At 70.2% G+C, this 55,117-nt stretch carries 53 protein-coding genes (2 of these 53 cut by a window edge); 26 read left to right on the plus strand and 27 right to left on the minus strand.

Translation table 11 applies throughout. From position 1 onward, the window contains the following. The 4 genes in view from ACFSVL_RS10770 to ACFSVL_RS10785 are tightly spaced (at most 58 nt apart) and all read right to left on the minus strand, a layout consistent with a single transcriptional unit that may run on beyond the window. Window positions 1–230 carry the 5' end (the start) of a non-ribosomal peptide synthetase gene (locus ACFSVL_RS10770; RefSeq protein ID WP_378303004.1) on the minus strand. It extends 2,152 nt beyond the left edge of the window, so 230 of the gene's 2,382 nt are visible here — the first part of the coding sequence; the start codon lies at window positions 228–230; its stop codon lies beyond the left edge, outside the window. Beyond that, window positions 227–1,159 (minus strand): hypothetical protein, encoded by a 933-nt coding sequence (locus tag ACFSVL_RS10775; RefSeq protein WP_378303006.1) that lies wholly within the window; start codon window positions 1,157–1,159, stop codon window positions 227–229. Before ACFSVL_RS10775 ends, ACFSVL_RS10770 begins: the two co-directional genes overlap by 4 nt. A gap of 58 nt (window positions 1,160–1,217) precedes the next feature. After that, window positions 1,218–1,499 (minus strand): hypothetical protein, encoded by a 282-nt coding sequence (locus tag ACFSVL_RS10780; RefSeq protein WP_378303008.1) that lies wholly within the window; start codon window positions 1,497–1,499, stop codon window positions 1,218–1,220. Beyond that, window positions 1,489–2,403: a chlorinating enzyme gene (locus tag ACFSVL_RS10785; RefSeq protein ID WP_378303009.1), complete on the minus strand. Its 915-nt coding sequence runs from the start codon at window positions 2,401–2,403 to the stop codon at window positions 1,489–1,491. Before ACFSVL_RS10785 ends, ACFSVL_RS10780 begins: the two co-directional genes overlap by 11 nt. Window positions 2,404–2,809: 406 nt before the next feature. Between ACFSVL_RS10785 and ACFSVL_RS10790 the strand changes: the two genes are divergently transcribed. After that, entirely contained in the window at window positions 2,810–3,583 is a 774-nt protein-coding gene (locus ACFSVL_RS10790) for an SDR family NAD(P)-dependent oxidoreductase (protein ID WP_378303011.1), read from the plus strand. Between the two features lie 11 nt (window positions 3,584–3,594). Here the strand turns inward: ACFSVL_RS10790 and ACFSVL_RS10795 are convergent, their stop codons facing one another. Continuing rightward, window positions 3,595–4,347: an alpha/beta fold hydrolase gene (locus tag ACFSVL_RS10795; RefSeq protein WP_378303013.1), complete on the minus strand. Its 753-nt coding sequence runs from the start codon at window positions 4,345–4,347 to the stop codon at window positions 3,595–3,597. A 19-nt stretch (window positions 4,348–4,366) separates the two neighbouring features. After that, window positions 4,367–5,470, minus strand: a complete 1,104-nt coding sequence (locus tag ACFSVL_RS10800) for a branched-chain amino acid aminotransferase (protein ID WP_378303015.1) — start codon at window positions 5,468–5,470, stop codon at window positions 4,367–4,369. Window positions 5,471–5,713: 243 nt separating this feature from the next. Here ACFSVL_RS10800 and ACFSVL_RS10805 point away from each other — a divergent pair, with 243 nt between their 5' ends. The 3 genes from ACFSVL_RS10805 to ACFSVL_RS10815 are packed head-to-tail and all read left to right on the plus strand — an operon-like array spanning window position 5,714 to window position 9,844. Continuing rightward, on the plus strand, window positions 5,714–7,837 hold the full coding sequence (locus ACFSVL_RS10805) for an iron-containing redox enzyme family protein (protein WP_378303017.1): 2,124 nt from the start codon (window positions 5,714–5,716) through the stop codon (window positions 7,835–7,837). Next, window positions 7,830–9,665: a carbamoyltransferase family protein gene (locus ACFSVL_RS10810; protein WP_378303019.1), complete on the plus strand. Its 1,836-nt coding sequence runs from the start codon at window positions 7,830–7,832 to the stop codon at window positions 9,663–9,665. Before ACFSVL_RS10805 ends, ACFSVL_RS10810 begins: the two co-directional genes overlap by 8 nt. Before the next feature lie 32 nt (window positions 9,666–9,697). Beyond that, window positions 9,698–9,844 (plus strand): hypothetical protein, encoded by a 147-nt coding sequence (locus tag ACFSVL_RS10815; RefSeq protein ID WP_378303020.1) that lies wholly within the window; start codon window positions 9,698–9,700, stop codon window positions 9,842–9,844. Between the two features lie 70 nt (window positions 9,845–9,914). Here ACFSVL_RS10815 and ACFSVL_RS10820 read toward each other — a convergent pair whose 3' ends face one another. Beyond that, window positions 9,915–10,721, minus strand: a complete 807-nt coding sequence (locus tag ACFSVL_RS10820; protein ID WP_378303022.1) for a thioesterase II family protein — start codon at window positions 10,719–10,721, stop codon at window positions 9,915–9,917. Window positions 10,722–10,803: 82 nt separating this feature from the next. Between ACFSVL_RS10820 and ACFSVL_RS10825 the strand changes: the two genes are divergently transcribed. Both ACFSVL_RS10825 and ACFSVL_RS10830 read left to right on the plus strand, forming a co-directional pair. Next, window positions 10,804–11,565 (plus strand): leucyl/phenylalanyl-tRNA--protein transferase, encoded by a 762-nt coding sequence (locus ACFSVL_RS10825; RefSeq protein WP_378303024.1) that lies wholly within the window; start codon window positions 10,804–10,806, stop codon window positions 11,563–11,565. A gap of 99 nt (window positions 11,566–11,664) precedes the next feature. Continuing rightward, a complete protein-coding gene (locus tag ACFSVL_RS10830; RefSeq protein ID WP_378303026.1) occupies window positions 11,665–12,645 on the plus strand; it encodes a ParB/RepB/Spo0J family partition protein in 981 nt (326 codons plus the stop codon). 46 nt (window positions 12,646–12,691) lie between these two features. On the opposite strand, the gene ACFSVL_RS10835 is transcribed toward ACFSVL_RS10830, so the two are convergent. Genes ACFSVL_RS10835 through ACFSVL_RS10845 form a run of 3 tightly spaced genes read right to left on the minus strand, consistent with a single transcriptional unit; the run spans window position 12,692 to window position 17,510 of the window. Then, on the minus strand, window positions 12,692–16,009 hold the full coding sequence (locus ACFSVL_RS10835; protein ID WP_378303028.1) for a non-ribosomal peptide synthetase: 3,318 nt from the start codon (window positions 16,007–16,009) through the stop codon (window positions 12,692–12,694). Window positions 16,010–16,032: 23 nt separating this feature from the next. Then, window positions 16,033–16,224, minus strand: coding sequence for an MbtH family protein (locus tag ACFSVL_RS10840; protein ID WP_378303030.1), 192 nt, complete (start codon window positions 16,222–16,224; stop codon window positions 16,033–16,035). Next, window positions 16,221–17,510 (minus strand): cation:proton antiporter domain-containing protein, encoded by a 1,290-nt coding sequence (locus tag ACFSVL_RS10845; RefSeq protein WP_378303032.1) that lies wholly within the window; start codon window positions 17,508–17,510, stop codon window positions 16,221–16,223. The genes ACFSVL_RS10840 and ACFSVL_RS10845 overlap by 4 nt, the downstream gene beginning before the upstream one ends. 365 nt (window positions 17,511–17,875) lie before the next feature. Here ACFSVL_RS10845 and ACFSVL_RS10850 point away from each other — a divergent pair, with 365 nt between their 5' ends. Beyond that, a complete protein-coding gene (locus ACFSVL_RS10850; RefSeq protein WP_378303034.1) occupies window positions 17,876–18,292 on the plus strand; it encodes a hypothetical protein in 417 nt (138 codons plus the stop codon). A gap of 59 nt (window positions 18,293–18,351) precedes the next feature. Here ACFSVL_RS10850 and ACFSVL_RS10855 read toward each other — a convergent pair whose 3' ends face one another. After that, on the minus strand, window positions 18,352–20,508 hold the full coding sequence (locus ACFSVL_RS10855; protein ID WP_378303036.1) for an MGH1-like glycoside hydrolase domain-containing protein: 2,157 nt from the start codon (window positions 20,506–20,508) through the stop codon (window positions 18,352–18,354). A gap of 1,081 nt (window positions 20,509–21,589) precedes the next feature. Between ACFSVL_RS10855 and ACFSVL_RS10860 the strand changes: the two genes are divergently transcribed. Beyond that, complete coding sequence (locus ACFSVL_RS10860) at window positions 21,590–22,390, plus strand: 4Fe-4S domain-containing protein (RefSeq protein ID WP_378303038.1); 801 nt, start codon at window positions 21,590–21,592, stop codon at window positions 22,388–22,390. Beyond that, window positions 22,387–23,718 (plus strand): NAD(P)/FAD-dependent oxidoreductase, encoded by a 1,332-nt coding sequence (locus ACFSVL_RS10865; protein ID WP_378303040.1) that lies wholly within the window; start codon window positions 22,387–22,389, stop codon window positions 23,716–23,718. Before ACFSVL_RS10860 ends, ACFSVL_RS10865 begins: the two co-directional genes overlap by 4 nt. 6 nt (window positions 23,719–23,724) lie before the next feature. Here ACFSVL_RS10865 and ACFSVL_RS10870 read toward each other — a convergent pair whose 3' ends face one another. Further along, complete coding sequence (locus ACFSVL_RS10870) at window positions 23,725–25,215, minus strand: carboxylesterase/lipase family protein (protein ID WP_378303042.1); 1,491 nt, start codon at window positions 25,213–25,215, stop codon at window positions 23,725–23,727. A 77-nt stretch (window positions 25,216–25,292) separates the two neighbouring features. Here ACFSVL_RS10870 and ACFSVL_RS10875 point away from each other — a divergent pair, with 77 nt between their 5' ends. After that, window positions 25,293–25,892 carry a TetR/AcrR family transcriptional regulator gene (locus ACFSVL_RS10875; RefSeq protein WP_378303043.1) on the plus strand — a complete coding sequence of 200 codons (600 nt, stop codon included), beginning with the start codon at window positions 25,293–25,295 and terminating at the stop codon, window positions 25,890–25,892. Window positions 25,893–25,931: 39 nt separating this feature from the next. Here the strand turns inward: ACFSVL_RS10875 and ACFSVL_RS10880 are convergent, their stop codons facing one another. Beyond that, window positions 25,932–26,846: an AraC family transcriptional regulator gene (locus ACFSVL_RS10880; protein WP_378303045.1), complete on the minus strand. Its 915-nt coding sequence runs from the start codon at window positions 26,844–26,846 to the stop codon at window positions 25,932–25,934. A 73-nt stretch (window positions 26,847–26,919) separates the two neighbouring features. On the opposite strand from ACFSVL_RS10880, the gene ACFSVL_RS10885 reads away from it, so the two are divergent. Then, the gene (locus ACFSVL_RS10885; RefSeq protein WP_378303047.1) at window positions 26,920–27,984 is read left to right on the plus strand and encodes an aldo/keto reductase; all 1,065 of its coding nucleotides are present in this window, start codon (window positions 26,920–26,922) and stop codon (window positions 27,982–27,984) included. Window positions 27,985–28,053: 69 nt separating this feature from the next. On the opposite strand, the gene ACFSVL_RS10890 is transcribed toward ACFSVL_RS10885, so the two are convergent. Together ACFSVL_RS10890 and ACFSVL_RS10895 are read right to left on the minus strand one after the other, a co-directional pair. Beyond that, window positions 28,054–28,989: an NADP-dependent oxidoreductase gene (locus ACFSVL_RS10890; RefSeq protein WP_378303049.1), complete on the minus strand. Its 936-nt coding sequence runs from the start codon at window positions 28,987–28,989 to the stop codon at window positions 28,054–28,056. Window positions 28,990–29,097: 108 nt separating this feature from the next. After that, window positions 29,098–29,550 (minus strand): VOC family protein, encoded by a 453-nt coding sequence (locus ACFSVL_RS10895; protein ID WP_378303051.1) that lies wholly within the window; start codon window positions 29,548–29,550, stop codon window positions 29,098–29,100. Between the two features lie 114 nt (window positions 29,551–29,664). Here ACFSVL_RS10895 and ACFSVL_RS10900 point away from each other — a divergent pair, with 114 nt between their 5' ends. Beyond that, window positions 29,665–30,654, plus strand: coding sequence for a helix-turn-helix transcriptional regulator (locus tag ACFSVL_RS10900; RefSeq protein WP_378303053.1), 990 nt, complete (start codon window positions 29,665–29,667; stop codon window positions 30,652–30,654). Window positions 30,655–30,717: 63 nt separating this feature from the next. Here ACFSVL_RS10900 and ACFSVL_RS10905 read toward each other — a convergent pair whose 3' ends face one another. The 4 genes from ACFSVL_RS10905 to ACFSVL_RS10920 are packed head-to-tail and all read right to left on the minus strand — an operon-like array spanning window position 30,718 to window position 34,811. Beyond that, complete coding sequence (locus ACFSVL_RS10905; protein ID WP_378303055.1) at window positions 30,718–32,100, minus strand: MFS transporter; 1,383 nt, start codon at window positions 32,098–32,100, stop codon at window positions 30,718–30,720. A 42-nt stretch (window positions 32,101–32,142) separates the two neighbouring features. Further along, entirely contained in the window at window positions 32,143–32,805 is a 663-nt protein-coding gene (locus ACFSVL_RS10910) for a hypothetical protein (protein ID WP_378303057.1), read from the minus strand. A gap of 29 nt (window positions 32,806–32,834) precedes the next feature. Further along, complete coding sequence (locus ACFSVL_RS10915; RefSeq protein ID WP_378303059.1) at window positions 32,835–33,905, minus strand: aldo/keto reductase; 1,071 nt, start codon at window positions 33,903–33,905, stop codon at window positions 32,835–32,837. A 30-nt stretch (window positions 33,906–33,935) separates the two neighbouring features. Next, on the minus strand, window positions 33,936–34,811 hold the full coding sequence (locus tag ACFSVL_RS10920; RefSeq protein ID WP_378303060.1) for an MBL fold metallo-hydrolase: 876 nt from the start codon (window positions 34,809–34,811) through the stop codon (window positions 33,936–33,938). Window positions 34,812–35,046: 235 nt separating this feature from the next. On the opposite strand from ACFSVL_RS10920, the gene ACFSVL_RS10925 reads away from it, so the two are divergent. Next, a complete protein-coding gene (locus ACFSVL_RS10925; RefSeq protein ID WP_378303062.1) occupies window positions 35,047–35,895 on the plus strand; it encodes an IclR family transcriptional regulator domain-containing protein in 849 nt (282 codons plus the stop codon). Between the two features lie 21 nt (window positions 35,896–35,916). On the opposite strand, the gene ACFSVL_RS10930 is transcribed toward ACFSVL_RS10925, so the two are convergent. Both ACFSVL_RS10930 and ACFSVL_RS10935 read right to left on the minus strand, forming a co-directional pair. After that, window positions 35,917–36,495 (minus strand): dTMP kinase, encoded by a 579-nt coding sequence (locus tag ACFSVL_RS10930; RefSeq protein ID WP_378303064.1) that lies wholly within the window; start codon window positions 36,493–36,495, stop codon window positions 35,917–35,919. Window positions 36,496–36,508: 13 nt separating this feature from the next. Next, window positions 36,509–36,805 (minus strand): hypothetical protein, encoded by a 297-nt coding sequence (locus ACFSVL_RS10935; RefSeq protein WP_378303066.1) that lies wholly within the window; start codon window positions 36,803–36,805, stop codon window positions 36,509–36,511. A gap of 204 nt (window positions 36,806–37,009) precedes the next feature. Between ACFSVL_RS10935 and ACFSVL_RS10940 the strand changes: the two genes are divergently transcribed. Beyond that, entirely contained in the window at window positions 37,010–37,765 is a 756-nt protein-coding gene (locus ACFSVL_RS10940) for a class I SAM-dependent methyltransferase (protein ID WP_378303068.1), read from the plus strand. Between the two features lie 51 nt (window positions 37,766–37,816). Here ACFSVL_RS10940 and ACFSVL_RS10945 read toward each other — a convergent pair whose 3' ends face one another. The 3 genes from ACFSVL_RS10945 to ACFSVL_RS10955 form a co-directional block, all read right to left on the minus strand. Continuing rightward, window positions 37,817–38,284: a hypothetical protein gene (locus ACFSVL_RS10945; RefSeq protein ID WP_378303070.1), complete on the minus strand. Its 468-nt coding sequence runs from the start codon at window positions 38,282–38,284 to the stop codon at window positions 37,817–37,819. Between the two features lie 9 nt (window positions 38,285–38,293). Then, entirely contained in the window at window positions 38,294–38,443 is a 150-nt protein-coding gene (locus ACFSVL_RS10950) for a hypothetical protein (RefSeq protein WP_378303071.1), read from the minus strand. Between the two features lie 153 nt (window positions 38,444–38,596). Continuing rightward, window positions 38,597–39,331, minus strand: coding sequence for an ArsR/SmtB family transcription factor (locus ACFSVL_RS10955; RefSeq protein ID WP_378303073.1), 735 nt, complete (start codon window positions 39,329–39,331; stop codon window positions 38,597–38,599). Between the two features lie 60 nt (window positions 39,332–39,391). Here ACFSVL_RS10955 and ACFSVL_RS10960 point away from each other — a divergent pair, with 60 nt between their 5' ends. Beyond that, window positions 39,392–40,783: an MFS transporter gene (locus ACFSVL_RS10960; protein WP_378303075.1), complete on the plus strand. Its 1,392-nt coding sequence runs from the start codon at window positions 39,392–39,394 to the stop codon at window positions 40,781–40,783. A gap of 83 nt (window positions 40,784–40,866) precedes the next feature. Here ACFSVL_RS10960 and ACFSVL_RS10965 read toward each other — a convergent pair whose 3' ends face one another. Beyond that, on the minus strand, window positions 40,867–41,523 hold the full coding sequence (locus ACFSVL_RS10965) for a LuxR C-terminal-related transcriptional regulator (protein WP_378303077.1): 657 nt from the start codon (window positions 41,521–41,523) through the stop codon (window positions 40,867–40,869). Between the two features lie 305 nt (window positions 41,524–41,828). Between ACFSVL_RS10965 and ACFSVL_RS10970 the strand changes: the two genes are divergently transcribed. The 10 genes from ACFSVL_RS10970 (at window position 41,829) to ACFSVL_RS11015 (ending at window position 52,886) form a co-directional block, all read left to right on the plus strand. Beyond that, a complete protein-coding gene (locus ACFSVL_RS10970; RefSeq protein WP_378303079.1) occupies window positions 41,829–42,584 on the plus strand; it encodes a class I SAM-dependent methyltransferase in 756 nt (251 codons plus the stop codon). A 28-nt stretch (window positions 42,585–42,612) separates the two neighbouring features. Continuing rightward, on the plus strand, window positions 42,613–43,326 hold the full coding sequence (locus ACFSVL_RS10975) for an alpha/beta fold hydrolase (RefSeq protein ID WP_378303080.1): 714 nt from the start codon (window positions 42,613–42,615) through the stop codon (window positions 43,324–43,326). Further along, complete coding sequence (locus ACFSVL_RS10980; protein ID WP_378303082.1) at window positions 43,326–44,516, plus strand: acyl carrier protein; 1,191 nt, start codon at window positions 43,326–43,328, stop codon at window positions 44,514–44,516. Before ACFSVL_RS10975 ends, ACFSVL_RS10980 begins: the two co-directional genes overlap by 1 nt. Continuing rightward, on the plus strand, window positions 44,513–46,033 hold the full coding sequence (locus tag ACFSVL_RS10985; protein ID WP_378303084.1) for a class I adenylate-forming enzyme family protein: 1,521 nt from the start codon (window positions 44,513–44,515) through the stop codon (window positions 46,031–46,033). The genes ACFSVL_RS10980 and ACFSVL_RS10985 overlap by 4 nt, the downstream gene beginning before the upstream one ends. Beyond that, window positions 46,023–47,303, plus strand: a complete 1,281-nt coding sequence (locus ACFSVL_RS10990; RefSeq protein ID WP_378303086.1) for a type III PLP-dependent enzyme — start codon at window positions 46,023–46,025, stop codon at window positions 47,301–47,303. Before ACFSVL_RS10985 ends, ACFSVL_RS10990 begins: the two co-directional genes overlap by 11 nt. A 3-nt stretch (window positions 47,304–47,306) precedes the next feature. Next, window positions 47,307–47,567 carry a phosphopantetheine-binding protein gene (locus ACFSVL_RS10995; protein ID WP_378303088.1) on the plus strand — a complete coding sequence of 87 codons (261 nt, stop codon included), beginning with the start codon at window positions 47,307–47,309 and terminating at the stop codon, window positions 47,565–47,567. Continuing rightward, window positions 47,564–48,778, plus strand: coding sequence for an acyl-CoA dehydrogenase family protein (locus ACFSVL_RS11000; RefSeq protein ID WP_378303090.1), 1,215 nt, complete (start codon window positions 47,564–47,566; stop codon window positions 48,776–48,778). The genes ACFSVL_RS10995 and ACFSVL_RS11000 overlap by 4 nt, the downstream gene beginning before the upstream one ends. A gap of 10 nt (window positions 48,779–48,788) precedes the next feature. Further along, on the plus strand, window positions 48,789–49,895 hold the full coding sequence (locus tag ACFSVL_RS11005; protein WP_378303092.1) for an acyl-CoA dehydrogenase family protein: 1,107 nt from the start codon (window positions 48,789–48,791) through the stop codon (window positions 49,893–49,895). Continuing rightward, window positions 49,892–51,421 (plus strand): AMP-binding protein, encoded by a 1,530-nt coding sequence (locus ACFSVL_RS11010; protein ID WP_378303094.1) that lies wholly within the window; start codon window positions 49,892–49,894, stop codon window positions 51,419–51,421. Before ACFSVL_RS11005 ends, ACFSVL_RS11010 begins: the two co-directional genes overlap by 4 nt. Before the next feature lie 1,036 nt (window positions 51,422–52,457). Next, window positions 52,458–52,886 (plus strand): YybH family protein, encoded by a 429-nt coding sequence (locus ACFSVL_RS11015; RefSeq protein WP_378303095.1) that lies wholly within the window; start codon window positions 52,458–52,460, stop codon window positions 52,884–52,886. A 24-nt stretch (window positions 52,887–52,910) separates the two neighbouring features. On the opposite strand, the gene ACFSVL_RS11020 is transcribed toward ACFSVL_RS11015, so the two are convergent. Then, entirely contained in the window at window positions 52,911–53,747 is an 837-nt protein-coding gene (locus tag ACFSVL_RS11020; RefSeq protein ID WP_378303097.1) for an endonuclease/exonuclease/phosphatase family protein, read from the minus strand. Between the two features lie 18 nt (window positions 53,748–53,765). Beyond that, on the minus strand, window positions 53,766–54,311 hold the full coding sequence (locus tag ACFSVL_RS11025) for a YceI family protein (RefSeq protein WP_378303099.1): 546 nt from the start codon (window positions 54,309–54,311) through the stop codon (window positions 53,766–53,768). 149 nt (window positions 54,312–54,460) lie between these two features. Between ACFSVL_RS11025 and sigJ the strand changes: the two genes are divergently transcribed. Further along, window positions 54,461–55,117, plus strand: the 5' portion of a protein-coding gene (gene sigJ, locus ACFSVL_RS11030; RefSeq protein WP_378303101.1) for an RNA polymerase sigma factor SigJ. The gene runs 270 nt beyond the window's last position; only the first 657 of its 927 coding nucleotides appear in the window; the start codon lies at window positions 54,461–54,463; its stop codon lies off the right edge, out of view.

Below are 55,117 nucleotides of genomic sequence, written 5' to 3' on the forward strand. Positions count from 1 at the left end.
TCCGGAGCCCCGCCCTGCGGGACGATCGCTTCGACCGGGCCCCGGGTGACCCGGACCCGGCAGCCGGCACCCGGGCGCGGAAGCCGTTGCGCCAGAACGCCTGCGCAGACCGACAACGCGACGAAGTCGTCCGCCCCGGCTTCCTCGGCGAGACCGTGCAAAGCGCCCATCACGCCGTACGGCACGGGGATCGGCCCGATGCAGTCCGTTGTGGACAGATCCCCGGTCACTGCGCTGTTCCTTCGAGAAGCCCGCAGGCATAGAACCCGGGCGCGAGGGACTGCGCTAAATACGTTTCGCCGGAACGGATGCCGAACCGCTCGTGGTAGTCGAGCAGATTGATCATCCAGTCGGCGTTTCCGCAGTGTCCGTACGCGGCGAGCGTGTCGGTGAAGTGCATCGCGTCCGGCAGCAGCCCGACGGACGTCGCGTTGAAAAGCGTCAGCGGCTTGTGCAGGTTGGCCGCGAACACCTTGGCCAGCTGTTCCGGCCGTCGGCCGCCAGCGCGCATCGCCGCCGCCAGCGTCCGTTCGGCGACGTCCTTCCGCGAAACGAAGGTGTCGCGGCCGCGCAGCCCCTCCGGGTCCGTCTTGATCGCGGACGAGAGCAGCCGCACCAGCCCCGATCCGGTCCGGGTCAGCAGGCAGCTGGTGGCCGCGTCGCCGAAGATGGCGTAGGAGCGCACCCGGTCGCGGTCCTCGGGCATGAAGTCGAAGGCGACCACTGCCACGTTTGTCACGTCCGGGTCGGCGAACAGCCGCTCGCCGTGCTGCAGCGCGGTCAGCGAGCTGCAGCACCGCTGGAAGGACACGACGTGCGGGACGCAGTCGTCCATGCCGAGGGCGAGCAGCACGCGGCTCGCGAAGTCCGGCGGCACGAGGGCGAGAGCCGGGTCGCTGGTCGCGAACACGAGGTGGTCGACCTCGGCCGCCGAAACGCCCGCGGCGCGCAGGGTCCGGCGCACGGCGTCGACGACGTAGTCCTCCACGGGGCCCGACATCTTCCGGTAGGTCGTGCATCCCATCTCGGCGAAGTCGGTTCCGAACGACACGGTCTCCCACAGCGCTTCGAAATCGGGGATGTTCTCCGGCTTGCACTCCACGTCGCCGAAGGCGCACGCGAACGAGCCGATGCCTATGTCTTCGTGATCCGGGATCATGCTTCCTTCCACCGGCCGAGGGGACAACGGAAATGCCGGGCCCAGCGCGGCGACGCCGTCAGCGCCGGACCGGATCGGCCGCGCTCGCGTCGATCTCGCGCAGCACGGAGGCGATGCCGTCGACGTCGTTGAGCCGCGGGACCCACTCCGGGCGGACGGTGACGCCGCCGTTCGTGTACTTCTTGATGTAGTTCATCAGCACGACGATGGTGGTGAGCGAGCTGAGGCCCAGCTCCTGCCGGGTCTGCGCGCCGACGATCTGCTCGTAGGTCAGGTCCGCGCCGGCGGGCTGCGTCGTGAGGAACTCGGCGAACTTGTGCCGGTAGCCGTCAGCGTCCATTGCTCTCGACCTTCGGGAAGGGGAAGCCGTTGAGGTTGGTCTCGTGCATCCGGTTGTAGCCGTACTTGTCCTCGCCGGAGACCATCACGCCGCCGTGGTAGTCGAGGTCGATCGCGTCGCCGAACCCGCTGAGCCGGTTGATGTGCTCGTAGACCCGCACGGACGGCGAGACGTAGCGCGAAGCCAGCCCGACCCGCTTGTCGCCGCTGACGTTCGGGTTGGAGCCGTGCACGCACTTGGCCAGGAAGATGACGAACTGGCCCGCTTTCAGCTCCATGTCGACGATCTCTTGCTTGTTCGGGTCCCAGTTCTTGTCGAGCTTGAGCTCCGCGTAGTCGTAGCCGAAGAAGTCGTGGGACTTGTTCTCCACGTTGTAGGACATCGGCTTCGTCTCGTCGTAGTACCACTGCTTGTGGCTGCCGGGCAGGAAGTGCAGGCAGCCGTGCTCCTTGTCCGCGTCGGAGAAGGCCGTCCAGACGGTCAGCTCCTGCGTGGCGGCCGTGGTCTCCTCGGTGTAGCGCAGCGAGGGGTAGGAGACGTCCTCCGACTCGAACACGGTGAACGCTTCGACCTGGTGCCAGCCCGTTCCCGAGTCGCCGGGCTCCTTCTCGAAGATGTGCGTCTTCCAGCACATGATGTCGTCGTCCATGAGGCTGCGGAGCTTGTGGACGATCGCGGGCTGGGCGATGTGCCGCGACAGCGTGTCGCAGTCGAGGTGCCGGTCGTAGTTGATGATGGTCGAGTCGTGCGGCTTGTTCTCCGAGGTGACCATGTCGATCATGGCCTGGCTCCAGACCAGCGGAGCCTCGTCCTCGGCGTAGAGGTCGAACGGCCCGAGGAAACCGTTCTCCTTGAACGACTCCACCTCTTCGGCCGTCAGCCCCCGGGTCACGGTATCGCTCATGCTTTCCGCCACCTTGATTCCCTTCTTCGAATGAGACGCCTGCCGGCCGGACATGCCTGGAATGAGGAATGCGAGGCCTCCCACGGTCAACGTAACGACCGTCGGGCGACGCGTCTTGTCACCGGAACCGGTGTCTCCGCACGGCTGCCGGAATTGCTTCTGCCGCGGCGAAGACCGCCGCGGCGAGGGAAAACCCGGGAATCGCGTGATCGTCCACAATGGACCATACGGAAAACGGACTGTTGCCCTGTCGAAGCCGGTGTGTGAATATCGATCGAAGCTTCCGCGGACATCGTCGGACACCAGCACGGGGACGCAGCTGTCGAGACGAGAGGATGGCACTCATGTGTCGTGTCAACCTGATTTTCCCCCGGATACGCCACGAATAGCGCTGCTGCCCGGCGCCGTGAACGGCGCGAAGCCTCCGTCGCTGCCTGCCGCGGCGACGGGCTGTTACGTCAGCTTGCCGGAGCGGTCCGCGGACGAGCCGTCCGAAGACCGGGTCGCGCTCGTCAGCGGCGCCAGCGGCGGTCTCGGGCTGAAAATCGTCCGGATGCTGGCCGCGAACGGCATGCGGGTCGTGCTGGCCAGCCGGTCGATCGCGGGCGGGCGGGCGGCGGTCGACCTCCTCGGCGACCTGGCGGACCGGGTCGCGGTCCGCGAACTCGACGTGAACGACGCGGACTCGATCGCCCGGCTGGCCGCCTGGCTGTTCCGCGCCCTCGGCCGGTGCGACGTGCTGGTGAACAACGAGGCGGTGCTCCTCGACGAGAACGGCGGCGCGAGCACGGCCGACCCGCAGCTGGTCCGGCGCACGGTCGAGACCAACCTCATCGGCGCCTGGCAGCTCACCCAGGCCGTCGTGCCGCTGATGCGCATCCACCGCTACGGCCGGATCGTCAACATCTCCAGCGAGCTGGGCAGTCTCGCCTCGATGCGCGCGGACCTGCCCGCCTACCGCGTTTCGAAGTGCGCGGTCAACGCGCTGACCCGCGTGCTCGCCGACGAGCTCGCCTGCTCCGGGATCCTGGTCAACGCCTGCGGTCCCGGGCCGGCCGGCGACGGCAGCGATGCGATCGGGCAGTCCGCGTCGCCTGCGGTCCCGGTGTGGCTGGCGAGTCTGCCGGACGACGGGCCGACCGGGTCGTTCTACGGCGAGCGCGACGTGCTCGACTGGTGAACGAACGGGCGCTACGGCAGGAATTGCCGGATGAGCAGGCTGACGAGTTCGGGCCGCTCGCAGACAAGGTCGTGCGTCGTCTTCGGGACGACGCACAGCTGCGCGCCCGGAATGGACGCGGCGATGAGCAGGCTGTGGTCGGGGCGGACCGTGTCGTGGTCGCCCGACATCACCAGGACGGGCGCGGCGATCCCGGCCAGGCCAGCCGGGTCGATGCGCGGCTGTCCCGCCCACATCCGGAGCAGCTTTCTCAGCACGACGTCCAGATGCCCCGGCCCGTCCGGCGAAAGCCGTTCGTAGTGCAGCCGTTCGGCATTCGCGGCCGGGCCGGGACTGTCCTCTTCGGACTGGGCGAGCATGGTGGCGGACTCCGCCTCCGGGCTGGTCGTGAACGCCGACTGGTCGAGGTTCGCGCTGATCGAGACCAGCGACCGCACCCTTGCCGGATGGTCGCGCGCCAGCAGCAGCCCGATGATCGCGCCGTCGCTGTAGCCGACGACGTGCGCCGATTCGAGGCCGACGGCGTCGAGGTACGCGAGGGTCTGGGCGACCCCGTGCTCGTACCGGTAATCCCCGTCCACGTCGGCCGAACGGCCGTGTCCAGGACGTTCGAAGGCGAACACGCGGTAGCGGAGCGCGAGCGCGTCGGCCTGAGGCCGCATCGTCTCGAGCGAGCAGAGTCCGCCGTGCAGCAACAGGACCGGATCTCCGTCGCCGGAGATTTCCGCGTACAGGGTGGCATCGCCGACTTGGAGGTAGGGCATCCCGTTTACCGGTGGCCGGTCACGGGACGACCCGGACCCAGTCGTGGGCGTCTTCCGCGCGTCCGTACTGCAAGTCGAGCAGCCGGGTCCGCAAGCCCGCGGTGACCGGGCCGACGCCGCCGTTCCCGACGGTGAACTCCGCGCCGAGGTACCGGACGCGGTCGATCCCGGCGATCGTCGCGGCGGTCCCGCAGGCGAACACCTCGCGCAGCTCGCCGGAGGCCGCGTCGTCCCGCCACTGTTCGACCGGGTACGGGGCTTCGGTCACCTGATGACCGGCGTCCTCGGCCAGCGTGATGACCGAGTCTCTGGTCACGCCGGCGAGCACCGTGTCGAGCAGCGGCGGGGTCGTGATCCGGCCGTCGCGGAAGACGAAGAAGATGTTCATGCCGCCGAGTTCCTCGACGTTGCGGTGCTGCGCGGCGTCCAGGAACACGACCTGGTCGTACCCCTCCGAGACGGCGCGGCGCAGTGCGGGCAACGCCGCGGCGTAGTTGCCGCCGCATTTGGCGGAGCCCGTGCCGCCCGGCGCCGCCCGCGCGTAGTCGTGGGAGACGTCCACCGAGATGGCTCCCGGCCCGCCGGCGAAGACTCCGCCAACGGGGGAGGCGATGACGCAGAAGAGGTACTCCTCGGCCGGCCGCATGCCGAGAAAGGGCTCGGTGGCGACCAGGAAAGGACGCAGGTAGAGACTGCCGCCGTCGGCCGAGGGCACCCATCTCCGGTCCGCGGCGACCAGTTCCTCCAGAGCCTGGACGAAGAGTTCGCCGGGAAGCTCGGGCATGGCCAGGCGCCGCGCCGACCGCTGGAACCGTGCGGCGTTCGCGTCCGGCCGGAACAGCAGAACTCGGCCGTCCGGCGCGCGATAGGCTTTGAGGCCCTCGAAAATCGTCTGTCCATAGTGGAGGCAGGCCGCCGCGGGCGACATCGCCGTCGGCCCGAACCGCTCCACTCGCGCGCCGTGCCATCCCTCGTCCGGCCGGTGCCGGACGGTGACCATGTGGTCGGTGAAGACGCTGCCGAAGGCCCCTGGACTCGAAGGCGGCCCGGCGGAATCCTCCGGTGCGGCCGGACCGGCCGTCCGGTCGAAAACCACAGCGGGGGCATACCTGGTGTTCGCCACGATCACGAACGTACGCACGCGGCCGGGGCGGGCGCAGTCGCCTGAACCGGGGACGGCCCCGCGGAGCCGTTTTACGGGACGCGGCACCGCTTCGGCCCGGCATTAGTGTGCTCGGCAGCAAAGGTGGACCCGCTTGCCGCGGGCACCGCACTTGCGCCGGCTGCGACAGGGAAGCGAGGGCACATGGCCCGTCCGCGCAGAGCGGTCGCCAAGCTCTTCGACGGAGGAGGAGGAAGACGCGCGATGCGTCCATTCACCCGAAGTTCAGACCAGGCGGCCGACGACGATCCCGCGGCGTTGTCGGTGCGGACGGTGTTCGCGCGGGCGTGCGAGCCGGAGAGCAGTTCGCTGCCCGACGCGCTGCGGTCCGAGATCGCGGCCGAGCTGAGCCTAGAAGACGGCGGCCCGCAGGACGCTGCGGCCGTGTCGGAGTGGGCTGCCGCGCAACGGGAACGCTTTGCTGCCCTCTTCGCGACTGCGGAAAGCGAGGGCTGCGCGGACGTGCTCGTCCGCCGGGCGGCGCTCGCGTGTGCACCCCTGGCTTCGGTGTCCGGTGCCTGGCTGCAATGGATGAGCGAGCCGGGCAACGCCGAGGAAGCGGTCACCATGCGGGTGCTCGCGCTGTACGCGGGCGACGTCGGCGCCGGGCATCCGCGGGCGTCGCGGGGGAGTGCCTACCTCTCGCTCCTGCAACACCTCCGGGTCGCGGTGCACGCGCATCCGGCGAGCCAGCTGGCGCAGGACCGCCGGATCGCCGACCGGTCTTTCCACCTGCCGGCCTTCGCGTTGACGATGAGCCGGCATCCGAACGCGTACCGGGGCGAGATCATCGGTCTGGACCTTTGCCTGCGCGAGGCTGGCATGCTCCCGCCGCTCGACGGCGTTCAGGCCCGGCATCCGCACGGGATCGGTTGGGACGCACTGGATCCGAGCCTCGCGCGCACGCCGGACGGGCCGTCGGCGGTCGACGATGCCCGGGCGCTGCGGGCCGCGTTCGTCGAAGAGGCCGGTGCGGCCGCCGTCGAACGCGGCTTCGCGTGGGCGTTCGCCGCGCTGCGACAGTGGTGCGACGAGGTGTACGACGAGCTGGACGCCGCGCGCGACCCCGGTTTCGAGATGGCGGAGCTGGTGCAGTCCCGGGCCCGTGAGGCGTCCGCCTACCACGACCGGTTCAACGTGCAGGGCCGGCTGCTGAAGGACTGGCTCGTCGAGGCGCGCACCGACCCGATCCCGTTCCTGGCCGCGCTGGCGAACAGCCGCCTCGTCCGGCCGGGCCGGTCCGAGGCCAGCCGCCTGACCGGATCCCTGGTGTCGGAGAAGGGCCGGATGTTCCGCGTGTTCCCGGACCAGGACCTGGACACGATCAAGCGCTGGATCGACGCGCTGCCCACGGATTCCGCGCAGCGGGCGGAGTGGCGGCCGCCCGCCCACCAGCCCCGGCGGATCACGCTCCGCCTGGCTCCGGACAGCGCCGACGGCGACGCTCCCGGGGACATCCGGCAGGCGTACACGGCCCTGCTGCAGCGCGCGACCACGCCCGCGGTCCGGCAGTACGCCCAGCGATACGTGGAAAAGCGGCTCGCCCGGTGCCGCAGCGACATGGAGCCGTCGCCCCGGACCCTGCCGGGGGAGCAACCGCCGGACGGGCTGCGGCCGTGGCTGCTCGACCAGCACGACCTGCACAACGACGAGTTCCACGACGGCATGGACGATCCCCTTCCCGACCGCGCCGACCTGATCGACTCGACCCTGCAGCTGGCGCCGCTCACCCTCATCGACGGTTCCTGGCTGGCCGGGTCCACCGACTACCAGCTCGCCTCGTCCGAGCGCGGGCACTTCCTGTTCGAGACCTACTGGGACGAACTCGGGAACGGCGACCTGAGCCTGAACCATCCGCTGATCTACCGCGCCATGCTGCGGGAGATGGGCATCGACCTCCCGCCGACCCGCTCGCCGGAGTTCGCGGCCTGGTCCGGGTTCCGGGACAAGTCGTTCGAAACGCCGGTGTACTGGCTGTCGATCGGCCGGTTCCCGCGCACGTTCGAGGCGGAGATCCTCGGCCTGAACCTGGCGATGGAGCTGTCCGGCGTCGGCGGCAGCTACCGCCGCGGCCGCCAGTCGCTGGAGAAGTACGGCTTCAGCACGGCGTTCCTCGACATCCACAACACCATCGACAACGTCGCGACCGGGCACTCGGCCTGGGCGGCCGACGCCATCGACGACTACCTGGCCCAGCAGACGCCGCAGGCGCGCCCGGACGTGTGGGACCGGATCCGGGCCGGCTACCGGTCGCTGAACCCGCCGCCCGGGCTGCTGTCCCGAAAAGGGGCCCGCCGGGCGCAATCCGAGAGGCGGTCCCATGCCTGATCTGGTCCTCGGCATCTCCGCCTACTACCACGACAGCGCGGCGGCGCTCGTCCTCGACGGGCGTCCCGTCGCGGCGGCCCAAGAAGAGCGCTTCACCCGCCGCCGCCACGATTCGGGTTTCCCGGCCCGCGCGGTGGCCTACACGCTCGACGAGGTCGGCGCCACGCTGGCGGACGTGTCGGCGATCGCCTACTACGAGGACTCGGAGCTGAAGTTCCGCCGTGTCCTGGCGACCTATCTCGGCGCGGCCCCGTACGGGCTGGCCTCGTTCCGGGACACGCTGCCCGCTTGGTGGTCGTCGAAGCGGCGCACCGACGACGTCGTACGCCGCGAGCTGGAGGGGCTGAACCTCGGTCCCGTGCCGGAGATCAGCCACCGGCGCCACCACGAATCGCATGCGGCGTCGGCGTTTTTCGCCAGCCCGTACGAGTCGGCCGCCGTGCTCTGCGTCGACGGCGTCGGCGAGTGGGCGACTACCACGATCTGGCACGGGCAGGGCACCCGGCTGAAGCCCGTCGTCGAGATCCAGTTCCCCCACTCGCTGGGACTGCTCTACTCGGCCTTCACCTACTTCTGCGGGTTCAAGGTCGACTCCGGCGAATACAAGCTGATGGGCCTCGCGCCGTACGGCGAACCCCGGTACGCCGACCTGATCCGCGAGCGGCTGATCGACCTCAAGCCGGACGGCTCGTTCCGCCTGAACATGCGCTATTTCGAGTACTTGCGCGGCCAGGTGATGACCGGTCGCGGCTTCGAGAAGCTGTTCGGCGGTCCGCGCCGCGAGCCGGAAGGGGAGCTGACCCGGCGCGAGTTCGATCTGGCCGCGTCCGTGCAGCTGGTGACCGAGGAGGCCGTGCTCAAGCTCGCGCGGACCGCGCGGGAGCTGACCGGCGAGTCGCGGCTGTGCATGGCTGGCGGTGTCGCCCTGAACTGTGTCGCCAACGGAAAAATCGTCGCTGACTCGGTTTTCGACGACATTTGGGTCCAGCCCGCGGCAGGCGACGCCGGCGGTGCGCTGGGTGCCGCACTCGCGGTCGCGATCGACCGAGGCTCCGGGCGCGCCCACGTCGGCACCGGGCACGACGCGATGTCCGGCGCGCTCCTGGGACCCGCCTACGACGACGACCGGATCGCCGAATACCTGACGGCGGGCGGAATCCCGCACCGTCGGCTGGAACCGGCGGCGCTGGCCGCCGAGGTCGCGAAGGCGATCGCCGAGGGCAAGGTCGTGGGCTGGTTCCAGGGCCGGATGGAGTTCGGCCCGCGCGCGCTCGGCGCCCGGTCGATCCTCGGCAACGCACGCGATCCGCGGACTCAGTCGGTGATGAACCTGAAGATCAAGTTCCGGGAGTCGTTCCGCCCGTTCGCGCCGTCCGTGCTCGCCGACGAGGCGAAGGACTTCTTCGACCTTCCGCAGGACAGCCCGTACATGCTCGTGGTCGCCCCGGTCGCCGAGGCGGCCCGTCGGACCGTCGCGGCGGACACCGGGCTGACCGGCCTCGATCTGCTGAAGGTGCCGCGGTCGGAGATCCCGGCGGTCACGCACGTGGACTACTCCGCGCGCGTGCAGACCGTCCGGGAGCGGGACAACCCCGCCTATCACCAGCTTCTCCTTGCCCTGAAAGAGGAAACCGGCAGCAGCGTCGTGGTGAACACCTCGTTCAACGTCCGCGGCGAACCGATCGTGAACACGCCGCACGAGGCCTACACGTGCTTCATGCGGACCGACATCGACCTGCTCGCGATCGGCGGATTCCTGCTGTCCAAGGCCGATCAGCCCGAGTGGAAAGAGGAACTGGACTGGCGCACCGAAGTGCCCCTCGACTGACGGCGCCGTCTCCCCGCACCGAAGGGTCCCTGATGCGCAAAGCGATGCTCACGCTCGTCTACGTCCTGTTCGTGGTCCCGGCCGGCCTGGTGATCCGGGTGCTGCGCGATCCGATGCGCCGGTCCTGGAAGCGGGGGAGCGACAGCTACTGGCAGCGCTCGGACAGCTCAGGTCTGTGAGGGGAACCCTGAGGGACTCTGAGTCCCTCAGGGTTCCCCTCGCAGACCATCCCGCACCCATAACGCCGCATTAAGTCCCTGGCATTGGCTGGCGGTCTCGCTGGTGTCCAACCGGCGAATTTCCCCACTCAGACATCCGGGCCGCTACGTCGGCGACCAGTTCGGCCTGGTGGGACCGAAGGTAGAAGTGATCGCCGTCGAACTGCCGCCAGTCGGCCGGTCCGGAGGTCAGCTCGCCCCAGGCGGCCGCCTCGGCCGCGCCCTCGTTGCCCGCGTAGGCGACGATCGGGCACCGCAGCCGCACCGGGTCGCGGCGGTAGTACGACAGCACCGCCCGGACGTCGGCCAGCAGTGCGGGCAGGATGAGTTCGCGCAGTTCCGGGTGCTCGAACACCGCCGGATCGCTCCAGCCGGACGCCCGGATGTCCGCCTCGACGGCGTCGTCGTCGAGCATTTCCCGGGGCGGCTTGCACTGGTGCGGGGCCAGCGAGTCGGAGGCGAACAGGCCCGCCGGAGCCGGCCCGGCACCGGCCTCCAGGCGGACTGCCACCTCGTACGCGACGAGGCCGCCCATGCTGTGCCCGAACAGATACAGCGGCCGGTCGGCGTAAGGCGCGAGCGCGGGGGCGAGCGCGTCCGCGATCTCGGGCACCGACTGTGCGCAGGGCTCGTCCAGCCGGTCCTGCCTGCCGGGGTACTGCACGGCGATCAGCTCTACCTGTGCGGGCAGCCGCGCGGCCCAGGGAAGGTATTCGCCCGCCGTGCCGCCGGCGTGCGGCAGGCAGACGAGGCGGGCCTCCGGATAGTGGCGCGGGCGCGGCCGGCGCAGCCAGCGCGCCGCCGCGCCGGAGGTGCCGGGTGTCGTGGATACGGTCATCGAAGGCTCCCGTCGATCGCCGGTGTGGGGCCAGAATCAAGCTGTGCTTCGCTGCGAAGGATGCGTGTGGGACGGACTCCCGGTGAATACTGCCCCGGGAGAGGAGCCGGTCGCGATCGGTGGCCGGCTCGACTCGGCCACGCTTCTCGGCGCGTACCGGCACGGCGCGTTCCCGATGCCGGCCGGCTCGGCCGCCGAGATCGAGGCGAACCATTTCCTCTACGAGGACGCGGTGGCCGCCGGGACGACCGTGGTGCTCGACTCGCCGCTGCCCGATCCCTACGCGCTGACTTGGTGGTCCCCGGACCCGCGGCCGGTCATCCCGTACGGGCGGCTGGCCAAGTCGCGCACCCTCATGCAGAAGCTGCGCAACCGGCTGCCCTGGACCACCACGGCGAACGAGAGCTTCGGCCAGGTGCTCGCCGAATGCCGCCGCGACCGCACGCCGGTGTGGCTCACCGAGGAGCTGTGCGAGTGCATGGCGGAGCTGCACAAGCTGGGCTGGGCGCACAGCGTCGAGGTGTGGGAGGGAGACGAGCTGGTGGGCGGGGCCATCGGGGTCGGCATCGGCAGGGTGTTCGCCATGGAGACCTGCTTCCATCGGCGAACCGACGCGTCGAAGGTGGCGCTGCTCGACCTGGAACACCGGCTGGCCGGCACCGGCGTGACGCTGCTGGACGTCGAGTGGGACAGCAAGGCGAGCCAGCGGCTCGGGGCCGGACCGGTGCCGCGCAACGAGTTCCTCGCGACTCTGGCCCACAGCAGCGATCCGGTCCTGGTGGCCGGTGGCGTGGAGGAGGCGCGCCGCCTCGGATTCCTGCCGCGCCCCGAGGTTGCCCCTTAAACAGGTGAGTCCCGCACGCCCGGCCGCCCGGCGAGGATGGTCCGAAGACCATGCCTTCGCTCGGGATCCGGGGCTGTGACCAAGAACGGGGCTGACCCAGTGGCAGTCGACACCTCTCGCTCCACAGTGGACTCGCGTCCCTGGGACAGCACTGTCGTCCGGCTGGCGGTCTCGTCGGTCCGCGAGGCCGACTCGCCGCGGTCCGCGGGCGTGGACATGGCGCACGCGAGATCGCTGGCGCAGACCGAAGCGGACCTGCCGCCGATCGTGGTGCACCGCGCGACCGGCCGCGTTATCGACGGCATGCACCGCCTCACCGCCGCCCGGCTGCGCGGCGAACCGGAGATCTCCGCCCAGCTGTTCGACGGCGACGAGGACGAGGCGTTCCTGCTCGCCGTCCGGCTCAACGTGTCGCACGGCATGCCCCTCACGATCGCCGACCGGCGGGCCGCGGCGGCCCGGATCATCCGTACTCATCCGCGGCTGTCCGACCGGGCCGTCGCCGTCTCCGCCGGGCTGTCCGCGAAGACCGTCGGATCGCTGCGCCGCAAGCTCGACGGTCCGCCGGAGCCGGCGCGGGTCGGCCGGGACGGCCGGGTCCGGCCGGTCAACGGCGCGGCCGGACGGCAGGCCGCGGCGGAGGTGATCGCCCGGCATCCGGACGCGACACTGCGCCACATCGCACGGGAGGCCGGCATCTCGGTGGAGACCGCGCGCAGTGTCCGCAGGCGTCTGCAGGCCGGCGAAGACCCGGTCCTGGACCGGCGGACCCGGCCGGCGCGCGACGACCAGACGACGAGGCAGCTGCTGACCGTGAAGCTGGCGCAGGACGATCCCTCCGAAGAACTGCGGTCGCTGCTCGAAGCTCTCCAACAGGATCCGGCTTTGCGCTGCACCGAGTCCGGCCGGGCGCTGCTGCGCTGGCTCGGCCCGCGGGTGCTGCTGTCCGACGAGATTCCGGTACCGCTGCACCGTATCCCGCCGCACTCGCGGATCAACCTCGCCGCGCTCGCGAGGTTCTGCGCGGCCGCCTGGATCCAGCTCGCCCTCGGGCTCGAGGACGTCGACCAGACCGGCTGACCGTGCCCGCTTTACCGCGGGCCTGCCCGGATCGAGCGGGCATCGGTCAGCACGGCTCGGCGTCGCCCATCCGGCCCGCGAGGTCGGCCACGGTCGGGGCCTCGAAGAGGGTGCGCAGGGTGATCGTCCGCCCGGTGACCTCGGCCAGCCGCGTGACGACGGCGACCGCCAGCAGCGAGTGGCCGCCCAGCTCGAAGAAGTTGTCCCGTCGTCCGACCCGGGGCACGGCCAGCACCTCGGCCCAGATCGCGGCGATGTCCTTCTCCAGCGCGGTTCTTGGTGCCTCGTACTCGGCCGCGCCTGCCCACTCGGCCTCGTCGTCCGGCTGCGGCAGCAGCCGCCGGCTCAGCTTCCCGCTCGGCGTCCGCGGCAGGTCCGGCACCGTCTGGTAGGCGACCGGCACCATGTAGTCCGGCAAGCGGGCGGCCAGGAAGGCGCGAAGCTCGGCGGCGGCGGGCGGGACGTCCGGATCCGGCACGACGTAGGCGATCAGCCGCCGGTCGCCCTCCCCGTACCGGTGGACGCCGACGGCGCATTCGCGCACCCCGGGGCAGCCGGTGAGGACCGCCTCGATCTCGGCGACCTCGACCCGGAACCCGCGGATCTTCACCTGGTCGTCGGCCCGGCCGAGGAACTCCAGCCGTCCGGCGGAGTTCCAGCGGACCTGGTCGCCGGTGCGGTACATCCGGGCGCCAGTGCCGAACGGGTCGGGCAGGAACCGCTCCGCGGTCAGGTCCGGGCGGCCCAGGTAGCCGCGCGCCAGCGCGATCCCGCCGACGAACAGCTCGCCGGCCACCCCGGGCGGCACCGGCCGCAGCTCGGCGTCGAGGACGTAGGCCCGCACGTTGTCGAAGGGCAAGCCGATGGGCGGAAGAGCCGGCCACCCGGCAGGGTCGTGGTCGAGCTGGTGGGAGGTGGCCAGGTGCACTTCGATCGGCCCGTACTGGTTGTACAGCGTGCAGTCCGGCAGCGCCTCGAAGAACGCCCGGATCGCGGGGGTGGCCTGAAGCTGCTCGCCCGCCGTGAGCACCGCGCGCAGCGACCGCGGGACCCGGCCGAGGCGCACGGCCAGCTCGGCCAGCCCGCGCAGGGCGACGAACGGCATGAAGATCCGCTCGATCCGCTGCTCCTCGACGACGTCGAGCAACCGCTCGAAGTCGTGCCGCACGTCCTCGCTGACCAGGACGAGCGTGTCGCCGGCCGACAGCGTGGTCATCATCTCCTGATAGAAGATGTCGAAGCTGAGCGCGGCCCACTGCAGCGTGCGCCCGCGGCCGCCGGGGCCTTGCCGTCGCTGCCACTGGACCTGGTTGTGCAGGGCCCGGTGCGGCATGGCCACGCCCTTGGGCCGCCCGGTGGAACCGGAGGTGTACAGCACCCAGGCGACGTTGGCCGGGTCGGCCAGATTCGGCGGGCCGGCGGCTGCGGAGGGGGCGCCGAACGCGTCGAGGGCCAGCACCGGGGCGGCCTCGTCCTCGCTGGCGGTCGGCCGGATGAGCAGCCGCAGCGCCGCGTCCTCGGCGATCAGCTGCTGGCGCGCTGCCGGGTAGGTCGGGTCGATCGGGACACAGGCCCCGCCTGCCTTGAGCACGGCCAGGTTGGCGACCAGCAGATCGAGCGAACGGGGGAGACCGATGCCGACCCGTTCGTCCGGGCCGACGCCGTGCTCGCGCAGGTGCCAGGCCAGCGCGTTCGCCCGCTCGTCCAGCTGGCGGTAGGTCAGCGCCTGGCCGTAGAACACCGCCGCGACGGCGTCCGGAGTAGCGGCGGCCTGCCGCTCGATCAGCTGGTGCAGGCAGGCACCGTCGTCGAACGGGCGAGCCGTGTCGTTCCAGACCTCGAGCATCTCGTGCCGCTGCGCGGCCGACATCAGGGGCAGGTCGTCCACCGGCGCGTCGGGCGCGGCGACGACCCCGGCCAGCAGCGTGACGAGATACCCGGCCAGCCGCTCGATGGTGGCCCGGTCGAACAGCGTGGTCTGGTAGTCGAGGTCGACGCTCAGGTCGCCCGCCTCGGTCTCCGAGGCGCCGAGCGTGAGGTCGAACATCGCCTTGTGCCCGGCCGCCTCGATCGGCGTGACGGCCAGCCCGTCGAGAAGGTCGAACTCGTTGATCACGAGGTGCGTGAACAGCACCTGGAACAGCGGGTGCACCGACAGGTCCCGCTGCGGCCGAAGTTCGGCCACCAGCCGGTCGAACGGCACGTGCCGGTGCTCCAGCGCCTCGAGCAGCCGCGGCCGGATCTGGCGCAGCAGCCCGGAAAACGTCGGCCGCCCGGCGAGATCGGCCCGCAGCACCACCGGATTGACGAAGTGGCCGATGCCGGCCGCGACGTCCGGATGCGCCCGCCCGTCGACGATCATCCCGATGCTGACGTCGGTCTGCCCGCTCCACCGGTACAGCAGCGTGTGGAACGCCGTGAGCAGCACCGTGAACATCGTGACGTTCTCCTGCCGGGCCAGCCGGCGCAGCCCGTCGGCGACTTCGGCGGGCACCGGCACCTGGACGAGATCGCCTGCCAGTTCGGCGACGGCGGGCCGCGGCCGGTCAGTAGGCAGCCCAAGGGAATGCGGCGCGTCGGCCAGCCGGTCCTTCCAGTACCGCAGGTGCCGCTTGGCCTCGGCGCCGTCCCGGGCCTGCTGCCACAGCGCGTAGTCCGCGTACTGCATGGTCAGCTCGGGCAGCGGGGACGGGGCTCCGCTCCGGTAGGCCGCGTAGAGCGTGCGCAGTTCGTGGAAGAGGATCGAGAACGAGGACCCGTCGATCACCAGGTGGTACGCGCGGAACACGAGCACGTGCTCCGCCGGGCCGAGGCGGACCAGTTCGGTGCCGAAGTTGCGGGCCACGGAAATGTCGAACCGGTACTCGCGGTACCGCTGCTTCCGCTCCTCCAGCCACCGGTCCTGTTCGGCCGCGGACAGGCCGGTCAGGTCGTGGGTGACGAAGCGGGGATCGCCCGCCGGCTCCACCACCTGGACGCCGACTCCGTCGCGCGCCGGGAAGGCGGTCCGCAGGATCTCGTGGCGCCGCATGATCTCCGCGATCGCGGAGCGCAGCGCCGGCACGTCCAGCTCGCCGGTGAGCCGGTACAGCGCGGTGTGGTTGTAGGCGGGCCCGAGCAGGTCCATCTGGTCGAGGAACCACATGCCCTGCTGGTGCTCGGACAACGGGATCGTGTCCGGCCGCTCCGCAGGCTGCTGGTCGGCGCGGATCGCGGCGATCACTTCGGCCCGTCGTTCGCGCAGCACCGCCAGCCGGTCGCCGTCGATGCCGCCGGCCGGCCGGTAGCGGAGCTTGCCGTCCTGCAGCCACAGCTGCACGCCGGCCAGGCGCAGTTCTTCCAGGAAATCCTGAATCGCAAGCACGGGCTGCCCGTTCCCCGGCGCGCTCAGCGGGCGCTGAGCGGACGCAGGTCGGTCCAGCGGCTCTCGACGTAGTCCAGGCACGCCTCCCGGCTGTTCTCGGGGTGCACGACCTGCCAGCCGTCCGGGACCTTCCGGCGGCTCGGCCACAGCGAGTACTGCTCCTCGTCGTTGACGAGCACCAGGAAACGGCCATCCGGCTCGGCGAACGGGTTCACGGCATCGACTCCTTGTTCGGTAGTGGCGCGGACTCGGCGACCGCTCGGGGCTCGCGGTCGCGGCGTGCCCGCCATCGTGGGTAGACGAAGGGCAGCAGCAGTCCCGGCGTGAGCGTGGTGACCACCGCCATCACGACCATCAGCGAGTACAGCCGCTGGTCGAGCAGGCCGATCTGGAGCCCGACCGCCAGGACGATCAACTCGGTGAGCCCGCGCGTGTTGATGAGCAGGGCGAGAGTGGCACTGTGCCGGACCGGCAGCCGCGACAACCGGGCGGCGCCGAACGCGCCGAACAGCTTGCCGCTGTTCGCGACCAGGAGGATCAGCAGCAGCAGGCCAAACTCCCGACCGTCCATTCCGGACAGATCGACCGAGAAGCCGGCCACCACGAAAAACGGCGGCAGCAACACGATCCGGTCGATCCGCTCGACCCAAGGCAGCACCCGCGCCCGGAGCGCGACGGCCCCCTCCCGGGGCATGACCGCGCCGAGCAGGAACGCCCCGAAGATGTTGTGCAACCCCATCCACGCGGTCGCGTAAGACGACAACGCCAGCCCGGCAGCGATCGCGACCAGCAACCCAGCACCGAGGATCGCCCGGGCACCCTTTCCCCGGGCCGCGGGCGGGCGGGCCGCCAACCGGGCCAGCAGCGGCCGCACCACCCCGGTCAGAAGACCCACGAACGGAAGCACGAGCAGAACGCGCCACGGCGTGTCCCCGTGGGAGAACGCCACCAGGACCGCGAGCATCGACCAGGCGAGCACGTCGCCGACCGCCGCCGTCGCGAGCGCCAGCCCGCCGATCGGGGTGTCGATGAGGTCGCGGTCGGTCAGGATCCGGGCCAGCACCGGAAACGCGGTGACCGACATCGCGATCCCCACGTAAAGGCAGAACAGAACCGCGCTGGAGCCCGACCGGTCGCCCACCAGCCCGATCGCGAGCAGGGTGCCGGCCACGAACGGCACGACCGTAGAGCCCAGCGACAGCACCACGGCGATCCGCCCCTGCCCGCGCAGCCCGCCGTCGGCCAGATGCAGGCCCACGAGGAACATGAAGACGCAGATCCCGACGGTGGAGAGCACCGACAGCGCCGGGCGGATGTCGGCGGGGAACAGCTCCCGGGTGAGCGCACCGTGGAAGAGGGTCGGGCCGAGCAGAATCCCGCCGGCGATCTCGCCGATCACCTCCGGCTGCCCGAGCCGCCGGCAGAGCAAACCCAGCAGCCGGGCGACCACGATGATCACGACCAGTGCGAGCAGGAACGCCACGACTGTGCTGCCGTCCACCGCCGTCCCTCCTTCACGCCGCTGCTGGGTCGACCGTAGGCAGGGGAGGGTAGTGCTGCGCAGTCACGTGAACTGGCTACGTTGCGGGGGAAGGGAAAGGTTCTTGCTGGAATCCTCCGGGCCTGGCCGAGTACGCCGACTCCTGCGCCGTCCGTCGTCGGCCGACGACGCAGCCGCGCGACGCGGGCTGTTGCTCTCGGCGATCGGGGCGTCAATCCTGCCTGCCCGAGCGAGGGAGGGGGGAACCTCTACTTGTCGAGTAGTGCCAGCCAGGTTTCGCGCAGGTCCCGGCAGGCGTGACAGTGGTCCGGCAAGGTTGTTTCTCGTCGCACGGGCGGAGAGGCCGCGAAGAAAGGAGTTCAAACGTGCGAAATCGCTGGACTGCAAGGGCCGTATTCGCGATGGCGGTTGTTTCCGGTGCCGCTTTGGCGCCGGCGCCGGGCGCGCAGGCCGCCGCCGTCGACAATCCGGTCTGCGCCCGTAACGACGACCCGGCTTTCGCCGGAGACGTGTGCCTGTTCGTCCTGGAGGGCACGGGTGACGGCGACTACGCGGAGGTATCGTGGAAGAACCTGTCCGCACACGACGAAGGAGTCGACCTTTCGTGGCTCAGCATGCCGGAGGGGACCGAGATTCCGGCGTGGCACGGAAACCTCCATCCAGGCGACAAGGTCGTCGGCAAGGTGGTCACTCCGGAAAACGTGTGCGGCAGCGGATTCGTGCTGCATTTCGGGGGCGTCGGCGGTCGGGGCACCACGCACCTTTGCCCGCCGGGGGCGTGAATTCAGGATCCGTTCCTCCGGCTTCCCGGTGCGTGCGGCCCCGTCGCGCGGTCCCGGGCTCAGGCTCGCTGCGGATGGTCGAGCGCCAGCAGCATCGCCGCCGACCAGCTGAAGCCGCGTGAGTTCATCGGTGCGCCGCTGGCGGGGTTGTAGTTCTCCATCAGCGGTCCGTTGCCCAGCATGCCCGCCGCGTTCGAGCGCAGCTGGTCGGCGAGTGCCGCCGAGTCGGTTCCGTATCCGTAGCGCCGCAAGCCTTCCAAGGCGAAGTACGCGTGGTCCAGCCACACCGCGCCGCGCCAGTAGCCGGTCGGCTGGTAGTACGGCGAACTCGCTGACGTGGTCGGGAACGGCATGCGGGTGTCGAATTCGCTGGGGGACAGGAGGTTCTTCCGCGCGGCTGCTGCCTGGCCGGGGGTGGCGACGCCGGCCCACAGGGGGATGGCGCCTTCGATTCCCTTGCCGCGTGCGGTCAGCCGCCGGCCGGTGCCCAGTTCCGTGTCGTAGAACCAGCCGGTGGCCGGGTCGAACATGGTGCGCTGGACGGTGGCCGCGACGCTGTCCGCCGAGGCGCGGTAGGACTGGGCGGCGCGGCGGTCGCCGAGCCGGTCGGCGATCAGTGCCAGGGTCTTCTTGTCCGTCACCAGGTAGGAGTTGAGGTCCACCGACTCCTGGGCGAGTGACGAGCCGACGACCTGTCCGGTCGGCGAAGTGTTGTCGACGACGGTGGTGCCGAGCTTCGCGTCGAAGCGCGGTGCGTTGTCCATTCCGCTTTCCCACGCCGCCGCCAGGCGCTTGTCCTCGGCGGTCGCGTTGGCCGGATCGACGGTGGCGCCGTACTCGGCGAGGCCGTTGTGGTCGTGGTCGCGGTTGCGGTACCACCAGGCGTGGTAGGCGGCCAGCTTCGGGTACATCTCGCGCAGGAATCCGAGATCGCCGTTGCGCTGGTAGACCGACCAGACAGCCCAGGCGGCGAGCGGCGGTTTGGAGTTGCGCTCGTTCCAGTTGGCGCCGCCGCGGGCGGGGTCGTTGTAGAAGACGGCGTCCGGGATCATTCCGGCGTCCTGCGGCCGGGTCGCGGACACCGTCGTCACCTGGTAGTCGAACATGGACCGGATCTGGGATTCGGCCAGCGCCGGGTCGAACACGGCGGTGCCGACCGCCTGTTTCCAGGTGTCCCACGCCCACAGGCCGTTGAACCACTTGTTGGAAATCGCGGGCGTGATGCCGTCGTGTTTCAACGCGCCCGCCGCGCTGCGCCAGTTGGTGATCAGCGTTTCGGCCGACTTCACCGCCAGCCGGCGCCGGTCCGGCGGCACCCCGCGAGTGGCCGCCGCGACGTAGCCGTGCCAGCGAGCGTTGTCCTCGGCGACGACGCGCCACGGCTGAGCCAGCGCGCGCCTCGCCGCCGATGCGTCGGCGGCGGCCTCGGCGGGAGTGAAGGTGTAGGACTCGGTCCAGTTGAGCGTTCGCCGGCCGTGCGGGCCGAGGATCAGGGGTGCGTCACGGGTGGTGGTGTACGCGTCGCCGGTGACCGTCGTGGTCACCGGGTCGGCGTGCGTGACCTGGAACCGTTCGGTGCCGTCGGTCAGGTAGTCGTTGGCTTCGCGGACCCTGGCGAAGCCGACCGCGACGCCGTCCTCGGTCGAGGAGAGGCGGGGAGCACTGTGCTCGGGTTCGGCGTCCGGCCGCAGGAGCGTGCCGCTCCAGCCTGCGCCGATCGACCGCCACCGGCGCTCGGTGTTCTCCACGGTGGCCTGGACCAGTGCGGTGCGATTGCTGGCGTAGCGCAGTTCCATGACGACGCGCAGACCGTCGACCTCCAAGCTCTGTCGCAGCGCGCCGGGCAGCGAGCTGAATGCCGGGTCGCGAGCGTCGGCGAGGTCGATCGGGCGCCCGGCTTCGCTCAGGTTGAGCCGGCTGAAACCGGAGCTCAGCCACCACGGGTACTCCTGGGCGAGGTACAGCGGCCCGGTGAACGCACCGTAGGACGAGGTGTCGCCGACCTTGGGCAGCGCGTAGGCGTGCCACGCGCCGCGGTCGGCGAACACGTTGATGTCGCTGACGTCGCCGCCGGCCGAGCCGGGCAGCGCCGACGTGGGCACGCCCTGCAGATCGAGCACGTCCGCGTAGGACGGGGCAGCCGCGGCCGCGGGAGTCGGGAGAAGGAGAGCGGTGCCGACGGTGGTCGCCGCGAGAGCTGTGCGCCAACGGAACATGAACACCTTCCTGAGCGAGAACCGGCCCGGCCGAAGCGCCGCGGCGCCTCGGGCAGCAGCGTTCGACATCAACGGGGCACGATATCGCCTGGCTGTCAGCACGCCGGGACCGGACACGATCTTGGTCGGTCCGGATGGTTCCGCGTCGTGGCCGGGCGAGTCCCCCGCGCGGTGGGGTGGCAATAAGCGGACAGCTCACCCAGCGCCAGGGCCGCCTGACCTCAGGCTGGTGCAAGGCGAGCGACCTGGAGGCGACGATCATGACCGGATCCGGTGGGTGGAGTCACGTGCAGGGAGCTGTGCGCAATCGCTGCACGCACTTGTCGGCCGCTCGGTGCCGCCGATGCTGTTGCTGAGCACGCCGGGTACCGGCGATGGACCGGCCGGACGTTCGGCGGAACTGTCCACAGTGGCCGGAAGGTTGCCCGCCACCGAACCTGCTGGCGCGGCATCGACCGGGGCGTCGTTGATCGCACCGACCGTCCACAAGGGACAGCAACCCGATCTGCAAGCACTGTTTCCAGATTAAGGCGACCGACGGCCAGGCCAAGCCAATGCGCGGTTTTCCGCCGACAGTCCTGCGATTTCGTGGGCGGGACCCCTCCCCGGCATTGAGGGTCAATGCCGGGAACTTAAGCTGCGTGGTACCGCGCCTGTCGACTGACCACAAAGGACGAAAGGCGCGACAAAATGCCCGATTGATACCCACCTGACCGGGTGTGCGGGGCTGTGAGGGGAACCCTGGGGGAATCAGATTCCCCCAGGGTTCCCCTCACGGACGATGATCCTGCTCTTGCGGCTCGTGCTGGGCCTGGAAAGAGCCCGCCGACCCCTTTGGCCTGGGCGGACGCGCCTCAAACCGCACCCATGACCCAGTCTTAAGTTCCTGGCATTGGCATTGGCATTGAGAGGAGCATCAGGACAGGCCGCTCGCTTTCGAAGGAAACCTGGATGACAACGGGCCGGAAAACACCAGGACGGCACCGCGCGGCAGAAGTCAGCAAACTGCCATTCCCGTTGCCGTCGGCTGATTCGCCGACAATCCTGCAATAGCAACTGTCGAAAGAGGGGGTGTCTGCTCATGCTCAATGCGGTTTTCTTGTCCGCTCCTTTCGTGCCCCGCGAGGACGCGGGCATCCGGCAGCTTGCCGCGCTGGCCGCGCGGCTGTCGTTTGCCTTGACCTGCTTCGCGCTCTCCTGGGGAGTTTTCGTCAAGACGGGGTGGTTGCGGACGCTGAGCGGGCGGAAGGCGACAACGAACAGTCACCTGGTCTTGGCCACGCTCGCGCTCGCGTTCGGATGTATCCACGCCACCGCATTTCTGTTTCTGGCGAACGGACCGTTCAGCATCGTGCGGTTGATCGTGCCGTTCGCCGAAGGGGGAATGCTGCGGCACGCGCTCGGCATCGTCGGTCTCGAATTGATGCTCGCCATCGCGTTGTCCGTATCCGTGCGCCGGTTCCTGGCCTTGCGGCGGTGGTTGTGGCTGCACCGGCTGGCCTACACGGCACTCGTGCTGATCGCGGTGCACTCCGTGTTCGGCGCGGTGGTGAACGGACATCTCGTGGTCCTGGCGATCGGTGCCGCGGCGTTGTTGCTGCCGACCGCGGTGATAGCGGCCTTGCGCTTCACCCCCGCCCGGTGGCTGGGGGCCGGTGCCGCCGGAGAGCCCCCGCCGTGGTCCGGCCTGGCCGTCAGCGTCGACAGCCGCCGTTGCCACCAGTACGGGGTGTGCCAGCGCGAAGCGGCCGCGGTTTTCCAGATCACCACGGGGGGCCAGCTGCGGTACACCGTGCACCCGGAATCGGTGCACAACGAGGAGGTGCGGACAGCGGCCCGCTGCTGTCCGATGCAGGCGATCACGGTGGAGACGAGGCGATGACGGCGGAACGGATCGTGGTGGCCGGCACCGGGGTCGCCGGGCTGCGGGCGGCGGAACGCCTGCGCGAACTCGGTTTCGGCGGCGAACTGGTGATGGTGAACGGGGAACCGCACCGGCCGTATCACCGGCCCGCTCTGTCGAAGCAGCTGATCACCGGGGAACTGGCGCCGGCCGACCTTCAGCTGCGCAGCTATCTTCCGTTGGAGGCGACCTGGCGGGACTCGGTTTCCGGGCTGCGCGTGGACACCGCGTCGCATGTGCTCGAACTGCCCGGATCGGAGTATCTGCGGTATGACGGCTTGGTGATCGCCACCGGGGTGCACGCGCGGCAGATGCCCGGCGCTCCCGCGCACAACCCGAGGGTGCATGTCCTGCGCACCCTCGACGACGCCTTCGCGATGCACCGCACGCTGGCCGCCGACGCCAGCCCGGTGGCGGTGATCGGCAGCGGCTTCACCGCCTGCGAGGTGGCCGCGACCGCGCGCGAACTCGGCCGCGAGGTGACCATCGTGTCGCGCTCGAAAACGTTGCTCGGCCGCGCCGTGGGGTCGGCGATCGGGGAGCGCGTCACCCGGCTGCACCGGGAGAACGGGGTCGCCTTGGTCACCGGTGCCGAAGTGGTGCAATGGCTTTCGCAGCCGTTCGGCGTCACGATGCTGCTGTCCAACGGCCAGGCGTTGACGGCAGGCTGCGTCATCGTCGCGATCGGCGGAGCGCCGACGGTGGGCTGGTTGCGAGGCGGCAATCTCTATCTGAAGGACGGCGTGCTGTGCTGGCCGACCTGTCACGTGGTCGGCGCGAGCGACGCGGTGGCGGCCGGCGACGTGGCCGCGTGGCCGAACCATCGGTTCGACACCCGGCCGCGGCGGGTCGAACATTGGCTGAACGCGGTGGAAATGGGCCGCGCCGCCGCGGAAAGCCTGCTCGCCGGGCCGGCGCGGGCCCGGCCGTTCGAGCCGGTTCCCCGGTTCTGGTCCGAGCAGTTCGGCGTCCGCATCCAGGCGGCCGGAATGCCGTCCCTGGGCCAGTACACGGTCGATCTGCAGAACGACGGAACGTCGAGCGTCACCGGATATCTCGCCGGGCACCGGCTGGTCGGGGTGCTCAGCTGGGACAACCCGTCGGCGATGGTGGGCTGGGAGGCCGAGCTGGAACGTCAGCTGTCCGCCGAGCCAGCGCCACCGGCGGCCAACCCACGTCCGAACGGCGTCCCGTCGCACGATCCGAACGTCGCGCTGGTGCGCCCGCCTTCGCCGAACGCCATCGGGCCGGGCTTTCCGAAGGAGCACGACGACAGCACGCGGAACGGCATGCCGACGCGGCTTTGAGAACCATTACGGGAGGTCGAAGGGATCGGGGAAGTGGTCTTCCCAGATCTGGCGGGATGCTTGTTCGGGGTAGGGCAGAGTTTTCGACTCGGTGTCCAGGACGCGGGTGAGGCGTTCGCCGGGCCGGTGGGCGGGCCAGCCCGCGTCGCCGGTGGTGACGAAGCGGACCCATGCCTGCTGGAGTTCGCGGGAGAGCGTGACAGCCTCGGGAGTGGGCTCCTCGCCGATGAGCTGGGCGCCGACGGGGCTGTCCAGCGTGCCGAAGGCCAGGGGCACGTCGAGGCTGTGGCAGGCGCCCAGGATGCCGCCGAGGGCCGGGGCGGCCCAGCACAGTTCGAACAGGTACGAGGTGCCGCCGGCTGCGGCGTTCGCCTCGGCCAGCTTTTGTGACGGCATGCGGAAGAGGGCGTCGGAGTACAGCGTCTCCACCAGCTCCTCCGGGCCTGCCTGCGGGAACGCGGCACGGTAGGCCCGCGCGCCGTCCGGCCGCGGGGCGAGCAGTTCCAGGGCTGCGTGGGCGTCTTCGTCGGTGAAGGTGCCGTGCCGTCCGCTCACGACGCTGAAGTACCGGAATTCGTCCCGGGTGTGGCCGACGAGCAGTTCGGTCCCGCTCGCTCGCGCGCCGGTCAGCGCGGGCCAGGGCGTTTCCGGGAGGACCTCGCCGTCGACGACGGGGCACAGCGCGGTGCCGGTCTCGGTGAGGCGTCCCCAGCTCTCCCGGTGCGCGTGGAGGCCGGCGTTGAAGGAGGTGAGTTCGGCGGCCAGGCGCCATGGGTCGATGTCGCGCAGGGCCTCGGCGGTGGGGGCCGCCGCGCCGAGCCGGTCCGCGAACGCGGCGGTGACCTGCCGTGCCAGCGCGGGGGTGCTGTGCAGCCCCGGCACCGAATGGGCGATGGCGCGCCGGAACAGGCCGCGCGCGGACTTCATCGTCAGCAGGGCGGCGACCGAGCCCGCCCCGGCGGACACCCCGCCCACGGTGACCCGGCCGGGATCGCCTCCGAAGGCGGCGATGTTGCGCTGCACCCACTCCAGCGCCGCGATCTGGTCGAGGAACCCGCGGTTGGGCGGTGCGTCGTCGAGGAACGCGAACCCCTCCGCGCCCACGCGGCAGTTGATGGTCACCACGACGACTCCCGCCTCGGCCAGCGCTGCCGGGTCGTACATCGGGTCGCTCGACGCCGCCGAGAGGTAGCCGCCCACGGGAATCCACACCAGCACCGGCAGCCCCGCCGCGCCAGGATCGGGAGTGCCGACGTTGAGCGTCAGCCAGTCGGCGCCCTGCGGGGGCACGTCGATCGGCAGGGACAGCGGCGCCACGGGGCCGAACTCGACCGCCTGCCTCGTCCCTTCCCAGCGGTGCGGCGGCGCGGGCGCGGCGAAGCGGAGCGCTCCGACCGGGGGCCGGGCGTAGGGGATGCCGCGGAACACCGCGTGTCCCTCCCGCCGGAGCCCCTGCACCACGCCTTCCGCGGTCCGTACCGTTGGCTGCTCGGACATGACGATTCCTTCCCCTCGAGTGGCCCCAGGATTATGGGTCAGGTGTATTATGTCAACCGTATTGGAAAGGGAGGGCGATGCCGAAACAGGTGGATCACCGCGGACGCCGCGAAGCGATCGCCCGCGCACTGTGGCGGGTGGTGGAGCAGCGCGGCGTCACACAGCTGACGATGCGCGTGGTGGCGCAGGAAGCGGGCATGTCACTCGGGCAACTGCAGCACTACTTCGCCTCCCGGACCGCCATGCTCTCCTTCGCGATGGACTTCGCGTCCGAGCAGACCTCGGTGCGCGTACAGGAGGGGCTCGAAAAACTCGGTGCCCGTCCGCACCCCCGCGACGTGCTGCGGGTGACGCTCGCGGAAATGCTCCCCCTGCACGCCGACGCCCGCGCGACCAGCCGGATGAGCGCCGCCTACGTCCTGGAGGCGCTGCACGACGAGACCGTGCACGAGCGGGCGCGCCGCGGCCTCGTCCGAGGGCGGGCACGCGTGGAGCAGCTGGTCCGCCAGGCGATCGCCGACGGGCACATCGACTCCGGCCGCGACCCGGCGACCGAGACCGACCTGCTCCTCGCCCTCACCGGCTTCACCTCCCTGATCGAACTCGGCGTGATCGGGCCCCAGGACGCGCTCGCCGCGATCGACGTGCATCTGGACCGGCTGTTCCGGAGTACGTGACCGGCCCGCAGTGGAACAGTCCCTGAGCGACAAGGGGTTCTAGCGTTCCGAGGTGCGACGCCGGTGTTGCAGGGGTGTCGTGCCGTAGGTGCGTTTGAAGGTGGTGATGAAGGCGCTTTCCGAGGTGTAGCCGAGCTGTGCGGACAATTCGCCTACGGTCGCGTCGTCGTGGGTGAGTTCGTAGGCGGCGATCCGCATGCGCCATTCGGTCAGGTAGGCGAGTGGCGGGATCCCGGCGACGGCGCGGAATCGCGCGGCGAAACCGGTGCGGGACATCGTGGCGAGGCGGGCGAGTTCGTCGAGCCGCCACGCGTGGGCGGGGTTCTCGTGCAAGGCCCGCGCGGCCGGGGCCAGCCGCGGATCGGCCAGGACGCGCAGCCGGCCCGCGGGCAGGGCGTCCGGCCGAGCCAGGTACGCGCGCAGGACCTGGACGAGGAGCAGCTGCGCGAGCTGGTCCCGGGTGAAGCTGTGCCCGGGCCGGGCGCTGCCGATTTCCGCGTCCAGTTCCGGCAGCAGCCAGGTGAAGGCCGAAGCCTGCGGGTGTGTCGCCGAAATGTGCAGCAGCGGCGGCAAAGCCTGCGTCAGCAATGCCTCGCCGCCCGGTTCGACCGTCACTTCGCCGCCCACTCCGGCGAATTCGTCCGCCGTCCCGATGCGATGGTCGGGCACTGTCATCGTTTCGGCGTCGACCGGCAGCACGCCGGCGTGGGTGCGCAGGACGAAGGGTTCGGTCCCGTTCACCGCGATCGCCTCGCCGGCGCGCAGTTCGCCGGACTGCCCGCCGCGGACGAAGGCGCACCGCCCGCGCCGCACGGCGATGATCTTGAGCCGCCCGCGGGCCGGGAAGCGCAGCGCCCACCGGCCGCCCGCCGACAGCGTGCCGGTGAGGTGACAGCGAGCCCCGGCGAGGGCGAGCACCTGGGACAGCGGGTCGGGGTGCCGGTCGGCGAGCATGACTGTACTTTCGCGCTAAAAATCGGGACTCAACGCGGTTCACCGTACGCTTTCCCCGGCGCACGCTGGAGTCATGGACCTCGCTTCGTACCGCACCCTCGGCCGGACCGGCCTGCGGGTCAGCCCGTTGATCCTCGGCACGCTGACCTTCGACGATCCCGGCTGGGGCTGCGATCAGGACACCGCGCTGCACCTGCTTCGCCGCTACGTCGACGCCGGGGGGAACACGCTCGACACCGCCAACGGATACGCGGGAGGCCGGGCGGAACAGACCATCGCGAAGTTCCTCCGGGCCAGCCCGTCGGCGCGGGACGGGCTGGTGCTCGCCACGAAGTTCGCCGGGAACCTGCACCCCGGCGACCCCAACGGCGGCGGCGCCGGCCGCAAGGCGATCCTGCGGCAGCTCGACGCGTCGCTCGCCCGGCTCGGCACCGATCACGTGGACCTGTACTGGCAGCACTATTTCGACCGGCACACCCCGATCGAAGAGACGATCGGCACCCTGCAGGACCTCGTCACCGCGGGCAAAATCCGCTACTACGGCCTGTCCGACACCCCCGCGTGGGCCGTCGCCCGCGCGGCGAGCCTCGCCGAGTCCCGCGGCTGGTCCCCGGTCGCGGCGATCCAGGCGGAGTACTCGCTGCTGCAGCGGACCGTCGAAGGCGAGTTGTTCGGAGCGGCGCGGGCCCTGGGCATCGGCGTAACGCCGTGGGGCCCGCTCGCCGGCGGGGTGCTGTCCGGGAAATACACCCGGACCGGCGCCGCCGAGTCAGGCCGCGCGGACTGGGCGAGCACCCGTGCGCGGCTGACGGAGAACACCTTCGCCTTGCTCGACGCGCTGCACGAAATCGCCGCCGCACAACGTGTTCCGGTGTCCGCCGTCGCTCTCGCCTGGGTCAGCCACCGCCCCGAAGTGACCGCTACGATCATCGGCTGCCGCACGCCCGGGCAGCTGGAGGACAACCTGGCGTCCCTTGCCGTGACACTCTCCGCCGACCAGCTCGCCACGCTGAACGCCTTGACCGCCCCGTCGTTGCCCTTCCCCTTTCCCTTTCTGGACACCAGTGCGGCCGACCTCGCCCAAGGCGGCGCGACGATCAACGGGATCCCTTCCCGGAACTGGCATCCGGCCCGCTGACCGGCTGTCGGTGCCGGGCCGTTTCCTCCAGCAGGAACGACCTGTTGTGTCCGTGGACTCGGTGGTGTTCTAGGGAGTGAGCACGATCTTCCCGCGGGCGTGGCCGGTCTCGCTCAGCTGATGGGCAGCGGCCGCGTTCTCAAGGGGGAAGACGCCCGCGACCGGCACGGTGAAGCGGCCCTGCTGGGCGAGGTCGGCGGCCACGGCGAGTCCCTCGACTGCCTGTCGGTCCGCGTCGGGGCCGGTCAGGCGCGTGAGGTGGACTCCGTATTCCGCGGCGTTCATGTCAGCGAGGGTCACCACTCGGCCCGGGTTTCCGGCTAGCCGTACCAGATCGGGCAGGGAGCCGGACCCGGCGCAGTCGAGGACGGCGTCGACCCGGCCTGCGGCGAGGGCGGTGACCCGTTCGCCCAGCCCCGCTCCGTAGGCGGTGGGGGTCGCGCCCAGCTCAACGAGGAACTCGTGGTTGCGCGCACTGGCGGTCCCGATCACGGTCGCACCGCGGGCCACCGCGAGCTGGACGGCAACCGTGCCGACTCCACCGGCTGCGCCTTCGATCAGCAGGGACGTACCGCTGCCGACTTCGAGCCGGTCGAGGGCCCGCGTGGCGGTCTCGACGTTGGCGGCCGCGCCGCCAGCCTGCTCCCAGCTCAGCGCGTCCGGCTTCCGAGCCCAGGCGGACAGCACGGCGTACTCGGCGTTCGCGCCGCCGACCAGGCCGGGCGTCAGGTCGATCATGCCGAACACCGCGTCGCCCGGCCGGACGCCGGTGACTCCCGAGCCGACCTCGTCGACCACGCCCGCGGCGTCCACGCCGAGCGCGTAGGGAAGGTCCAGCGGGAACAGGTGGCGGAACAGGCCGGCGCGGAGCCGGCAGTCGGAGGGGGTAAGTCCCGATGCCCGCACGGCCACCCGGATCTGGCCTGCCGCCGCGTGCGGGTCCGGGATGTCGGTCACCTCGAGAACATCCGGAGGGCCGTACTGGGCGAAGGTCAAGGCGCGCATAACAGTGGATACCTCTTGGCTCGAAGGGTAATTCGGTCCGGCCTTGCCTGGCGGGTTTCTCCTGAGGGCGGAGGTGTGCGGCCAGGACCGGCCGCACACCTCGTAAGGTCAGGCCGCGACGTCGACGATCCAGGTGACCCCGAAGCGGTCGGCGAGCATCCCGAAGGCGGGTGCCCACTGCGCGGGACCGAACGCCTCGATCACGGTCGCGCCCTTGGCGAGGCCTTCCCACACGGGGGTGACCTCGTCGATGCTTTCGCCGCGGACGGAGAGGAAGAACGGCTCCTTGGTGATCGTGGTCCCGTTCTCGCGACGCGTGGTGGGCGCGCCAGGGGCGGCCGGCGTGTGCTCGCCGGGCACGTCGTAGGCCATGACCCGGAAGCCGTTGTCGGCGACGACCTGGCCGAACACGACGTTCGTGGCGCCGGGCAGTTCGGCGGGCATTCCGAAGTCGGCGTAGGTGGCGACGGTGAGCTGCCCGCCGAACACCGACTGGTAGAACTCCAGGGCTTCGCGGGCCTGGCCGTGGAAGTTCAGGTGCGCGACAGCGTTGAGCGACATGGTGTTCCGGTCCTTCACGAGTGGTTTCCGCTGCCGGGGGCTTCCGGCGGCGAGACCGACGATGCCAGCAGTACCGGTCAGAGAACGTCCGCTACTTGTGGCATGGTGAAAACCATGCCGAGTGCCTCTTCGACGACGACCTCCAGCCGGCTGCTGTCGTTGCTGTCGCTGCTGCAGGCCCGCCGGGACTGGCCGGGCGGCGTGCTCGCCGAGCGGCTGGGCGTCAGCGAGCGGACGGTGCGCCGCGACGTCGACCGGCTGCGGGAGCTGGGTTACCCGGTGCAAGCGGTCAAGGGCCCCGACGGCGGTTACCGGCTCGAAGCGGGCAGCCAGATGCCGCCGCTGCTGTTCGACGAGGAGCAGGCGGTCGCGCTGGCCGTGTCGCTGCGGATCGCGGTCGGGACGGGCGCGGGCATCGAGGAGGCGGCCGCGCGGGCACTGGCCACGGTGCGGCAGGTGCTGCCGTCGCGGTTGCGGCAGCGGGTCGACGCCCTCGAGATCAGCGCGGTCGGGCACGGGGTCGATCCGCAGGTCGACACCGGGATCCTGCTTACGCTGAGCGCCGCTGTCCGCGCGGGGGAGGAACTGCGGTTCGACTACCGCTCGCCGGGACGGCGGGAGGACGCCGAGCCGCGCCCGCCCCGCCGGGTGCAGCCGCACCACCTCGTGGTGCGGGCCGGGCGCTGGTACGTCGTCGGCTGGGACCCCGACCGCGACGACTGGCGGATCTACCGTGCCGACCGGATGACACCGCGGGTCCCCAACGGCCCGCGGTTCACGCCCCGGGAAGTGCCGGGCGGCGACGTGGCAGCCTTCCTTTCGGCCCGGTTCAAGGGTTCCGAGAGCGCGGACGCCTGGCCCTGCCGTGGCGAAGTAATCCTTGATCTGCCGGTTGCGGAGGTGGCGCCGTTCGCCGGCGACGGGATCGTCGAGGAACTCGGTGCCGCCCGGACCAGGTTGACGACGGGGTCCTGGTCCTGGGCCGCCCTCGCGGCGGCGTTGGCCCGCTTCGACACGGAGATCGAGGTGGTCGCCTCGCCGGAGCTGCGCGCGGCGTTCGCGGAGCTGTCCCGCCGCGCTGGCCGAGCTGCGGGGACCGGGTAGGGCGACCGGCCGCCTCTCGTGCTGGCCGACGCGTTCGGACGATCATGTGGGTCGTCGGCGTCTCTACTCAGGCGACGCCGCGGATCGCGTTCGTGCATCGCTGCCCGCCGATGGCGCCTCCGCCGCATCAGCAAGCAGGGTCGCGCGGCCGAGACGGTCCACCGGCACGTTGTAAGTCTCCGGTCCCGTCCAGACCGCAATCGCCGCGATGGCGATGCACACTCCGGTGAACCCCGCGACCGGGAGCCACCCGTACGGACCCGGACGCTGGAGGAGCGCTCCGATGACCGGGGCGAATCCGACGAGGACGAGGCCGATCTGCTGTCCGATAGCCATCCCGGAATAGCGCACCGGGGTGGCGAACAGTTCCGCGAAGTAGACCGGATAGACGGCGCTCCAGAACGAATACAGCACCGACATGAAAAGGAATGCGCCCAGCGAGATCAAGACGATGCTGCCGGTCGAGATGAACCAGAAGAACAAGAAGAGCGACAGGAGACTGCCGACGGCGCCGATCAGGAGGGTGGGTTTCCGGCCGATCCGGTCGGACAGCGACGCGGCGAGCGGCAGAACAGCGAGCGACAGCCCGAGCGTGACGGCGTTGACGACCAGCATCGACGATTTGCCCACGCCGGCCGTCTCGCTGGCGTAGGACAGGCTGAAAAAGCTGAAGATCGTTTGCGAGGAGGCCATCAGGGTCATCAGGACCACCCGCAACACCGCCGTCGGCTGTGTGCGCAGGACTTCGACGCCCGGAACGCGCGCGACGGTGTCGTTCTCCTGCTGTTTCTCGAACTCCGGCGGCTCGTCGAGGCGGGTGCGGACCCAGTAAGCGATCGCGAAGACCACGACCGACGACAGGAACGGGATCCGCCAGCCCCAGGCGAGCATTTGAGCGTCGGGGAGTGCGGCGACCGGGATGAACACGAGGGTCGCGAGGAGCAAACCCGCGGAGCAGCCTGTCGAGGCCCAGCTGGTGAAGAAGGACCGATGCCGGGCCGGCGCGTGCTCCAGGGTCAGGGTCGTCGCACCGGCCAGTTCGGCGCCGGCGGAGAAACCCTGGGCCAGCCGGGCCGTTACCAGCAAGATCGGGGCCAGAATCCCTACCGAGCCATACGTCGGCAGGAGTCCCACGGCGAACGACGAGGTGCCCATGATCGCGAGGGTGATCATCAGCACCCGCCGCCGTCCGATCCGATCGCCGAAGTGCGACATCACGATTCCGCCGACGGGCCGCGCGACGTAGGCGACTCCGAAGGTGGCGAAGGACAGAGCGAGACCGACGGCAGCGTTGCCAGACGGGAAGAACAGCCGGTCGAAGATGAGCGCTGCCGCGACGGCGTACAGGTAGAAGTCGTAGTACTCCAGCGTACTCCCGAGAAACGCCGCGATCGCGGCTCGTCTGGCGGACGTTTTCGTGCGCGTTTCGCTTGCGGTGTGGGGCATCGTTGCTCCCTTGGTCCGACGGAATTTCTCGGGTGGCCGTTCTCAGCCTCTGTCGATCCACTCAATGAGCGCGTACGTCAGCCGCCAGTGGGTGTTCCGGTTCTGCCAGGACGGCGGGCCTTCCGTGACCGGAGGTACGGGCAGGTTTGTCACGGTGGTGTGGTCCAGCTCGTAGATCGCCGCGTACCGGGGCGCAGCGGGTGCGGATGAGGGGAACGTCTGGCACAGCTCGTAACGTGTGACAAAGTGGGACTGGAGGGCGCCGCGTGCCTCGCGAAGATGTGTCTTGTCGTAGAACGCGTTGAACGCCGTCAGCTCTTCGTCCCGGGCGCCCGCCGCGGGGTCCATTCCGATGAGCCGTACGCCCCGGCTGGTTCCGGTGTCGTCTCCGTAGGAAGCGAGCGAGCGCCAGAGGAAGCGCCAGCGAACGGCGAAATCTCGCCGGCGCAACGGCATCGGGGTGAACGGCATGACGAATCCGGGGTCCGAGTTGACGGTTCGGTAATGGGCGGCCGCGTCCTCGTCCATTGTGTACCGCGCCAGCCACATCGGACCGCGGTCGCCGCGCTCGTCTTGTTCGGTCAGCCGGTACCGCGCACACGAGATCATGCCCGGGTAATAGGCCATTACTTCGGGTACGTGGACGGTCGAATAGAAGCGATTGAACTCGCGCACCGCGGAGTCCTCGGCCCCTGGGGTGTCCATTCCGACCCAGTACTCGAAACGACCAGGCACTACAGGCTCTCGACCGTGAGGCGCTCCCGGGTCGGCGGCGCGGTCGGGTACCGCTCCAGGAGGTGCTGGATCGCGCGGTCTTCCTCGGGGAGCAGCGGCGTGTCGATAGCGTTCACCGCGGGAGCGAAGCCGTCGACGACGCGGGGGCCGATGTTGAGTGCCGTCACCGCGGGCTGGGCCAGCGTCCATGCGTAGGCCAGGGAGCTGGGAGTGCGGTCGAAAGCCCCGGCGATCGAGACGAACTCTTCGATCAGGTCGAAATTCTCGTCGGTCCAATACATGTCGGCGTAGCGGCGGCGGAAGCCCATCGCGTCCCGCAGCGAGTCGTCGTTGCGCTTGTGGGCGCCCGCAAGCAGTTCTCCCGCCAGCGCGTTGAAAGCGAGCACGCTGACCCCGGCCGCCTCGGCGGCTGCCAGCTGCTCGCGCCGCGCGTCGCGCTCGAAGATGTTGTAGTGGATCTGCTGTGACTGATAGGAAACGAGATTGTTGACCTCGCTGGCCCACAGTGCCCGGTACAGCTGCCAGGCCGCGGTTTGCGAGCAGCCGACGTAGAGGACCTTGCCCTGGCGGACGAGGTCGTCCATGGCGTGCAGGGTCTCCTCGACCGGAGTCGACGGATCGAAGAAATGCGCGACGTAGACGTCGATGTAGTCGGTTCCCAGCCGCTTCAGCGACGCCTCGACTGCGGAGATGAGGTGCTTGCGGGTGAGACCGCGCGAGGTCGGCCCGATCCCGCGTTTCATGTAGTAGGCGTGGTCGACCTCGACCCGGCGAGGCGTCGCGTTCCAGTCCTGCATCGTGGTGGGCGCGTCCGCCGTCCCGACCCGCATGCCTGCCTTGATGAGCAGGTTCACCTCGTCGCGGCGCGGCCGGATCGCCTGTCCGAGCAGTTCTTCCGCCCGCCCGTTGTGGTAGGCGTCGGCCGAGTAGAACGTGTTGATCCCGGCGTCCCACGCCGCGTCGACGAGACGCCGCGTCGAGGCCTCGTCCTCGAACTCGCCGATGAACGTGCCGCCGAAGAATGCTTGCGACACAAGGAGTCCCGTGTGGCCGAGCGTGCGGTACTGCATTGCTTGCTCCTTATCTCGGTGCGGGTGGTACTACGGACGGGCCGGGTGGTAGACGTGTCCGCCGGACTCCGTCGTCGCGACGGTCCCCAGGGTGAGGATCGGCATGTGCACCGCCGTGACGACGGCGCCGAGCCGGGCTGCGCGATCGAACAGTTCGCGCCGCGTGGTGAACGACGATTCCGGTGCCACGTCGTAGCTCTGCAGCCACTGTGGATGCGTGAAGTGCGCGGTGTGGTGCACGACGTCGCCAAGCAGCATGGCGTGCGCGCCGGCAGAGCTCAGCAGCATCGCCGTGTGGCCGGGAGTGTGGCCCGGTGACGGGATCAGGCGGATCCCGGGGGAGAGTTCGAACTCGTCGGCGTAGGTGCGCAGAACGCTCGCTGACTCGAGCGCCTCAAGGTAGCGCTGGATCAGCGCGGGCTGGATGTTTTCCGCTGCTGCCCCGGACTGCCAGTACTCCAGTTCCCGGTGGTGCAGCCAGACTTCGGCGGACTCGAAGGTCAGGCTTCCGTCCGGTTTGAGCAGGTGCCCGCAGTGGTCGACGTGCAGATGGCTGATGACCACCCGGTCGACTTCGCCGGGAGCCACGCCGGCCTCTTCGAGCCGGTGCAGCAGGTTCCCGCCTTCGCGGATGCCGGGGGACATCGACCGGGCCCGCGGGCCCAGCCCGCAGTCGAACATCGTTGTGGCGTCCGGTGTCTGGACCAAGAATCCGCCGAAGGTCACCGGAAACGGCGTGTCGGGGGAGTCGACTCCGACGACGGGCATCCAGCAGGCGGGATCGACGCCGTGGAACCAGCTCGCTCGCGGCTCCACGACGACGCCGTCGCTGAGGTGCGTGACGAGCGTGCGGCCAACTCGGAAGGACCCGCTCAGGCGCAGATCCTGAAGTGCGGTCTCGGACATGGTGACTCCGATGCTCGTCGAGGTCGGACCGGTCGAAACGGGGCGCAGCGGAAACAGCCGGAACGGTTGCCCGGCTTGAGAATGCTCAGTCGCGGCGTGTGCGGAGGGTGACTGGCCACCGCGGGTGGCAGGCGTGGTGAAGACTATGCGCGCGGCAAGAAAGTGTCAACCAGCGAACTTCTGTTCGTATAGCGATACAAAATGACGCCGTTGGCCTCCGGTAGGATCCGCTGCCGTGACGGCTACGAGGAGCACGGGCGACGGTCCGGGTCCCAGTGATCAGTACGTGCAATCGCTGGTACGCGGGCTGAGCGTGATCCGGGCGTTCGACGAGGACCGCCCGGAGATGACGCTGAGCGAGATCGCCGCGGCGACGTCGCTGACGCGGGCGACCGCGCGTCGCTTCCTCTCGACCCTCGTCGAGGTCGGCTACATGAAGCAGGACGGTCGCTGGTACTCGCTCACGCCGCGTGTTCTCGAGCTGGGCTTCAGCTACCTCTCGTCGCTGAGCCTGCCCGAAGTCGCACAGCCTTATCTCGAGCGGCTGTCCCAGGAAATCGACGAATCGAGTTCGGTTTCCGTGCTCGACGGGGCCGACATCGTGTACGTCGCGCGCGCCACGATTCGTCGTCGCATCATGAGCGTGACCATCAACATCGGCACCCGCCTTCCCGCGCACTGGACGGCGATGGGACGCGTCCTGCTGGCGGCGCAAGCCCCCGAGGACCTCAGCGACTACGTCGGGACAATTCCGTCCGACGCCCCGACCGAGCGGGCGATCACCGACCCGGAGGCGCTCCGCGTCGAGCTGGACCTGGTGCGGGAGCAGGGTTTCTCGCTCATCGACCAAGAAGTCCAGGAGGGATTGCGATCGATCGCGGTGCCGATTTTCGGCCGCCGCCAGCATTCGGTGAGCCGCAACTCGGACACTCCGCCTCAGACCGTGATCGCGGCGGTCAACGTGTCCACCTCGGCGAGTTCGTTGTCCAGGGCGGACATCGTGGACCGCTTCCTCGGCCCGCTCCGGCGTACGTCGGCAGCGATAGCGGACGATCTGGAGGAAACGCGCCGCGGGCGGGGGTGAGAGTGCGCCCCGGGGATTGATTTACCCCGCCGTCCGCTGGGCCAGTGCGGTGTCCATGCCCGCGATGACCCGTTCGATCACCTCGGTCGCGGGTGCGTGCGCGTCGATGACCGTCCAGTGGTCCCGCTCGGCCCACGAGTCCAGCACCTGCTGGATTTTCCGTTGGTGCTTAAGGAAGTTCAGCCGGTCGCAGCCGGGATCCATCCCGCATTCGCAGGGCACGACGTCGCGGCCGGCTTTGCGCTCCCACGCGACCGCCGGATCGGCGCGCAGGTACAGCACGGCGGCCGACCGGGGCAGCCCGGCGGTCACCGACTCGACCCAGCCGCGCTCCAGGCCGTAGACGATCTCGCAGGCCGCGTGCTTCATCCAGCAGCCGTCGAGCAGCGTGATCTGGCCAGGGCGGTCGGCCGTCGGCTTGGCCTGCACGGCCATGCCGATCGACCACATCAGGAACAGGAACCGGTACGCCGGGTTGGCCACGATGGCCCAGCGGTCCACCCGGTCGACCGGACGGCCTGCCGCGACGAGCCGCTGCGCGGCCGCCTTGGTCACCGTGGACTTGCCGGCGCCGTCCGCGCCGACCATGGACACCAGCATGGCTCTCCGTCTGTCAGGCCCAGGCGGGCAGTTCAGGCAGTCCAGGGCCGCTTCGGCCCGACCAACCAGGCGAGCACTGCGTGATCCGGCAGCCCGGGCGGCACACTGACGCCCGGAGCCCGGGTTTCTTCGCCAGCTCGTGCGGCAGGTAGTACGGGACGAACCCGGCGGGCCAGTCCGGGCTGGCGTAGCCGAGGTCGAGGTCGACCCGGTGGATCTCGATCTCGCGCCAGCGGGACACGAGGATCATGGTCGCGGGCACGTCGCCGGCTATCTCGTCCGTCCAGCAGGAGGCCGGCAGCGCGCGCACCGGCCGGAGGGCTGTCGAATTCGGGCAGCTCCAGGCTTTCGTCTCCGCTGAGCGTCACCCTCTGAGTCGTGCCGCAAATGTACTGGAGTTCGGGCCGGGGACAAGGAAAGAGTGCTGCCCCTGCAAAACCATTGGTGAATCGACCTGCTCCGCTGATGTACTGAGGTGCGACCGTGAGTCTGCCGCGTGACGGAGGTAGCAGTTGTGACGGGTTATGGCGCGCTTGCCGAGGTGTACGAGTGGCTCATCTCCGATGCGAAGCTGGCTCCGGCCGAGTCCGCCGCGTCGTTCGATGACGTCCTCGGTCTCCTGCCGTCCGACGCTCACGTCCTCGATTGTTCGTGCGGGACCGGACAGCTGGCGGTTGGCCTCGCCGGTCGTGGCATCCAGGTTGTCGCGACTGACGCCAGCGACGCGATGGTCCGCCGGACCGCGGAGCTGTCTGAGGAGTTCGGGGCATCCGTCCGGACCGTGCGGGCGAGCTGGGAAGAGCTGCCCGAGCATTTCGAGGACGGCACGTTCGACATGGTGTTCTGCGTGGGCAACTCGCTGCACCATGCCGAGGGCGCGCGAGGCAGGGGTGCTGCTCTGGAGTCGATGTCCCGGCTTCTGCGCCGTGGCGGGCGCTTGGTGCTCACCTCCCGCACGTGGGAACTCGTGAGGTCCAGAGGTTCCCGGCTGGACATCAGCGACCGGCTCGTCCGCCGGAACGGCCGCGACGCCGTCGTGGTCTACCGCTGGGAGATCGCGCCGCGGTGGGAGGAGGAGCACCACATCGAGATCGCGATCGCCCAGGTCGATGCGACTGGATCGGTTGCTGTCCATTCGGAACTGCTGTCCTGCTGGCCCTACCGGCACGAGGAACTCGAAGCCGAACTGCACCGGGCCGGGCTTCGGACGGAAGCGAGCACGTTCGATGGCGCGGCCGAGAACTACCTGGTGGTGGCGAGCAAGGCATAGAGGTTCATTCGCGTCCGTCCAAAATGGACATTGTCGCGCCACGCCCGCATTTCATGGAAGCTCGGACCGCGGGATGGGCAAAGTGGTGACGACATGCCGGATAAGGCGGAGCCGGTCGGCTTGCTCGATGACCGTGTCGAGCTGGAGCGGACGGTGGTGGTCGGGGATGGCGAAGTGCCAAGCGGCGGTCTGGTTGGGCAGGAGGATGGCGAGGTTCGTCTGGCCGCTTGCGATCAGCTGAGGACTGCAGGTGCGAAACGGCGCTCGCACACTTCGGCCGCCTGTCGGTCTATAGCGCTGGGGGCGTGCGCGGATCGATAGGCCGACGAGCACGGGATGGTCGTCGGGATTGTGCAGCTCGGCGACAATTTCCTGGTAACTCCCGTGGCAGCGACGATCGGTGACGGTGAGGGTGGTGTCGTGCGGGCAGTCGCCGTTTCGGCTGCCGACCTCGGCCAGCAACAGCATCGCCGCGATCAAGACCGCGAGGGTGGCCAGGCAGACCAGCACCGCACTCATCGCGCCGTCCTATTCGCTGGTTGCCCCGGCACCGGTCGCCTCCCACGCCACCAGGTTGCGCATTCCGTCGGCGTCGCCGAGCCGGCGAACCGAGCGCGGCAGCCGTTGCGTCGCCCGGTGCACCTCGGACAGCATGTCGGCACCGGCTGAGTGGAGCACGCGGCCGATGATAACCCGGAATCATTTCCAGCTCAGTGGAAGTGTGCGAGCAGGCTTTCGTACTGGTCGCGGCGAAAACTTGCTCACGCCGGCAGGGGACATCGCGGCCAAGTTCACCCTGCGCGCCAAGGATCTGCGGGTGCCCGGCGAAACTCAGCCGCCGATCCGCTCCGGCACCTCGATGCCGAGCGCGCCCCGCAGTGCCGTGCTGCCGCTGGCGGTCAGCCGGACCGTGCGCTCGCGCGATTTCCTGGCCAGCCAACCGCGTTCGAGCATGGCCGCCAGCAGCTGGGTGCCCAGCGCGCCGGCCAGGTGCGGCTTGCGCACGCTCCAGTCCAGGCACGGACGCAGCGGCACATTCGGCGGATCGCCGTGGAGGAAGTCGGGCGCCACCCCGAGTTCGGTGAACACCGACCGGGCAGAAGGCCCGCTGGTCCACACGGCGTCGCCGAGTTCGGCCGCGGGCGTCGGCAGCGGGGTGACGGCCTGCCGCGCGATGAGCCCGTCGACGATGAGGACGGCGAGCCGTCCGGCGAGATGGTCGTAGCAGATCCGCGCGAAGTGCAGCGCCCGGTCGCGGTTGCTCTGCCGCAGCGACCGGCTCTGCTGCGCCGGGGCGATCCTGGCCAGCGCCTCCAGTGCCGCCACGACGTCCCGTCCGGCGACCCGGTAATAACGCCAGCGGCCGACTTGATCGACCACGACCAGCCCGCCGTCCAGCAGTTTCCGCAGGTGCGAACTGGTCGCCTGTGCGGAAAGGCCCGCTTCGGCCGCCAGTGCGGACGCGGGCAGCGTGTCGTTCGCCGACAGCGCGAGCAGGACGCGCGCACGAGCCGGATCGCCGATCAGCGCGGCGATCGCGGCGATGTTGGGCTGGTCGGTGGGCACACCCCAGGGTAACCGATACTTCCACCGGGCTGGAAATGATTCCGGGGCACAATCAGCGGGATGAAGGATTCCGCCAGCACAGACCGGGAAGCAGCCGGATCAGGCGAGGTCCCGGACCGGTCGGGCTGGGGGCTGGCCGGCGTGTGTGTCGGGTTCGCACTGGTCATTCTCGACGCGAACGCGCTCAACGTCGCCGTTCCCACGCTGCGGGCCGAATTGGCGGCAAGCAGCAACGAGCTGCTCTGGACCGTGGACGCCTACACCCTGACCTTCGCGGCGTTGTTGTTGTCCACCGGCTTGCTCGGCGACCGGTGGGGTGCTCGCCGCGGTTTCCAGACCGGTCTGGTGGTCTTCACCCTCGGCTCCGTCGGCTGTGCGCTCGCGCCAGCCGTCCAATGGCTGATCGTCGCGCGCGTGGTCCAGGGTTTCGGTGCCGCACTGCTGGCGCCGACGTCGCTCGCACTCATCTACACGATGTATCCCGATGGCCGCAGGCGCGTCACCGCGCTGAGCGCCTGGGCCGCGGTCTCCGGCGTCGCGTTCGCGGCGGGACCGTTGGTCGGCGGCGGCCTGGTGCAACTGGTGGGCTGGCGGGCGATCTTCTGGCTCAACGTGCCGGTCGGCGTCGCCGCGATCGTGCTGGCGGCCAAGTACGTCACGCACGCGGCGTCCCGGCCGGTGCGGTTGAACTGGACGAGCCAGGTGCTCGCCGCGCTGGCCCTGACCGCCTTGACCGCGGGGCTGATCGAGGCCGGCCGGTCGGGCTGGACCGGCCCTCTGGTGCTCGGCCTGTTCGCCGTGGCGTTAGCCGGACTGGTGCTTTTCCTGCTGCGGGAACGCCGCCTGCGCGAACCGCTGGTCCCGGCAGCGGCCGCGACCTCGCCGCCGTTGCGCGCCGGGCTGCTCGCCGGAGCGGCGTTCAACTTCTCGATGTACGGCTCGTTGTTCGTCTACACGCTGTACTTGCAGGACCAGCGCGGCTACTCGGCCTTCCTGACCGGACTGGCGTTCCTGCCGCTGACCCTCGTGCACACTCCGGTGGCGAGCTGGCTGGCCCGGCCGTGGACCGCCTCGCGGGGGCCGCGGCAGCCGCTGCTGGCCGGCCTGCTGTGCACCGCGGCGGGCTCGATCGGGTTCACGTTCGCGGCCTGGCAGCCGTACTGGGTGCTCGCGGTCGCCCTCGGCGTGTTCGGGGTCGGTTCCGGCCTGGTGACGACGTCGATGACCACGCTGGTGCTGGCGAACGTGCCGAGCGACAGCGTCGGGGTGTCCTGCGGACTGCTCAACGCGGCCCGTCAGCTGGGCGGGGTGTTCGGCATCGCCCTGCTCGGCTCGCTGACCGCGAACCTGATGCCGGACCGCATCCCTCTCGCGGAAGTGCTGGCCGCGCTCGCGCTGATCGGCGCCGTGGCGGTCACTGCGACGGGCGTCCGGGCCGCGGCCCGGACCTGACCGGTCTCTCGGACAGCAGGTCGTCGTGGTTTCGCACCGGGATTGGCTCTTCGCTGAGTTCGTCCGGGAGGGCGACTGGCCGATTACGGCAGATTGGGGCGTTTGACGATTTTCTCTTCGATCGCCCGAGCCGCCGCGAGCGTGCGATTCGGGCAGTTGAGCTTGGCGAGAATGCTGGAGACCAGCCTTTTCACGCCGTGCGCGGAGATGAACAGGTTGCGGGCGATGAGTTTGTTGCTCATGCCGTCGGCGAGGAGGGCGAGGACGTCGAGTTCGCGCGGAGTCAGCGGCGGCGGCTCCCGTTCCCGCGCCGGGCGGGCCGGGCGTCCGGTGTCCAGGAGATGACGGACCATGACGTCGGAGGTGGGAGTCTTGCCCCGGTCGATCTGGACCAGGGCTTCCTGCAGCGTGTCCCGGGTGAGTTCGGCGAGGTCCAGGAAACCGACCGCGCCCGAACGCGCCGCCGTGGCGAGATCTTCGGGACGCGTCGAATCGAGGACAACCAGTGATCTCCGTGCCGGCCGGGGTCCGGCGGCGCCGGCCAGTTCGCTGACCAGCCTGATCGTGATGGTCCGGTCGATATCGGCGTCGTTTCCGGGGTCGTGCACGCGGGGAATCGACTGCAGCATGCGTTCCAGCCCGAATCGCACTACTTCATTGTCGATTGAGGTGTTCACCAGGAACGAATCGTCTCCGCCGGTACGCCACTTCGCCGATCCGATGGCGGGTGACTGGTCCATGTCGTCTGCCCCCCTAGGCATCATGCCCTGCATACCGGAACCCAGCATATTTAGAAAGTGGTGTTCCTAGATCCACCGTTTGGCGGAGTCGTCCGCCGCGGCATCGGACAGCGGGCGGCCCCGGATGTCCGGGGACCATGATCGTTCGCCCTGCCCAATTGGGCACGGCGGGCGGCTCTTACGTTCTGGCCCCGGACTTGAGAGGTTCGACTCATGATGGTGTGCGCGGCCGATACCGCGGTCCCCGGCGCGAACCGCGTGGCCCCGGGTCGTCGCGCCGGCCGCGCAGACCGGGGAGGGATCGAGTGAGCGAGGCGGAATTGTCGCGAACCGCGTCGTCGTGGCGCGTGTGGAAAACGATGAACGCGGATGTGTATGACACCGCGTTCTACCGGTTTCCCATTTTTCGCCAGGTCTACCAGGACGAACTCCGCTTTGTCCGTTCGCGGGACTGGACGGATTCCTGTTTGATCGAGGTGGGTTCCGGCCCCGGCGAATTCATGCTGTCGTTTCCGGATGTCTTCAAGATGATGGTGGGGGTCGACCGCTCGAAACGCTTGATCGACTACGCGGCCAGGCAGGCGGCCGGCGACCCGAGTGTGCACCTCATCTCCGGCGACGCGGCGCAGCTGCGCCAGTTGCTCGAGGAATGCGGGCCGGCGGAGGCGGAAAACCTGCCGAAGCTGGTCTCCTGCGTGATGAACACCCTGGGCATCCTGGAGCCCGATGTCCGGTCTTCGGTCATGGCGAACATGGCGGCGATCCTGCGGCCGGAGGATTCGTTCCTGATCGCCGTCTTCAACCGGGAGCACCTCGGCGCCGCGGTGGAGTCCTTCTACTCGGCGAATCCCGACCTGTGCGGGACGGTGGGCGACGGTGACTACGACCTCGCGGCCGGAGACCTTCGCGTCAAATCGACGGGATACTACTCCCACTGGTTCGACGAAGACGAACTGAGCAATGACCTCACCGCGGCCGGTTTCGGTGATTTCGGCATCGAGCGGCACGGAGTGGGGCTGTTCGCGTTCGGCGGGCGAATCCGCCCGTTGGTGAGCGCGTGAAGCATGCGGCGCGGGAAACCGCAGCGCGATGAACGCCGCACCGGCTGCCGGCACCGGCAGTTGCCTGATCCCGTTGAACGGGCGGGCGGGGGAGCTGACCAGCGTGCTGATCCACCCGGCGGGCGGCGGCCTCGGCGCTTGTCTCGGCCTCGCCGCCATGCTGTCCCGGCGCGGCACGGTGCACGGCCTGCGGGCGAGCGGGCTGCGCCCCGGCGAGGAACCGGACCGCACGGTCGAGGCACTGACGGCCCGGTACCTGCCGCTGATCGAGGCGCTTCCGGACCGGCCGGGCCTGCTTGCCGGCTGGTCGCTCGGCGGAATCCTGGCGTGGGAACTGGCCGTCCGGCTGGCGGCGACCGGCCCGCCACCGGCCGTGCTGCTCATCGACAGCGTGGCCGTACCCAGCCCGGGGCAACGGATCGCGCGGACCGACCTGCACGCCGCCGTGCTGTCCGAACTCGCCGGCGAACCTGATCCGGCCGTCCGGGAACGGGCGCTGCGGACCGCCGACGCGCACCTGAGCGCGGCCGCCGGCTACCTGGCCCGGTCCGTCCACTTAGGACCGGCGCTGCTCATCACGTGCGCGGGAGAAGAACGGGCCGGGCAGGTCGAACACTGGTCGCGGCATTGCCCGGGGCTGCGGGCCGGCGAGATACCCGGCGGACATTTCGACGTGTTCACCGGCGAGAACCTCGTACTGATCCGGCGTCACCTCGACGATTTCCTCTCCGGAAGGACCTGATGGACACCGATATCGCCAGTACCGGCGCCGGAGTCGGCCTGCCGCACGATTTTCCCGCCGAGCTGTACGACTGCGTCCAGGTGAACCTGGCGGTGCTCGCCGAGCGGTGGCACGGCCCCGGCGCCGGTCTCGCCCTCGGCGCGTGCCTGCGATTCCGGCCTGTCCCGGCAGGCGACGGCCTGCCGAGCGTCGAACCGGATCCGCTGCGGCAGCTCGCCGAGGCCCCGGCGGTCCTGGGGTTCACGGTGCGCGGGCCGGACCGGAGGCAGGCGGCGGACATCGAGCCAGGTCCGGGGCTCCTGGTCGTCGCCGACGCCTTCGGGCTGCCGTGGGTGCCCTATGCCGGCAAGCGGCATCTGGAGCACAGCTTCCTCGCCGAGCACGGCGACCCGGCGCGAATCGGCGGAATCGACGCCTACCACAACGAAACCCCGTGGGGCGCTGCCCGCCCGTGCCGGTGGACGCTGGACCGGTCCGAGTTCGCGGCGTTGCCCGGCCCGGTCGTGCTGGCCGAGTTCGCCCGCGCGGCGGCACCCCGTTCCCGGGCCTCGACCGACCTCGCGCCGGACAGCGTGATCGACGGCTACGTGCGGGCCTACGCGGAGCACCCGGACCGGGAACGGGCGCTGCAGCAGCTCACACTAGAGACCTGGCTGCTCACCAGAGCCCGCGCGCTGCACGCGGCGTTCCTGCGGCACACCAACGCATTCGACGGAGCGGCCGAGGACGCCGTCGCGCGGCATGTCCGCGACTGGGAATCGCTGACTGAACAGACCTACCTGGCGCACCGCAGGGTCGAACGCGGCCGTGCCGAGCCGACGGGCCCGCTGCCCCGCCTCGCGGAACTGCTGCGTCGTGACCATGAGGTATTCGAGCAGGGCACCGGTCCTGTCGAACCGGAAGGGCCCGGCCTGCCCGGCGAGGTGCGGCACGCGATCGCCTCGGTCGCCGCGGAGGTGCTTGGCATCGCTGAGGAAAGGCTGCTGGCGGGGGAGCCGCTCACCGGCACCCCCTCGTTCAACTCCTTCCGGATGGTCGAGATCGTCGAGCGGCTGGAGACCAGGCTCGGCGTCGAATTCGACCCGGACGCACTGGTTCCGGAGAACCTGCACGACGTGGACACGATCGCCAGGGTCCTGCTCCGTTCGTCGCCCCAGCTGGTGCGGGCCGTTCGAGGACCGGCTCGATGACCGCGCCGCCCGCCGGAAGCCTGCTCGCCGACTTGCTGTCCAGCGCGGCGGCCCGCTGGCCGGATCGGCCCGCCGTAACCGGGGAAGGCCAGACCTGGAACTATCGCGAACTGGCCTCGGCCGCGGGCTCGTTCGCCGCACGGCTGTCCGAACGCGGTCTCCGGCGTGGGTGCCGGCTGCTGATCCACCTGCCGGATTCGGTGCTGCTGCCCGCGCTGGTCTACGGCTCGGCCCGGCTCGGGGTCGCGTTCAGCGTGCTCAACGAACAGGTCCGGGGCACGCACCTGGAACACGTGCTGGACGACAGCGAACCCGCGCTGCTGATCAGCCACAGCGCGCAGGCCCGCGCCATGGCGGAAAGCCGGGGAATCACCGCGATCGACGGTGCGGCCGCCTACCGTGACGCGACCGGGTCCGCCTCGCCGGCCAACGGGATCCAGGCGTCGCCGCTGGCCGTCGACATCGCGTGCCTGATCTACACTTCCGGCACCACCGCGCTGCCCAAGGCCGTGGTCAGTACGCACGAGCAGGTCGTGGTCGCCGCGCGGCTGATCCAGTCGGTGCTCGGTTACCGGCACGACGATGTCGTCTACTGCCCGCTTCCGCTGTCCTTCGATTACGGGCTCTACCAACTGTTCCTGGCCACGCTGGCCGGTGCGCACGTATGGCTCGCCAAGGCAAACGAGATCGGGCCCCCGCTGCTGAACGGGCTGGCGCGTTCCGGCGGCACCGTGCTCGCCGCGGTGCCGTCCGTGGCGCAGGCGCTCGCGCGGCTGCTGCGCCGGTCCGGCGGCCGGGCCCTGCCGCTGCGCAAGCTGACCAGCACGGGCGCGGCCATGCCGGTCGAAACACTGGCGACACTGCGCGAGTTCCTGCCGGATCTGCGCGTGCAGCTCATGTTCGGCCTCACCGAGTGCAAGCGCGCGACAGTGATGCCCGAAGACGGCGATCTGCTCCGGCCGGGTTCGGCGGGCCGCGCCCTTCCCGGCACCGAGGTGTACGCCGCGGACCCGGGCGGGCGCCGGCTTCCGCCCGGCGAGATCGGGGAGATCGTGGTGCGCGGCCCGAACGTGATGGCCGGGTACTGGCGCCGCCCCGAGCTGACCGCACAGCGATTCCCCCGCGCCGAAGGGCTGCTTCCCGAACTGCGCACCGGCGACTACGGCTGGCTTGACGACGAGGGCTACCTCTACGTCAGCGGCCGCCGGGACGATCTCTACAAGGAGAACGGTTTCCGGGTCAGCTGCACCGAGGTCGAGGCCGCGGCCCGGCGGGTGGCCGGGGTCGATTCCGCCGCCGTGCTGGCCCCGGCGGGCACGGCGCCCGCCCGGCTGTTCGTCACCGGAAGCCTGGACGCGGCCGAGGTGCTGCGGGCGATGCGACAGGACCTGGAGGAGTTCAAGGTCCCGGGCGTCTGCTGGGTCCTGGACGCATTGCCGTTGACCGCCAACGGAAAGGTGGACCGTGCCCGGCTCGCGGCCGTTGCCGAGCAGGAGGAGACGACTCATGGCCGCTAGCACGTACGCCAGGCTGGGGCCGTCCGCCGCGCTGAAGGCCCTGCCCCGGCTGCCGACCCCGGCCTACGTCTACGACCTGGCTGAGGTCCGGCGCAACCATGCCCTGCTCCGCGCGGCCCTGCCCGAGGGCACCGGCCTTTACTACTCGCTCAAGGCCAACCCGCATCCCGGGATCGGCCGGGTGCTGGCCGAGGGCGGCGCAAGAGCGGAGGTGTGCTCCTCGGGCGAACTGGCCGCCGCGCTGGACGCGGGCTGGACCGGGGCCCAGATGCTGTACACCGGGCCGGGCAAACGCGACGCGGAGATCAGGACCGCGCTGCGGCACGGGGTCCGGCAGTTCTCGGTCGACTCGCCGCACGCCCTGGACCAGCTCGATCGGCTGGCCGCCGAGACGGGCGTCTCGGCGGCGGCGCTGTTGCGCGTCAACGACGATCACCCGGCGCCCGGCCAGGGCCTCGCGATGACCGGGGTGAGTTCGCAGTTCGGCGCCGACCTCGCCTGGGTGCTGGCCGAGCCGGAGCGGTTCGCCGGCCGGCCCCGGGTCGAGCTGGCCGGTCTGCATCTGTACATGGGCACCAACCTGACCGCGGTGGACGCCCTGCTCGGCCAGTTCGCCCATGCGCTTGCTTCGAGCCGGAAGGTCGCGGACGCACTGGCCGCGCACGGGGTCCGGCTCCGGATACTGGACCTCGGCGGCGGATTCGGCGCCCCGTTCGCGCGCGCGGGCGCGAACGCTGATCTCACCGCGTTGCGTGCTCCGTTGACCGCCCTGCTCGACGCGGACGCCCCCGGCTGGCGGGACGGCACACCGGAAGTCATGTTCGAGTCCGGGCGTTATCTGGTCGGCACCTCGGGCACCCTGCTGTGCACGGTGCTCGACGTCAAACGCTCGCAGGGCAAGGACGTCGTGGTGCTCGAGTCCGGGATCAACCACCTCGGCGGGAATTCCGGGCTGCGCCGGCTGCCGCCGCTGACCCCGCAGCTCCTGCACGACGGGGAGCCCGGCGAACCGATGCTGGACGCGCTGGTCGCCGGCCCGTTGTGCACGCCGCTGGACACCTGGAGCCGGAACGCGGCGCTGCCCGCGTTGCGGCCGGGCGACGTGGTCGGCGTCCCGAACGTCGGGGCGTACGGCTTGTCCGCGAGCCTGATCGGCTTCCTGGGGCATCCCCTGCCGGCCGAGGTCGTCATCGACGGCGACCGCCCCGCTGTCCCCGCAACCTGCACCCGGCTCGTCCTGAACAGGACGACTGTCTCCCTTCAGGAGTGACCGATGGATCCCCGCTTCACCGAACTGCTGGCCCCGTTTCTCCGGTTCCGGGGCGATCGCGTCCTCGAACGAGCCTCCGTACTGCGCGAACTCGGCCTCAACTCGATGCAGTCGATCGAGCTCCTGTTCGCCATCGAGGACGAGTTCGGCGTCACCCTGCCGGACGAGCAGATGAACGAGAAAACCTTTGCCACCGCGGGAAGTCTGTGGGACGTCGTGCACGCGGAACTGCGGAAGGCGCAGCTGCCGGAGGGCTCGGCGTGAGCGCCGCGGACGTCGGCGTCACGGCCGCCGGCGAGGGTCTCGAAGTGCCCGTGGCCGACCTGGCCGACCTGGATGCCCGGGTCGCCCGGGTCGCCGAGGTCGCGGGGGAGCACCGCGAACGGACCGACCGCGACGCGACCTTCCCCCAGGAAGCACTCGCTGAACTGCGCCGGGGCGGGCTGCTCGGCTTGCTCGTCCCGCGCGAGTACGGCGGTCTCAACGGGACGGTCGCGGACATGGTCGAGGCCAGCGTCGAACTCGGCCGGACCGACTTGTCCGTGGCGATGATCTTCGCCATGCACTGCCAGCAGGTCGCCGCCATCGCCTGGCACGGCGGGGATCGGCTGCGCGAGCTGGTTCTGCCCCAGGTCGCCGGGGGCCGCTGCTATCTGGCCTCAGTCACCACCGAGGCAGGCAACGGCGGAGACCTGCTCACCGCGCAGGCGGCGCTCGACGTCGCCGGGGACGACCTCGTCATCGACCGTTTCGCCCCGATCGTCACCGGGGGAGAGGCGGCGGACGGCTTCCTGGTCAAGATGCTCGGGGCGGCCGCCGCGTCCCCGAACGAGGTTTCGCTGGTCTACGCCGATCGCGCCCAACTGGAGATCGAGCGGTCCGGCGAGTGGCAGCCGCTCGGGATGCGCGCCAGCCACAGCGTCGCCCTGCGCCTGCGCGGGCGGGTCCCGGCGTACCAGGTCGTCGGGCAGCCCGGCGGGTTCGCGCAGATCACCTCGTCGGTCTTCGCGCCGATGGCGCACCTGGGCTGGTCGGCGGCCTGGCTGGGCACCGCGGCCGGCGCGCTGTCCCGGGTGCTGCGGATGTTGCGCTCGCCGAAGGAACGCGGCCGGATCGACTTCGGCTCGGAACTGCTGCTGACCCGGCTGTCCCGCGCCCGGCAGCGGCTGGACACGGTGCACGCGCTGCTGTCCGCCGCGACGACCTCCGTCACCGCTCACGCCGACCTCAGCACCCCGCGAATCCAGTTGCAGCTGAACGCTTTGAAGATCACCGCCGCCGACGAGTGCTACCGCGCGGTCGACGAACTCATCGACGCGGTCGGCATGCGGCACGGCTACCTCCGCGGTTCGCGGACCCGGCTCGAACAGGCCCTGCGGGACCTGCGCTCCGCGTCGCTGAACTACAGCAACGACCGGCTGCACCTCGCCGACGGCAGGCTCGCGCTGCTCGACCCGGAGGTCCGCTTTGCCTGACGAGGCCGCGATGTCCACTGTAGACGGTTATCAGGACCGGATCTCGGAGGCGCTGCGAGGACTGGGACCGGACGCCGGGATCGGCACGGTATGGCGCGCGCTCGGGGAAGCCGGGGCACTCGCCGGGCTGTACCCGGCGGGTGTCGTCGACCCCGCCCGGCTCGGCGCGCTGCTGCGGGCGATCGATGCCCGCGGCGACAACGGAATCACCTTGAGCGTGCTGGTTCACGCGGCGAGCGCGGTGCCCCTGCTCGGCGCCGAGGCGAAGCCAGGCACCGTGCTCGCGGCCGTACACGACCGTGCGCTCGCCGGAGGAACCATGCTCGCGCTGGCCGCGACCGATGCCGCCGCCCCCGGTTCCGACCTCGCCGGGCTCGGCACCGAGATCGCGGCCGACGGCGGCGAACTGCGGCTCTCCGGCGAGAAGCGCTGGATCACCTCGGCCGGCGCCGCCGACGAACTGCTGGTACTGGCCAAACACGGACCCGGACGGCACTTCACGAACTTCACCTGGGTGCTGGTTCCCGCGGACGCCCCCGGAGTGCGGATCACACCGGCCAGCACGACTCTGCTCGCCGGTTCGGCCACCGCGCACATCGAGTTCGACCAGGTTCGCCTGGACCCTGGACGTCTTGTCGGCCGCCGGGGCAGGGGATTGGCCTCGTTCGCCCGGATCATGGGCGGTGAACGGCTCGGCGGCGCGCTCTGGGCGGTCGCGATGACCAGCCGGGTGCTCGCCGACACCCGCGAGCGGTTGCGGGGACGGGAGATCGACGGCACCGCGTTGGCGGACAACGCAGCGGTTCGCCAGGATCTCGCCCGGTGCCTGGTCCGGGTGCATCAGGTGCGGGCGCTGGCCGAGGTCGTCGGCGAGGACGTCGTGACGGGCCAGGGCCTCGCCGAGGGCGCGCTGCTGAAGGCCGCCGTCGGCCCGGCGGTGGACGAAGTGCTGTCCCGGTGCGCGCAGCTGCAGGGCGCGGACGGCTACTCCCCGGGCGGCGCCCAGTGGATCCGAGCGGAGGCCGGGGTGTTCGGGATCGGCGGCGGCACCACCGAGCTGATGCTGGAGGCCGTCGCCGACGCGCTCGAGCCGCTGCTCGGCAAGGCCCGCTCGTGACCGGTTCCCGCGTACCGACTCGAACGCTGTACCGGCGTTTCGCGGACTCCGCCGAGAGATTCGGCGACCTGCCCGCGCTGGAGGCCGGCGACGAGCGGCTCAGCTACCGCGAACTCGCCGAGGCCGCCGAACGGATGGCCGCCGGGATCATGGCCGCGACCGGGGGAGCGCCACCGGGCCGAATCGGTCTCACCGCCGCGCGAACGCCCGCGACCTTCGCCGGATACCTTGCGGTGCAACGGCTTGGGCGGACAGTAGTGCCGCTCAACCCGGCCGCTCCGGCAACCCGGAACAAGCAGATCGTCCAAGCCGGCGCGGTCGGGCTGGTGCTCGGCGGCACCGACGACCTCGGCCCGCCGGCGATCCCGCTGGACGATCCCGCCCCGCAGTCCGTCCTGGTACCAGAGCACCGGGACGACCCCACGTCCACCGCGTACATCCTGTTCACCTCGGGTTCGACCGGCACCCCGAAAGGCGTGCCGATCACGCATGCCAACGTGTCCGCGTACCTGGACCACGTCATCGCACGCTACGATTTCGGGCCGGGCGCGAGGGTGTCGCAGACCTTCGACCTGACCTTCGATCTGTCGGTCTTCGACATGTTCACCGCGTGGAGCACCGGCGCGGCCCTGGTCGTGCCGGCCCGCGGCGACCTGCTGGCCCCGGTCCGGTTCGTGGTGCGGAAGGAGATCACCCACTGGTTCTCGGTGCCGTCCATGGTGTCCTTCGCCAAACGGATGCGGGCGCTGAAGCCGGGCAGCATGCCGACCTTGCGCTGGAGCCTGTTCTGCGGCGAACCGCTCACCCTGGCGCACGCCAGAGCCTGGGCGGCGGCCGCGCCGCACAGCGTCGTGGAGAATCTCTACGGCCCGACCGAATGCACCATCAGCTGCTCCGAGTACCGGCTTCCCCCGGACTCCGGCCAGTGGCCGACCCCGACGAACGGCACTGTCCCCATCGGACACTTGTACCCCGGGACCGAACATCGGATCCTGGACGCGGCAGGCAAACCCGCGGACAGCGGGGAACTGGTCGTCCGCGGCGCGCAGAGATTCAACGGCTACCTAGACCCGGCCGACAACGTCGGACGCTTCCTGACCATCGAGAACGGCCTGGCCCGAGTCCACGATGGCGAGCGGCCACTAACCCCGGAGCACTGGTACCGGACCGGTGATCGCGTCTCCCGTGAGGACGGGCTGCTCGTCCACCGGGGACGGCTGGACCACCAGGTGAAGATTCGCGGCTACCGGATCGAGCTCGGCGAAATCGAATCAGCGCTGCGCGATCTGCCGGGAGTCGTGGATGCGATCGTGGTGATGCTCGCCGCAGAGGGCGAAGAGCCCGTGCTTGAGGCGGCGTGCGCGGGAACGGGAATCGACCCCGAATCGGCGTTGGCCGCGTTGCGCACCCGGCTGCCCGAGTACATGGTCCCGCGCCGGATCACCGTCCTCGCCGAACTGCCGTTGAACGCCAACGGCAAGATCGACCGAGGCGCGGTGAGCACGAAGATCCTCGAACTACGCTGAGCGGTTGTTGCCCTTCATCAAGGCGGCCGAGGCCGGGTGCGGTGGGGAATCTCAAGGTGCCGGGGGAGTCGTTGCCTGTCTGACCTGCGGCGATGGCTTGTTCGGCGGGTAGGGCAGGATCGTCGGCCAGGTCGCTGCGTCTGCTCTGCCTGATCTTCCTCCTGCTGGTGGGCCTGCTGGTGTCGCTCGGTCGTTCGTCAGCGTCCGAGAACATCGAGTTGCTGGTGCTGCGCCACGAGGTCGCCGTACAGCGCGGAGGCAACCCGAAACCTCGTCTGGATGGGGCTGGCCGGGCTGTGTTCGCCGGGCTGATCGAACGGATGGCTGCAGGAACCACAGCTGGGGCCGCAAGAGGATCCAGGGTGAGCTGCTCAAGCTTGGCCACCGGGCCGGGTCCTCGACGGTCCGGCGGATTCTGCAGCGGGCGCGCATGCCTCCGGCGCCGGACCGACGTACCGACACGACCTGGCGGCAGTTCCTGCGCACGCCGGCCCCGACGATGACAGCAGATCCGCAACCTCGTGATGGAGCCCGGCGATCGAGGCGACGAGTTCAGAATTCTCATCCGCGACCGGGTTGGCCAGTTCGCGGCGTCCTTCGATGCCGTCCTGGCGGACGTGGGCATCGAAACAATCAGGATTCCGCCGCCCGGCGTGTGTCCATCCCCGGCGCGCCGGACAGCTCGTTCGAGGAGCTTCCGCCCGAGAGCGTCCGCCAGGCGATGCTCGCGCAAGGGCTCCCCGAAGAGGTTCCGCGCGGCTGCTGGGCTCGCCGGCCGACTATGCCCAGCGATCGGGCCCGACCGCGGACACGGTGGAACGGGTGCTGGACCGCCCTGCGCTCACCTTCGGCGCGTGGGCCGCCGAGCCTTCCGGAGCTGAGCGGATGACCACGATGGTGATGACTCCCTGCGGCGAGAACGTCGTGCCGCCTGACAATTCGGTGGGTTGCGTCGTCGGACTACTGAAACCACAGGGACCATCGCCGGCCGAAAGGGTCGCGGTCAGGGTTCTTGAACGGCGAAAGGGAGAACACGATGACGTCGATCGATACCGGCATCAGGGAATTCTTGGCGAGCCGAATCGAAGCCGCGAAGGTGAAAGACATCGATCGGCTCATGTCCCACTATTCGCCCGGCATTGTCTATTACGATGTCGTTCCCCCGCTCCGGTTCGCGGGAACCGACGAGGTCCGCGGCAACTTCGTGCGGTGGTTCGGCGGCTACGACGGACCCATCAGCCTGCGGACGCACGACCTTGAGGTCGCGGTGAGCGGCGACGTCGCGTTCGCGCACATGCTTCACCTGGATTCCGGGAAGCGCACGAACGGGCTGGAAACCTCGATCTGGGTGCGCTCGACCGTCGGTTGCCGGCGGTCGAACGGCGCGTGGCTGATCACGCACGAGCACATCTCGCTTCCGATCGACATGAAAACCCTGCGGGCCTGGTTCCCACCGGAGGGGTGAGCCAGGCCCGCAGGCAGCACCGGATCACGTGTCCCGGTCGATCTCGACGTCGACGACGACGCCGTAGTGGTCACTCGGCCAGATCCCATCGGCGGGCTGGTCGAAGGCGAGGCCGGCCGTGCGGATCTCGCAGCGTGCTTTCGGATGGGCGTGCCAGGAACCGGTGAACACGTAGTCGAGCCGGCGGCGGTGCCCTGGCTGGCGCACGACCTGGTCGAGCAGGGCGGCGGCGTTGCCGTTGTCGGCGCTCCAGGTATGGCCCGGCCCGTCGCCGGCGACTTCCCAGGCGTCGTGGTAGTGAACACTGCGCCCGCCGAGCGACTGGCGCCCGGTGAGAAAGCGGATGCTGGACGCGTCCGGACCGGCGTTGAAGTCGCCCGCGATGATCGTCGGCAGGTCGGTGCGGTGCCGGGCGTCGAGATCGGCGAGCGCGAGGGCCTGCTGCTCGCGAACGGCTTCGGCGTCCAGCCGCCAGGACGCGGTGGCGGAGATGAACAACAGCTCGCCCAGGTCCGGAAGCGCGACCTTGGCCGCCAGCGTGCACCAAGGAACGTCGCCGGCCCCCGCCAGGCGCAGATCGAGGACCTCCACGACCTGGTGGGGCCAGCGGGTGGCCACCGCGTTGCCGCCGTAGCGATCGGCGAACGGCGGCGCGTAGGCCAGCTCGGTGGCCTGATGGGTGCCGAGCAGCCCGGTGCCCTCCAGCAACTCGTCGAGCTGCCGCCGCCCGTCGCCCTCGACGACCTCCTGCAGGGCGACCAGGTCAGGAGCCAACCGGCGCAACTCCTGGTTGAGCAGGCCGGCGCGCCGGGGGTCACCCTCGGTGTTCTGAACGTTGATCGTGACGATGCGTACCCGCATACGTTCCCTCCGTCCTGGTCAGGCCTGCCGGACCACGGCGACGTCGAACTCGAGCCGCACCTTGCCGCCGACCGCGGCACTGGTCGCGACGTTCCAGTTCACCCCCCAGTCGCCGCGGCTGATCGTGACGCCGCCCCGGAAGGTGACCCGCAGGTCGCCCATCCGGTCGTTCTCGGCACCGGTCAGCTCGAAGTCCACGGCGACCGGCTTGGTCACGCCGCGGATGGCCAGGTCGCCGGCGACCTTGAAGGCGGTCTCGCCGACCTGGTCCACCGCGATCGAGGTGAACGTGATGGCCGGGTGGTCGCCGGCGCCCAGGAACTTGCTGCTCAGTTGCTCGTCGCGCCGCTCGTTGCCGGTCTGGATGCTTTGCGCCTGGATCGTGAGCCGTGCGCCGGATTTCGACGGGTCGCCGCCGTCCAGGTGCGCACTGCCTTCGAACTCGTCGAACCGGCCGCGCACTCTGGTGCCCATCGTGTGCCGGGCGACGAACCCGATCCGCGTACGGGCGGTGTCGAGAACGTAGTCGCCGGTCAGCTCGCTCAGCGCGGTCATCGTGGTCATGCTTGGTCGCTCCTAGCCGGGACGGTGTTTGGTTCAGTGGTACGACGAGACACCCTCGCCAAACGTGAGGCCGGCACGTCGCCTGACATTTCGGCAGGGTGTCTCGTCGGACCGCTGAGAGCGGACGCACCAGAGGAAAGCGGGACACCATGACCACCCCAGCCGAGCCGGCGGACAGCGGGCTCGATCCGAGCCTGAGCGCGATCATGGGTGAGCGACGGCAGCTGATCAACCTCGCCTATCGGCTGCTCGGTTCATTGGCCGACGCCGAGGATGTGGTGCAAGAGACCTACGCTCGCTGGTACGCCCTGTCCCGGCAAGAGCAGGAGGCCATCGAGTCCCCCGGAGCCTGGCTGACGACGGTCGCCAGCCGGATCTGCCTCGACCTGCTCGGGTCGGCACGGGCCCGGCGGGAGCGCTACGTGGGCGAATGGATCCCGGAGCCGGTGCCCGACCGCGCGGAGTGGGCCTCCGCGCGACCTGACGGTGACCCGGCCGACCGGGTCACCCTCGACGAGTCGATCACCATGGCCTTCCTCGTCGTGCTCGATACGATGACCCCGGCCGAGCGCGTCGCGTTCGTCCTGCACGATGTCTTTCGCTACTCCTTCGCCGAAGTATCCGGGATCGTCGGCCGTACGCCCGCCGCGTGCCGCCAGCTCGCCTCCTCGGCCCGGCGCCGCATCCGTGCGTCGCAGGCCCGCCCGGCCCCGGCGGCGCAGCTCGGCGGCATCGTCCGGGATTTCAGGCTGGCCTGGGAAGCCAAGAACATCGACGTCCTCATCGGCCTCCTCGACCCTGACGCT

Source organism: Amycolatopsis silviterrae (assembly GCF_042684085.1).
Lineage (GTDB): Bacteria > Actinomycetota > Actinomycetes > Mycobacteriales > Pseudonocardiaceae > Amycolatopsis > Amycolatopsis silviterrae.

Excerpts from the sequence above, each read along its gene's own strand:
- ACFSVL_RS10775 (WP_378303006.1), bottom strand. The coding sequence starts at position 1,159 with ATGATCCCGGATCACGAAGACATAGGCATCGGCTCGTTCGCGTGCGCC.
- ACFSVL_RS10780 (WP_378303008.1), bottom strand. The coding sequence starts at position 1,499 with ATGGACGCTGACGGCTACCGGCACAAGTTCGCCGAGTTCCTCACGACG.
- ACFSVL_RS10785 (WP_378303009.1), bottom strand. The coding sequence starts at position 2,403 with ATGAGCGATACCGTGACCCGGGGGCTGACGGCCGAAGAGGTGGAGTCG.
- ACFSVL_RS10795 (WP_378303013.1), bottom strand. The coding sequence starts at position 4,347 with ATGCCCTACCTCCAAGTCGGCGATGCCACCCTGTACGCGGAAATCTCC.
- ACFSVL_RS10805 (WP_378303017.1), top strand. The coding sequence starts at position 5,714 with ATGCGTCCATTCACCCGAAGTTCAGACCAGGCGGCCGACGACGATCCC.
- ACFSVL_RS10810 (WP_378303019.1), top strand. The coding sequence starts at position 7,830 with ATGCCTGATCTGGTCCTCGGCATCTCCGCCTACTACCACGACAGCGCG.
- ACFSVL_RS10815 (WP_378303020.1), top strand. The coding sequence starts at position 9,698 with ATGCGCAAAGCGATGCTCACGCTCGTCTACGTCCTGTTCGTGGTCCCG.
- ACFSVL_RS10820 (WP_378303022.1), bottom strand. The coding sequence starts at position 10,721 with ATGACCGTATCCACGACACCCGGCACCTCCGGCGCGGCGGCGCGCTGG.
- ACFSVL_RS10855 (WP_378303036.1), bottom strand. The coding sequence starts at position 20,508 with ATGTTCCGTTGGCGCACAGCTCTCGCGGCGACCACCGTCGGCACCGCT.
- ACFSVL_RS10860 (WP_378303038.1), top strand. The coding sequence starts at position 21,590 with ATGCTCAATGCGGTTTTCTTGTCCGCTCCTTTCGTGCCCCGCGAGGAC.
- ACFSVL_RS10865 (WP_378303040.1), top strand. The coding sequence starts at position 22,387 with ATGACGGCGGAACGGATCGTGGTGGCCGGCACCGGGGTCGCCGGGCTG.
- ACFSVL_RS10870 (WP_378303042.1), bottom strand. The coding sequence starts at position 25,215 with ATGTCCGAGCAGCCAACGGTACGGACCGCGGAAGGCGTGGTGCAGGGG.
- ACFSVL_RS10875 (WP_378303043.1), top strand. The coding sequence starts at position 25,293 with ATGCCGAAACAGGTGGATCACCGCGGACGCCGCGAAGCGATCGCCCGC.
- ACFSVL_RS10880 (WP_378303045.1), bottom strand. The coding sequence starts at position 26,846 with ATGCTCGCCGACCGGCACCCCGACCCGCTGTCCCAGGTGCTCGCCCTC.
- ACFSVL_RS10885 (WP_378303047.1), top strand. The coding sequence starts at position 26,920 with ATGGACCTCGCTTCGTACCGCACCCTCGGCCGGACCGGCCTGCGGGTC.
- ACFSVL_RS10890 (WP_378303049.1), bottom strand. The coding sequence starts at position 28,989 with ATGCGCGCCTTGACCTTCGCCCAGTACGGCCCTCCGGATGTTCTCGAG.
- ACFSVL_RS10895 (WP_378303051.1), bottom strand. The coding sequence starts at position 29,550 with ATGTCGCTCAACGCTGTCGCGCACCTGAACTTCCACGGCCAGGCCCGC.
- ACFSVL_RS10900 (WP_378303053.1), top strand. The coding sequence starts at position 29,665 with ATGCCGAGTGCCTCTTCGACGACGACCTCCAGCCGGCTGCTGTCGTTG.
- ACFSVL_RS10905 (WP_378303055.1), bottom strand. The coding sequence starts at position 32,100 with ATGCCCCACACCGCAAGCGAAACGCGCACGAAAACGTCCGCCAGACGA.
- ACFSVL_RS10910 (WP_378303057.1), bottom strand. The coding sequence starts at position 32,805 with ATGGACACCCCAGGGGCCGAGGACTCCGCGGTGCGCGAGTTCAATCGC.
- ACFSVL_RS10915 (WP_378303059.1), bottom strand. The coding sequence starts at position 33,905 with ATGCAGTACCGCACGCTCGGCCACACGGGACTCCTTGTGTCGCAAGCA.
- ACFSVL_RS10920 (WP_378303060.1), bottom strand. The coding sequence starts at position 34,811 with ATGTCCGAGACCGCACTTCAGGATCTGCGCCTGAGCGGGTCCTTCCGA.
- ACFSVL_RS10930 (WP_378303064.1), bottom strand. The coding sequence starts at position 36,495 with ATGCTGGTGTCCATGGTCGGCGCGGACGGCGCCGGCAAGTCCACGGTG.
- ACFSVL_RS10945 (WP_378303070.1), bottom strand. The coding sequence starts at position 38,284 with ATGAGTGCGGTGCTGGTCTGCCTGGCCACCCTCGCGGTCTTGATCGCG.
- ACFSVL_RS10960 (WP_378303075.1), top strand. The coding sequence starts at position 39,392 with ATGAAGGATTCCGCCAGCACAGACCGGGAAGCAGCCGGATCAGGCGAG.
- ACFSVL_RS10965 (WP_378303077.1), bottom strand. The coding sequence starts at position 41,523 with ATGGACCAGTCACCCGCCATCGGATCGGCGAAGTGGCGTACCGGCGGA.
- ACFSVL_RS10975 (WP_378303080.1), top strand. The coding sequence starts at position 42,613 with ATGAACGCCGCACCGGCTGCCGGCACCGGCAGTTGCCTGATCCCGTTG.
- ACFSVL_RS10980 (WP_378303082.1), top strand. The coding sequence starts at position 43,326 with ATGGACACCGATATCGCCAGTACCGGCGCCGGAGTCGGCCTGCCGCAC.
- ACFSVL_RS10985 (WP_378303084.1), top strand. The coding sequence starts at position 44,513 with ATGACCGCGCCGCCCGCCGGAAGCCTGCTCGCCGACTTGCTGTCCAGC.
- ACFSVL_RS10990 (WP_378303086.1), top strand. The coding sequence starts at position 46,023 with ATGGCCGCTAGCACGTACGCCAGGCTGGGGCCGTCCGCCGCGCTGAAG.
- ACFSVL_RS10995 (WP_378303088.1), top strand. The coding sequence starts at position 47,307 with ATGGATCCCCGCTTCACCGAACTGCTGGCCCCGTTTCTCCGGTTCCGG.
- ACFSVL_RS11005 (WP_378303092.1), top strand. The coding sequence starts at position 48,789 with ATGTCCACTGTAGACGGTTATCAGGACCGGATCTCGGAGGCGCTGCGA.
- ACFSVL_RS11015 (WP_378303095.1), top strand. The coding sequence starts at position 52,458 with ATGACGTCGATCGATACCGGCATCAGGGAATTCTTGGCGAGCCGAATC.
- ACFSVL_RS11020 (WP_378303097.1), bottom strand. The coding sequence starts at position 53,747 with ATGCGGGTACGCATCGTCACGATCAACGTTCAGAACACCGAGGGTGAC.
- ACFSVL_RS11025 (WP_378303099.1), bottom strand. The coding sequence starts at position 54,311 with ATGACCACGATGACCGCGCTGAGCGAGCTGACCGGCGACTACGTTCTC.